Genomic DNA, 55481 nt, shown 5'->3' with positions numbered 1-55481 from the left:
AGCCTCGATGCGCTGTTCGCGGGGATCACGACGGCGGTCACCGAGACCCTGCCCAATGCCGGCTCCATCGTGACCCCTGTGTCGAACTACTACTTCAACGTGGTGTCCTCGATCGTCCTGATGCTGATCGCGGGCTTCATCATCGACAAGGTCCTCGAACCGCGGTTGGCCCGCCAGGGTGTGCCGGTCGACGAATTGCACGACGACGACGACGCGAATGGCGGAACGGTCGCCGGTGCGACTCCCGGTGCGAAGTCTGCCGGCGCGAAGTCTGCCGGCGCGAAGTCTGCCGGCGCGAAGTCTGGCGGCGCGTCCACGCCGCCCGCCACGCTGAAATCGGAACTTGAGCCTGTCGAGGCGCGTGGCCTGAAGTGGGCCCTGATCGTGGGTGCGGTGGTCGCCGTCGCCATTGTTCTCGCAGTTGTTGTTCCCGGCTCACCGTGGCGCAACGAGGAGGGCGGATTCCTTCCGAGGTCGCCGCTGCTGAGCTCGATCGTCTTCATCGTCTTCACGCTCTTCACCGTGCCGGGCCTCGTCTACGGGAGGGTGGTGGGCACAATCACCACGGGCAGGGACGTACCGCGCGTCATGGGCGAGGCCATCAAGGACATGGCCGGCTTCCTCGTGCTGGCGTTCATCCTCGGGCAGTTCATCGCCCTGTTCAACTGGTCGGGGATCGGCCAGTGGATCGCCGTCGCCGGCGCCGGCGGGCTGCAGGCCATCGGGCTCACCGGGTACCCGGCAATCCTCGCCTTCATCCTGCTGGCGTCACTCCTGAACCTCTTCATCATCTCCGGGTCCGCGATGTGGACCCTGATGGCCGCCGTGTTCGTGCCGTTGTTCGTTCTGCTCGGGTACGAACCGGCCTTCATCCAGGCGGCGTTCCGTGTGGGCGATTCCGCAACACAGGTCATCACCCCGCTGAACCCCTACATGATTGTGCTCCTGACCATGCTGCGTAAATACGAGCCGCAGGCCGGCCTCGGTACCCTCATGGCGCGCATGCTGCCGTTCGTTGTGCCGTTCTGGCTTGCGTGGGTGGCAATCCTCAGCGTGTTCTTCGTGCTGGACCTCCCGTTGGGTCCGGGCAACGGCATCTTCATCGGCGGCTGAGCCGGAATAGGTGTCCGGCGCTCCGGGTTTTCGGTAACGATGCCCTTTTCACCGCTTGATTCAACCGCTTTTCGACCGGGAGGAAACCCGTGACCACTGTCTACGCCCTGCACGAGAACCCCGAATGGTTCCCGCCGTTCGCCCGAGCCTTCGAGCAGGAGGGGGTCGACGTCGTCGAGTGGCTCCTCACCGACGGTGTGCTGGACCTCGACGCCGCGCCTCCTGAGGGAATCTTCTGGTCCCGCATCAGTGCCTCGGCGCACACCCGGCAGCACCATCTGTCGAAGGACTACGCCCGCTCCGTGCTGTCCTGGCTGGAGGCCCACGGGCGCCGGACGGTCAACGGGCGGCGCGTGCTCGAGCTCGAGATGAGCAAGGTGGACCAGCTGACGGCGCTGCGTGCAGCCGGTATCGATACCCCCCGTACGGTGGCCGCCATCGGCCGTGAGCGCATCGTCGAGGCCGCGAAGGACTTCCAGGCTCCGTTCATCATCAAGCACAACCAGGGCGGTAAGGGTCTCGGGGTGCGGAAATTCGAATCGCACGACGAGCTCACCGCGTACGTGGATTCCGCCGAGTTCGAGGAGCCGCAGGACGGCATCACTTTGGTGCAGGAATTCATCCACGCCGCCGAGCCGTTCATCACGCGCGCCGAGATCGTGGGTGGGAAGTTCGTGTACGCGATCAAGGCCGACACCGCGCGCGGTGGGTTCCAGCTCTGCCCGGCGGATGCCTGCGCCATCGACCCGGTGAGCGGCAAACCCATCATGCCGCCAGGGGCAACGATCGAGCCCGAACCCGGCCAGCAGCTCTTCAGCCTCCGGGAGGACTTCGACCATCCGATTATTGCCCGCTACGAGGAATTCGCGCGGCGGAACAACCTTGAGGTGTGCGGGATCGAGTTCATCGAAACGGCGGATGGCCGGGTACTCACCTATGACGTCAACACGAACACCAACTACAACGCGGCTGTCGAAGCCGTCGCACCGCGGTCGGCTCCCAGGGAGCTGGCGAAGTACCTGAAGGCTCTCGGGTAGCACTCGCAGTCCGCCTGAAGGAGAAACCCCACGCGTAAGCTACTCACTACTTCCGGGGCGTTGCCGTGGACCGTCATCGGGATAATCCTCGTGGCGCTCAGCATGCGCGGGCCGATAGTCGCGCCGGCACCGGTCATTACGGACATCCAGGCGGATGTCGGCCTCTCAGCGGTGGGGGCGGGTCTGCTCACCAGTCTGCCCGTGCTGCTTTTCGCGCTCGCCACCCCCTTGGCGTCTCGTGTGATCCGCCGCGCGGGCCCGGAGGCTGCTGTCCTGATCTGTCTTCTCGGTGTCCTGGTGGGATCCGGAATTCGATCGGTCGGCCCGGCGCCGGTGGTGTTGATCGGCACGATTGTCATCGGCGCTGCGATAGCCGTCGGCAACATCGTTGTCCCCGTGCTCATCCGACGCGACGTGCCCTGGCAGCGGGTGTCCGGTGTGACGGCCGCCTACACCTCGGCTCTCAATGTCGGATCGATGATCACCTCCTTGGGCACCGCGCCACTGGCCGCGGTGGTGGGGTGGCGCTGGGCCCTGTCCGGTTGGGGCGTTCTGGCCCTCGCCGGGTTCATCTTCTGGTTGGTGGTTTCCCGCAGGCGGGCCCGCACGCCGCGAACCGACTCCACCAGCCCATCCCCATCGCGGGGTTCCGGCCGGGTCGGTCGTATCGGGTGGCTGTTGACCTTGGCGTTCTCCGGGCAGGCGTTCGCCTACTACGCCCTCACAGCGTGGCTGCCCACGCTGCTGTTCGAGACCCGTGGGCTCAGTCTGGCCGCTTCCGGTGCTGCAGCATCACTCTTCCAGGTCTCCGCCATAGCGGGCGCACTCGGAGCGGCCGTGCTCGTGACACGCTCCCGACCTTGGGTTCCTGTGGCGGTGATCGGAATCCTGTGGGTCAGCCTTCCGCTGGGCCTGCTCGTGGTTCCGGAGTGGTACGTCGTGTGGTCGATCGCCGGCGGAATCGCCCAGGGTGGTGGTTTCACCACGATTTTCTCGATCGTGGCCCGGGCCACGCGGTCGGATGGCGAGGCAGCGGTCATGTCAGCAAAAGTACAAGCCTGGGGTTACCTCGCCGCGGCCGCGGGCCCACCCCTGGCCGGCGCCATCCACTCCTCGACCGGAAGCTGGACAGCTCCGCTGCTGCTCGTTCTGGTCGCAACCTTCGCATTCTGTGCCGGCGGACTCCTGGTTGCCCGGGAAACACGACCCCGACGCGGCAGCTGAGGCACCGTAGCGTACCGAATAGCCCGGCTTTCACCGCTCGAGCCGCTGATGACCGGCGTGTCGCTGGACGACACGCCCTTCGGTCGTTGAAAACCGGATAACACCCAACGGCTGACCGGAAAGCCGGGCATGGGGCCTACCATCGAAGAACGAAAAAGCCGATCGACAGGAGGCCACCCCGATGGGACGGTTCACGAAAAAGGGCGAGGTCAACGAGGAAGAGTTGCCCAGCACGCTGCAGCGCTCCGACGAAAAGGCCAAGAGAACCTACGCCGCGACGCTCGAGTCAGCCGAGGAGCAGTACGGCGACGGCGAGCGGGCGCACCGCACCGCCTATGCGGCACTGAAGCACAGCCACGAGAAGGTCGGGGACCATTGGGAGCCGAAGGAGGAGAACGGCCCCTCGGACGCCCGGGCGGCAGGCGGGGCGGACACCTCCCGCACAACCGCCGGTGGAGTGGATGCCAATGCGTCGAAGGACCACCTGTACTCCCTGGCAAAGGAGCTCGAGGTGCCGGGCCGGTCCTCCATGTCCAAGGCGGAGCTGGTGGACGCCCTGCAGAAGGCGAACGACAGGGAGACGCGGAAGGCGCGGGAGCCGGGCTCCTGATCGCATTACGCCACAAAACCATTTCGTAATTATTCTCGCTTAGGCTAGCCTTACTTCTATCCCGTCCGGAACGCCCTCAGTGGCCACAGAAGTCAAGGAGCCCCATGGCCCCCCTCCGTATGCGCGGTCTTTTCGCCGCTGCCGCCATCGCAGTCCTCTCCCTTTCGGCCTGCTCCACCGGCCCCGCTGACGGCGGCTCGGTGGCGACGGGCGGAAACGACGACGGCGCAGCCGACGCTTTCCCCGTCACCATCGAACATGCGTTCGGCGAGACGACGATCGAAGAAAAGCCCGAGCGCATCGCGACCGTTTCCTGGGTGAACGCCGATGTGTCCCTGGCACTCGGCGTCGTTCCGGTGGGAATGCCGATCGACGCCTACGGCGGAAACGAGAACGGATCAACGCCGTGGAAGGATGCCAAGCTCGAGGAACTCGACGCGGCCATCGGTGGCGAGAACGCGCCCGCGCAGTACTCCGAGGCGGACGGCATTCCCTTCGACGACATCGCCGCAACCAATCCTGACGTGATCCTCGGTGTCTATTCGGGCCTTTCGCAGGAGGACTACGACACCCTTTCCGCAATCGCACCGGTCGTTGCCTACCCCGAGGTTGCCTACGGAACCGCGTGGCAGGATTCGACCCGCATCATCGGCGATGCTCTCGGGCTGGCGGACCAGGCCGGCGAACTCATCACCGAGACCGAGGAGGCGATCGCCGGCGCTGCCGCCGAGTATCCGCAGATCGAGGGGAAGACGTTCATCTATGGCAACCTCGAGCCGGCAGGAGCCGACGGCGTCAACATCTACACGGCCAACGACAACCGCCCCCGATTCCTGAGCGAGCTCGGAATGATCCAGGCCGACGTCGTCACCGAGAACACGCAGGACAGCACGGAGTTCTTCATCCCCTGGTCCGCGGAGCGCGCAAATGAGCTCGAGTCCGACGTCTTCGTGACCTGGGTTCCGGACGCCGCAACCAAGGAAGCAATCAGCACGGACCCGCTGCTCAGTCAGATCCCCGCAGTGGAAACCGGTGCGCTGGTCGCCGACAGCGACAACACGCTGACGCTGTCCATCTCTGCGGCCAATCCGCTGAGCCTGCCCTGGGCGCTCGACAAGTTCCTCCCCCTGCTGGGTGAAGCGGCCGACAAGGCGTAGTTCTCCTCGACGTTGCCCTTGCGGCCCATCTGGGCTGGAATGGTAAGCGAACTGCGGGCCGCCGGATGAAAGGGAGACACCATGGACAAGCTTGAGATCAATGAACTGCAGGAGGCTACGGCCTGGGACAGCGAAGGCATCAAGCTGGGAGAAGTGAACCAGGTTCACCTTGAGAGGGCATCGGGCCTCCCGGGCTGGGTGACGCTGTCGTTCGGCCTGCTCAATACCCGCAAGCACTACGTGCCACTCGACGGTGCTCACTTCAAAGGGGCCGACCTCCATCTCAAGTGGACCAAGAAGCAGATCAGCGACTCCCCGGACACCGCGAGTGACCTCGAATTATCTGCGGAGGAAGAGCGGGAGTTGAGCGAGTACTACTCCCGGTAGAGCCATATCCCAAAGAAGCCGCCGACCAGTCCAGGAACTGGTCGGCGGCTTCTTTGGTTTCGGGGGAAATGCTTCGAAGGCCGGCGAACCGTCAGGCGTCAGGCGTCAGGAAAGGATGCCGACGATGTAGCCGACGATCATCAGGATGAACAGGAGGACGACAACGCCGATCACTGCGAGCCAGATCTTGGAGAAGCCTTTCGACGGCCCACCCTCGTCATGTCCCATTTCCCACGCGGTACTAGCCTCTCCTGGTGGTGTCTCACCCGGGGGCACGCCGCCACCAGGCTCAAGGCCGGTGATCTTGTCGTCCTCCGGATCGGGGTTCTGTGCAGACATGGGATCCTCCCAGTAATGTTGGTTGGCGAGTTTCTTCAACAGTACCCCGATGATACTAAGGTTGCTTACTTTTACTGCGGGGTGTCCTTCAGAACTGTCGGCGCCATCCAAGGGCGGTTCCGGCAGTTGCTCCTGCCGCCAAGAGAAGAAGGCCGGCGGCAGCCAGGGGGGAGTGTGTTTCGGGAACCGCCTGCGCGCCTTCCACCCCGGTGTCCGCGCCGCCACGTGGCAGGGGACCGGACATCTGGGACGCGACGACCGACCCGCAGGCGATAGGCACGTCGGTCGCGAAGGGCAGCGCGGGATTCATCGGATTCACTTTCTGCTGGGCAGCGGCCGAAAGCAGGGACGGGTCGGCGCCATGAACCTGCGCAACGGCGTTACCGGCCTGGATTGCCCCGATGGTGGCCGCGTCCAGGGTGATCGTTCGCGAATAGTCATAGGCTCCGCCGGCAGGGAACAGGTGGGCTGCCGCTCCTGAAGCGGGGCTCGTATCACCTTCGACCGTCAGTGACGTACCGACGGGCCCCTCGAAGGGTAGGCCCTCGAGGGAGCTGACAACGCCGTCGCCATCAGCGTCGGCCGCAGGGCCGGCACAGACGCCCTGTCCGCCGATGTGGATGTGTTGGGCATGCATATACGGCATGCCCATGAGTGTCGACGGGGCGCCGGCCACGCTCATGCTGATCGTGGCCTGGTCGCCTGCCAGATGGATCATCACCTGGCCGGAGGTTCCGCTGTTGTTCACCGGAGCGAGCACTGCCGAGTAGGAGGCGGCGCCATCGTCGGCGGAAGCGGGCCCGGCGGCAAGAGCCAGGGCTGAGAATGCCAGGGTGGGAGCGATGAAAAAAGCAGAGGTACGCATGGAGTTGACCCTTCTGAACAGATAAGGAGACCCGTGTGATACCGCCCAGTTTATTGGGCGGTATCACGCGGGTCTCCTTGAAATAACCGATTGAGTAGGGCGCGGAGCAGGACGTACCCTGCCTTCCTCGCCTCCGCCACCCACCGCCGGCGAAACGAACTGGAGGGAATCCTGTAGTCGGTCTTCAGCAGCTGGGACGGGCCGACAAGGCGCTCCCGCTGGTCGGGGATCGTCCAGCGTAGGCCGGCATTACTGGGCCGGATTGTCGTCCGGAGACGCAGCGGGTAGGGCTTTCTGCTCGCGCGGTGTCCACGAGATGGTGATATCCACACCATCGTCGGTGTCTTCGACGAAGAGGTGCAGATCCTCGCCCAGCAGGGCTTCATGCTCGAATTCATCGCCCGCTTCCCGTGCCATGTCAGCGAGCCTGCTGATGGCGACGGCCATCGCGCGTCCCCAGTCGTGTGGATGCTTGCTGCTGGATTCTTCGGTGGCGGTAAATTTCTTGTCCATGGTCGCCGTTCTTCCCCCTGCGCTGTTGCTGCGAAACGAAGCACCCTTGCCGTTGCTGGGTGGCACAAACCCTAGCAGTCGGACATAGGGCGGGGCACGTGATAAGCAATTAACCATGACCAAGACACCGTCCGCACAGCCCTCCGCCGAGGAACGCAGCGCGCGCATCGCCGTGACCCTGTTCCCCCTCCTGATCCTTGCCGGCGGCGTGCTGGCGGTGTTGACGCCGAATGCCTTCACGGGACTTGCTCCGCTCATCAACCCGCTGCTCGGCGTCATCATGTTCGGCATGGGGCTGACCCTGACTCCGCCTGACCTTGCCCTGGTGGTGCGGCGGCCGATCCCCGTGGTCATCGGCGTGCTGGCGCAGTTCGCCATCATGCCGCTCCTCGGCTGGCTTGTCTCTGCACTGCTCGGCCTGCCCCCCGCGCTGGCTGCCGGGGTCATCCTGGTGGGCTGCTGCCCTGGAGGTACGGCATCGAACGTCGTGTCCTACCTCGCCCGCGGCGATGTTGCCCTGTCGGTGGCGATGACCTCGGTCTCGACCCTCCTCGCCCCACTGCTCACGCCCGTGCTGGCCCTGTGGCTGGCAGGCCGATACATGCCGGTGGACGCCGGATCGATGGCCGGGTCCATCCTGCAGATCGTCCTGGTGCCGGTGCTCCTCGGACTGGCAGTGCGCTTCTTCCTGCCGGGCCTCGTGAACCGTTGCCTCCCGGCATTGCCCTGGGTGTCCGTCGCCGCGATCACCGTGGTGGTGGTGGCCGTGGTGTCAGGAAGCGCCGGGATCATCCTGTCGGCAGGCCTGCTGGTTCTGGCCGCGGTGATCCTTCACAACGGGCTGGGCTACGCGCTGGGCTATGGTGCCGCGAGGCTCTTCCATCTCCCGGTCGCAGCGCGCCGCACCACGGCGATCGAGGTGGGAATGCAGAATTCCGGGCTCGCCGCCGGCCTGGCGAGGCAGTATCTCACCCCCGAATCGGCTCTGCCCGGCGCCATCTTCTCGGTGTGGCACAACGTCTCGGGCGCCGCGCTCGCCGCATACTGGCGGCGCAGGGATGCGCCTACTTCCGCAGTGCAGCCCTCGCAGCGTGCCCGATGACCGCACTGTAGGTGGGGTAGGCGAACTTCACGCGCGCCAGCGTTGCCAGATCCGTTCCGGCTGCCATGGCGGATGCCACCGCCTGGATGACCTCCACCGCATTCTCCCCCACCGCATGAGCCCCCAGGATCAATTCGCGGTGGCGGTCGGTCACCAGTTTCAGGAACCCCTGCTCACGGTCATCGATGATGGGCCGCTCCACCACGGCATACGGGACGACGACGGCGTGGCACTCCGAATCCCGTTCCCTCGCCTTCGCCTCGGTGAGCCCCACTCCCGAGTAGTCCGGATCGGTGAAACCGCCCTCCGGAAGCAGGTGATGCGGGGTGGTGCGGTTGGCGCCCAGGACGGCGTTCTCGGCAGCGGTCTCACCTTCGAATACCGCGGCCTGCACCAGCATGCTGCTGCCGTTCGCGTCACCGGCAACGAAAATGTGCGGCACATTCGAGCGCAGGTAGTCATCCACCGGGATGAAGGACCGCGCCGTCTCGACGCCGGCCGCCTCCAGTCCGAGGCCCGCCAGGTTCGCAGGCCACCCGGCGGCCATGACGACGGCGTCGACGTCCCGTGCCAGGGGCTCGCCGTCGCGCTTCCAGGTGATGGTCAGCGTTCCGTCCGCCCCCTGCGTGATGCCGTCGATACCGTCGATACCGGTTTCGACCTGGACGCCCTTCGAGACGAAACTCGCGGTGACGGACGCTGAGACGTCGTCGTCCTCGGTGGTCAGGATCCGCGGAGCAAGATCCAGCAACAGGACCTCGGACCCGAGGGCCTGGAAGATCGTGGTCAGCTGCGCACCGGTGTGCCCACCACCGATCACGGCGACGACGCCGGGAAGCTCCTTGAGCGAGAGGACCTCGTACGGAAGGATGGACAGCCCTGCACCCGCGATGGGGAGCCGCCGGGCGTCGCCGCCGATGCACAGGAGGATGGAACGCGCGCTGAGCTCGACGCCGTTGACCGACATCGTATGCTCATCGGTGAATACCGCCTGCCCGCGGAGCAACTCGATGCCGAGGCGTTCCAGTGTTGCCTGGTACCCCTTGGCGTCGAGTACCCGCTCCACAGTGGCATGCACACGCCGGACCGTCTTTTCCCAGTCGAGAGAAGGTTCCGCCACCACGATGCCGTAGTCGTACGCGGTGCGGACCTCACGGAAGAGCCTTGCGGTCTTGGCCAGGACCCGCGTGGGCACGCAGCCGGAGTTGACGCAGGTCCCGCCGAGCGCCGAGCGTTCCACCACGGCCGTTCGCGCCCCCAGTTCCGCAGCGCGTGTTGCGGCGGCCATTCCCGCCGGACCGCCACCGATGACCAGAACGTCGTAGGTGTACTCCACAGGGCACTCCTTCAAGAGGTCGAAAAAGGAAAAAGGCGTCTTCCCATCCTCCACTGTCCATCCAACCGGGAAAAACGATGGCCGGAGTGGATTCGTCAGCGGACAATGGGCGGGGCGGGAGTAGGCTCTGGTGCATGTCCAGAACCGCGGTAGAGCCACCGGCTGTGCGGCATGCTACGCGAAACGTCCTTCCGGCGGGGATGATGGCGGTCTCCGGTTTCCTGCTGTTCGGTCTCGACCTGCGGTGGCAGGGCTGGCTCCTCCTTGCAGCTGCACTCGGAGTGGCGGCCGCTCTCGACCGGGGGCTACTCCGGGATCTGGGCCTGATCGCCCTCGGAATCCTCATCATGGATGCCGTCCCCATCACCACCGACATCAGTGTGAGCCACATGGCCCTCATGGGAAGCGCGATGATTACCGCCGTCGCCCTGCCCTACCTCATCTCGCGGTTCCTCTACCGCGATCACGCCATCCGGTTTCCCGTCCTCACCGGGCAGAAATGGACACGCCTCGAGCGCTGGTACCTACTCGCCGTCGTCGTCATCGGTTACCTGCTGCTGCCCGTCTACCTCATTCCCAGCGGCGTCTATGAGAACTGGCCCGCGGCGAGCGATGCCGGGAGCGTGGCGCGCCTCTTCCTCGGGACCAACGTCCTGGGAATCTGGGACGAGCTGTTCTTCATCTGCACGGTGTTCACGCTCCTGCGCCGCCACATCGCGGAATGGCAGGCGAACATCCTCCAGGCGGTGGTGTTCACGTCCTTCCTGTGGGAGCTCGGATTTCACGCGTGGGGCCCTTTCCTCATCTATCCGTTCGCACTGGTGCAGGGCTGGATCTTCGCGCGCACCAAGTCACTCACCTATGTGGTCAGCGTCCACCTCCTCTTCGATTTCGTCCTGTTCCTGGTGCTGCTGCACGCCCACAACCGTGCATTGTTTCCGATCTTCCTGTACTGAAGCCCTACCGCGGGTACAGGGTGGGGGAGCCCTGCAGGCCGTTTCCGGTGCGCAGGCCGTCGACCACCGCGGTCAGGGCATCCCGTGACGAGTGCTCCGCCGACCAGCCCAGCAGGGTCCTCGCGCGGCGCGTGTCCAGAACCGGCGCCAGCGCCGCCATGTCGATCCATCCGGGATCTGTGCGCTGCAGGCCGATTCCCCAGCTGAGCGCCACGAGTGCGCGGAGCAGCCCCACGGGAATGTCGAGTACGCGACGGGCACCGAGCACCTCCGCGACGCGGGCCGGCGTGAGTTCCGGCTCGGCGGCAATATTGAAGGCCCCCGATGCCCGCTGGTCGACCACCCGCCAGTAGGCGTCGGCGACGTCGTCGGCGTGCACCGCCTGGAAGATGAGCTGTGCGGGGATGGGGACCAGCGGCAGCGGAATCCGGCCCAGCACTCCCTTGGGGATGAGGGGGCCCAGAAAATACCGCCCGATCTCGCTACCGGCGTCGGGCTGGAAGATGAGGCCAGGACGCAGGCGGGCCACGATGCGGTCAGGGTGATCGGCTTCGAAGCGGTCGAGCAGCTTTTCCTGCTCGGCCTTGTGCCGGCTGTAGTGCGAGGTGGAGATGCCTCCTATCGGCCAGGACTCGTCCTTGCGGGAATCCTTGTCGGCGGGTGAGTAGGCGGCCACGGACGAGGCGCAGACGAACTGCCGCACACCGGCGTCGGCGGCCGCACGGAGCGCATTCGCCGTACCTGTCACGTTGGTGCGGTACATCGCTGCCTCATCGCGGTTCGGCTGGATGGCCCAGGCGAGATGGACGACGGCGTCCATGCCCTTGAGCGCGGCGGTTAGCTCGAGGCGCCCGTCGTCCGTGCCGACGTCGAGGGTGTGCCAGTGGACCCCGCCGTAGGGCTGGACGGTGATGTCCGGAGCGCGGCGGGCAACTGCGGTGACGGACAGGGGCTCGAGCCCCGCGGCTTCCCGCTCCGCTGCTGCGCGGCGCAGCCTTCGCAGCAGAGCCGTACCGACATTTCCGGTGGCACCGATAACGGCAATTCGCATGGGGACTCCTCCTGGGGGTCACTGTCTCCAGGCACTCCTGTTACGGACTGGACTAGTAAGCACGCTTATGGTGCAGTTATAGGGAAGACAATATCTGATTCGGCGTCCGGGATGCGGCGTCCTGGGGAGGTAACTGTGAGCAGCAAGAGCCAGGCGGCAAGCGACGCCAGGAACAATCCAACGTCCCAGAAGGCCCGCAATGCGCCGGATCCCAACGATCCCCGGAAGCCGGACGATCCGAAGGACATGGCCAAACCCGCCTGGGGTTATGTTGTCAAGCGATCCCTCGGTGAATTCGGCAAGGACCAGTGCACGGACCTCGCAGCGGCGCTGACGTACTACGCAGTCCTGTCGATCTTCCCCGGTATCCTCGCACTGGTGTCGCTGCTGGGTCTCTTCGGGCAGGCGGAGGCGACGACGAACCAGATCATGGGGATCGTCGGTCAGTTCGCCCCGGGCGGGGCCACTGACACCATCGAGCCGATCGTCCAGCAGCTGGCCTCGAACCAGGCCGCCGGCCTCACCTTCATCATCGGTCTGCTGGGCGCCATCTGGTCAGCGTCGGGTTACGTCACCGCCTTCTCACGTGCCATGAACCGGATCTACGAGGTCGAAGAGGGCCGTCCCTTCTTCAAGCTCCGCCCGCAGATGCTCCTCATCACCGTTGTCGTCCTGGTCCTCATCGTGATCATGGCCCTGCTTCTGGTGCTGTCCGGCCCGGTGGCCGAGGCCGTCGGCGATACCATCGGCCTCGGCCCCACAGCTGTCACCGTCTGGAACATCGCCAAATGGCCGGTCATGGTGGCATTCGCGGTCGCCATGATCGCCGTCCTCTACTACGGCACCCCCAATGTGAAGCAGCCCAAGATGCGCTGGATGAGCATGGGCGCTTTGATCGCCCTCGTGGTCCTGGCCATCACCACCACGGCGTTCTCGTTCTACGTCGCCAACTTCGGCAGCTACGAGGCCACCTACGGGGCGATCGCCGGCGTCATCATCTTCCTCCTCTGGCTCTGGCTCGCCAACCTCTCGCTCCTCTTCGGCGCCGAGTTCGACGCCGAAATGGAGCGTGGCCGCCAGCTGCAGGCAGGCATCGAGGCGGAGGAAACCATCCAGCTGCCGCCGCGCGACTCGAAGGCTGCCGAAAAGAAGCATGAAAAGGAACTCAAGACGGTCAACACCGGGCGTGAGCTTCGCGAGAAGTACGAGCGCGAATCCAACCACAGCTAACGGATCAGGACTGTCGACATGTCGGAAACAGAGCAGGAACAGGGCCAGGCACACTCGGATGCCGACCACAGCACCAAAGGGGCCTACGTCACCTCCGGTGCGGAGTTCACCCGGGATACCGCCTACATCGAAACGCGGATCACCCGTGACGCCGTGGACGGTTTTCCGGTGGAACCCGGCAGGTACCGCCTGATCGCAGCGCGGGCCTGCCCCTGGGCGAACCGGGCCATCATTGTCCGCAGGCTGCTGGGGCTGGAGGAAGCCATCTCCCTGGGGACCCCCGGGCCCACGCACGACAGCCGTTCATGGACCTTCGACCTCGACCCGGACGGCAGGGATCCGGTCCTCGGTATCGAGCGCCTTCAGGAAGCGTTCTTCCGGCGCGACCCGAACTATCCGCGGGGCATTACCGTTCCTGCGATCGTCGACATTCCCACCGGCGCCGTTGTCACGAACAACTTTCCGCAGATCACCCTGGATTTTTCCTCCGAGTGGTCGGAGTTCCACCGGGAGGGCGCCCCGGACCTGTATCCGGAGCAGTTGCGGGACGAGATCGACCTAGTCAACAGGCGGATCTTCACCGAGGTGAACAACGGTGTGTACCGCTGCGGGTTCGCAGGTTCACAGGCGGCCTACGAAGCCGCCTATGATCGGCTGTTCGTTGCGCTGGACTGGCTGGAGGAGCGGCTGACCCATCAGCGCTTCCTGGTGGGGGATACCATCACGGAGGCCGATGTCCGGTTGTTCACCACGCTCGTCCGGTTCGATCCGGTGTACCACGGCCATTTCAAGTGCAATCGGAACAAGCTCACGGAGATGCCGGCGCTGTGGGGCTACGCAAGGGATCTGTTCCAGACGCCCGGCTTCGGGGACACGATCGACTTTCAGCAGATCAAGGACCACTACTACATCGTCCACGAAGACATCAATCCCACAGGGATCGTGCCCAAGGGACCGGATCTGGCGAACTGGCATTCCAGCCACGGCCGTGAGCGGCTCGGCGGGCGGCCCTTCGGCACCGGGACGCCGCCCACCGCCTCCTAGCGCATCCAGGTGCTGACGGCGCCTTTGCCCCAATTAGGATACAAACTCGTTTCCTAATTGGGGCAAAGCTAGGCTAGCCTTACTTCAGACCGAAATCCGGCTGGGGAGGTGCTCAATGGCGGTACAGCCGCTCAAGGCCACCCCTCGGGCGGTCGTAGCCCGATCCGACGGCTGCGATCCCCCCCGCCGGACCCGGTATCGGCGGCGGATGCTCCACCTCCTGATTTCGGGCATGCTGCTTGCGGTGATCTGCGCGGCGTCACTCACCATCGGAGCCCGCGCGATCAGCCTTGCCACCCTGATCGACGTCCTCACCTCCTACGACCCCGCCGACGGGGATCACGCAGTGGTGCTTTCCCGGATTCCCCGAACGGTGACCGGGCTCCTGGTCGGGGCGGCCCTCGGAGTGGCAGGGGCAGCCATCCAGGGAGTGGCACGCAACCCCCTGGGCGATCCAGGCATCCTGGGCATCAATGCCGGAGCCTCGCTCGCCGTCGTCGTTGCCATCTATCTTTTCGGCGTCAGCACCGCCTCGGGCTACATCTGGTTCGCCTTCGCGGGCGCGGCCTGTGCCGCCGTCGTCGTCTACACCGTCGCAAGCCTCGGGCGCGAAGGAGCGACGCCGGTCAAGCTGGCACTCGCCGGAGCGGCCTTGGCCGCGGGGTTCGGAAGCCTCACCAGTTCCGTGCTGGTCTCCAGTCAGGAGACCCTGGACCGGTTCCGATTCTGGCAGGTGGGCACCCTCTCGGGGCGTGGCTGGGATGTGATCCTGACCGTCCTTCCCTTCATCCTCGCAGGCCTCGTCCTGACGATTGCCACAGGCAAGGCGCTCAACAGCCTCGTCCTGGGCGACGACGTGGCCCGCGGACTCGGCCAGAGCGTCGGTCGCAACCGCGCCGTCGCGGCGGTCGGCATCGTGACCCTCTGCGGTGCAGCCACCGCAGCAGCAGGGCCCATCGTCTTTGTGGGCCTGGTCATCCCGCACATGGTGCGTCTGGTCACCGGGCCCGACTACCGCTGGATCCTTCCCTTCTCGGCAGTGCTCGGTCCGGTGCTGCTCCTTGCGGCCGACATCCTCGGCCGTGTGATCCTGCCGCCCGCCGAAGTGCAGGTGGGAGTCATGACCGCGCTCGTGGGAGCCCCGGTGTTCATCTGGCTGGTCCGGCAGCGCAGGATGGCCCAACTGTGAGCAATGCGGTGGACCGCAAGGTTTCCCCCGCGCAGCGCGGGCGGCGCCCCGGGGAAACGGGCGATGTCTCCGGAGTCCGACCGCCGACCGTGCGCGCCGTCCGCCGTCGCTCGATGCGCCGGCGGTGTGCGCTTGCTGCAGGCCTTGTCGCAGCACTGTTCGCCGTCAATGTGCTGCTGGGCACCTACACCGTCACAGTGCCCGATTTCTTCCGCATCCTGGGTGGTGCGGAGATTCCCGGCGCCACATTCATCGTCCTCGAGAACAAGCTGCCGCGCGCCGTCGTCGGGGTGCTGGTGGGCTCAGCCTTCGGAGTGGCGGGCGCCATCTTCCAGACCATGCTCCGCAACCCGCTCGCCAGCCCGGACATCATCGGCATCAGCTACGGGGCCAGCGCGGCCGCGGTCACCGCGATCGTGGTCTTCGGCGCAGCAGGCGCAGGCGTCTCGGCCGCAGCCCTGATCGGAGCTCTAGCAGTGGCGGCGATGATCTACGCCATCTCCCGGCGCGGAGGCGTTGCCGGCTACCGGCTCATCCTCGTGGGCATCGGATTCGCCGCCATGCTTTCCGCGCTCGTGAACTTCCTCATCACCCGCACCGATATCCGCACGGCCGCGGACGCCCTCGTCTGGCTGACCGGATCACTCAACTCGAGCAACTGGGACCGGGCGACGGTGCTCTTCTGGGGGCTCCTGGTGTTGGTTCCGGCCGCGGTTATTTTCTCCCGAAGCCTCAGCGGGCTTGAGCTGGGCGACGAAGCGGCCGCCGGACTCGGCATCCGGGTCGAGGCCTCCCGGTTGGCGCTGCTGATCACCGGGGTGTCCCTCGCTGCCCTGGCCACGGCCGCCGCCGGCCCGGTTGCCTCGGTCGCCTTTCTGTCCGGGCCCATCGCCCGCCGGCTCCTGAAGGGAGCACCGTCGCTGACCATGGCCGCGCTCGTCGGCGCGGTTCTTGTGCTGGCCGCGGATTTCGTTGCCGCCAACCTCGTTCCCGGCGTCTCGTTGCCGGTCGGCGTGATCACGGGCGCCCTGGGGGCGCCTTTCCTGCTGTGGCTTCTCGTCACGGCGAACCGAGCAGGCCAGGGAGGCTGACATGTCCCATGGAAACACCGGAGAGAATCCCCACACCCTTCAGGCGCAGTCGGTGACTCTCGCCTACAACGAGCGCACCGTGGTCGACGGCCTATCGGTGATCCTGCCCGCGGGGAGGATCACCGTCATCGTCGGAGCCAACGCCTCAGGAAAATCGACACTGTTGCGGGGGCTCGCCCGGCTCCTGAAGCCCACGCACGGGACGGTGCTGCTGGACGGCGAGGACATCCACTCCCTGTCCACGCGGTCCGTCGCCCGGACCCTCGGCCTCCTGCCCCAGACTCCGGTTGCCCCCGACGGCATCAGCGTTACGGACCTCGTGGGCCGCGGACGGTATCCCCACCAGGGGTGGTTCCGACAGTGGAAGTCCAGCGACGACGACGCCGTGGCCGATGCGCTGGAAGCCACCGACACGCTGGAGCTCGCCGAGCGGAACGTCGACGAGCTTTCCGGCGGCCAGCGCCAGCGGGTGTGGATCGCCATGGCCCTGGCCCAGCAGACGGACATCCTCCTGCTCGACGAGCCCACCACGTTCCTGGATGTCACCCACCAGATCGAAGTACTCGACCTCGTGACAGACCTGAATCGCCGGGCCGGAACCACAGTGGTCATCGTCCTGCACGACCTCAACCTCGCGGCGCGGTACGCGGACCACCTCATCGCCATGAAGGACGGCGCGATCGTGGCGGAGGGCACGCCCTCCGAGGTCGTCACCCGCGAGACGGTGGGCGGCGTCTTCAATCTCGAATGCAGGGTGATTCCGGACCCCGTCAGCGGCACGCCCATGGTGGTGCCGCTCGGACGGCACCACAGTGCCGCGCCGGATGAACCGGGCATCCAACCGCAGGTCCCCGCGACACGGCACGGCTTCCTCTCCAACCCGCAGGACACTCTTCCTACCCAAGCAAAGGCTGCATCATGACGGATATTTCCCAGAAGGCGGTGCAGCGGACGTCGGCCATACCTGCCGTAACTGCGTTCGACGTCGTCGTGAGCCGGGTGGAGCGTGTCGGCGCGAACTTCCAGCGGATCACCTTCTCAGGAGCATGCCTCACCGGTTTCGGGGTGGCCGGGCCCCTGCTGGATTTGCGGATCAAGGTCATCATCCCCGGCGAAGGGCGGACGTGCCCGGACATCGGGGCCCTGATGCAGAGCGAAGGGGACGGCGCCGGCTGGTACCAGCAGTGGCTCCGCCTGGACCCGGACGAGCGCGGGTCGATGCGCACCTACACCGTGCGGAACTTCCGGGGTCACCTGGCAGAGCCCGAGATCGACGTCGACTTCGTGATGCATTTCGACGACGACGGCAGGGGAGGCCCCGCGTCGCAATGGGCTGCCAGGGCAGCACCGGGAGATCGGGTGTGCCTGATCGGGCCCAATGCCGCCGCCGCCCAGTGCGCCACCGCCGGGTCCTATGGCGGCATCGAGTGGAGCCCGGGGCTGGCACAACACGTCCTGCTTGCCGGCGACGAGACGGCAGTTCCTGCCGTGTGCGCCATCCTTGAGTCACTGCCGGCTCATGTGGGAGGGGATGCTTTTCTCGAGGTGTCCGATCCGGCCGACTTCCAGAAAGTCAGCACGGCGTCCTCGGTCCGGATCACGTGGCTTGCACGCGGAGCCCGGGAACACGGAGAGCTCCTGGACCAGGCGGTCCGTGAGGCGGTACGCGTCCCGGGCTGGGTGTCCCTGTCCAGGTACTTCGTGCCCGGAACGCCGGTTGTCCAGGCGGCGAGTGCCCAGGCAGTTGGCCAGGTGGCGGGTGCCCAGGCGCCGGGTTCGGCGATGTCGGACCGGACTCAGGCCGCCACAGCTCTGGCCGGGCCGGAGCCCGAAGAGGTGGACATCGACAGGACCATCCTGTGGGAGACGCCGCAGCGGCTGGAGGCCTCAGTGCTCCAATCCACGCCGAATCCCGGCCGGCTACCCGGCAGCCAGCCGTTCTACGCGTGGATCGCGGGCGAGGCCGCGATCGTGCGGGGCCTGCGCCGCTATCTGGTGCGCGACGTCGGGATCGACCGCAAACAGGTCGCATTCATGGGTTACTGGCGGCAGGGCCGGTCCGAGCTTTCATGATCCATGCGCCCGGACACGGATCCAAGGCGCTCCCGCACTAGGGGAGCGGGTTGCTGAGGATCGCCGGATCCTTCTTGCCGTGGGGCATGCGCAACCTCAGTGAATTGGGCTTCACCTCGAAGACCATGTGGGTGGCCTTGCCCAGCGGGTCGCCGTCGAGCTGGACCTCCAAAGGTTCGTGGAGCTGCACCTCGGCGCGGCTGCACTGGAAATATTCGAGTGAGGGATCCTTGCCCTTCCCGCGGGCAAAGAGCTTGCCCGCTACCGCGAGCCAGCCGAGCTTGCCCCGCGGGGCTACCGTCATGAGGTCCATCAGGCCGTCGTCGAGTTTTGCTCCGGGGAAGATCTCGAGGCCACCCATGATCTTTCCGCAGTTGCCGCCCATGACGCTGCGCAGCCTCCGATCGAAGGGCTTGCCGCCGTCGATCGTGATCGTGGTCCGGGCCGGCTTGCCAGGAAGGTTGCGGAGCCCGGCGTCGACATAGGCAAGCCAGCCCACCTTGTCCTTCAGGTCGTCCCTCGTGTCCGACATGATCGCCGCGTCGAATCCAAGACCGGCCATGACCAGGAACACCTGCGCGTCCTGCGCGCGGTCCACCGTCACATGTACCACGTCGATCTGCCGCTCGGTACCCCCGAATGCTGTCTCCACCGCGCCTTCGGGGTCGTCCACGGGTATCTCGAGGTTCCGGGCCAGCAGGTTGCCCGTGCCGAGAGGCACCAGCGCCATCACCGTGTCGGTGCCCGCCAGTTCCTCCGCCACGCAGCGGACGGTGCCGTCGCCGCCGGCCGCGATCACGACGTCGACCCCCGCCTCGAGCGCTTCCCGGGCCTGTCCGTGGCCCGGGTCCTCGGCCGTGGTCTCGATGACGAGTGGTTCCGCCCACCCATTGTCAGTAGACATCCTCGCGACTATCTCCCGCACGTCCTGGCCCGTGTTCTTGATGGGGTTGAGGATGAGCGCAGCGCGCTGCGCGGTGCCGCCGTCGTTGGTGTTCATGAAGTCCTTCACGTCTGGTCAGGCCGTCGGGTTACTAGCTTTGAGCTTATCCCCGGTCCGGGGTGCCTGCAGGAACTGCTTCGTTCGGGAATTCAGGGGCGGGGGCGGGTAATCTTGGGCGGGTGGAATTCACTCAGCGGTATGTGGCTCTCGGCGATTCCTTCACGGAGGGAGTGGGTGACTGGGATCCGGGCAGCCCCAACGGTGTCCGGGGTTGGGCCGACCGCGTTGCGCAGCAGCTCATCCTCGCCGACCCGGCCTGGGGGTATGCCAACCTCGCTATCCGCGGGAAGAAACTGCAGCAGGTCCTCGACGAGCAGATCGATGCCGCTCTGGACCTGGAGCCCACGCTCGTCACGCTGTACGCCGGCGGCAATGACATCCTGCGGCCCCGGGTCAGCATCGACAGCCTGATGGCGGCGTACGACGACGGCGTGGCCAGGCTGACTACGTCCGGGGCGGTGGTTGTGCTGTTCACCGGGTTCGATTCCTCGGGCTCCGCAGTGTTCGGCAAGACGCGCGGCCGGACCGCCGTGTATAACGAATTCGTGCGTGAGATAGCGGACGACCACGGCGCGGAGATCGTCGACTACTGGCGGATGAGGGAGTTCCAGGACTGGGGTTACTGGGACACCGACCGCATGCACATGTCATCGGCAGGGCACACCCTGATGGCGATGCGGGTCCTCGAGGCGATCAAGGCTTCGCATTCCCTTGACACCCCTGAACTCGAGGCAAGACCGGCGCTGACCCGTGCCGGGCAACTGCGGGCCGACGCGCAATGGGCCCGCGACCATGTTTCCCCCTGGGTGGGCAGGAGACTCCGCGGTATCTCCTCGGGCGACACCCTCCGGGCCAGATACCCTTCGCCGGTGCACCCGGACTGGGTCCGCGCAGGGGTCTGACGCGAAGATCCTGTTTGCTCCGGCGTGCGCTGTGCCAAGATGGGCAAATGACGACGGGTACCCAATGGCTCGACCGGGAAGAACGACGGGCCTGGCTGGCGCTCTATGCTGTCTCCTCGCTGTTGCCAGGTGCCCTCGATGCGCACCTGTTCAAGGAGGCGCGTATCACCCTCTTCGACTATCACGTGCTCGCCATGCTCTCGGAATCCGCTGATAGGACGCTTCCGATGAGCGACCTCGCGGCGCGCTCCAGTGCCTCGCTGTCCCGGCTCAGCCACGTGGTGAAGAAGCTCGAGCAGCGGGGCTGGGTGATCCGGCGGCCGTCCAGCTTCGACGGCCGGGTGACGACGGCGGAGCTCACCCCCGAGGGCCTGACCACGCTCACCGAGCTGGCCGTGTCCCACGTGGCGCAGGTCCGTGGAACCGTCTTCGATGCCCTCGACGATACCGACGTCGCGGATCTTGAACGCGTGGGAAGGAAAATCCTTGCGCGGCTCGATGCCGACTCCTGGATTCTCAGGGAAGTCCTGGGAAGTGACGTTCCATGAAGCTCCCCAGGATCCTCGCCGTCGTGATGGCCGGCGGCTCCGGGAACCGGATGGGGGCCCTGACCGCGCATCGGGCGAAACCGGCGCTTCCGTTCGGTGGGGCCTATCGGCTCATCGATGTTGCCCTGTCCAACCTGCACCACAGCGGAATTTCCGACGTCTGGATCCTGGAGCAGTACCAGCCGAAGACCATCAATGACCATCTGTCCAACGGGAGGCCCTGGGATTTGGACCGGACGCACGGCGGGCTCCGGGTGCTTCCGCCCTTCAGCGGCCTGCCGGGCGAGGGATTCGCGGAAGGCAATGCCGACGGTTTGGCGAGGCAGTCGCCGCTGATCGACCAGTTCGCCCCGGACCTGCTGCTCGTGCTCAGTGCGGACCACCTGTACCGGCTCGACTACCGCGATCTGGTGCAGACCCACCAGGAGGCGGATGCGGTGCTGACCATGGCCACCGCGCGAATGGATGGCGATGCCTCGAACCACGGCGTGGTCGAGGCGGACGGGGCGGGCCGGATCACCGGCTTCGAGTACAAGCCCGAAGAACCGAGGACACAGGTTGTCGCCGCTGAGGTCTTCCTGTACGACTGGCCGACGCTGCGGGGCATCCTGGACCTCCTGGAGTCGAGGCATGACTCCCTCGAGGACTACGGCAACCACCTCGTCCCGCACCTCGTGAGGGAAGGACTGGCGGTGGAGCACCGGATCGAGGGGTACTGGCGCGATCTCGGCACGCCTGCCACCTATCACCAGGCACACATGGATCTCCTCGACGGCAAGGCGCTCGATCTCGGCCATCCTGAGTGGCCGATGCTCACTGACGCACCCCACCTCCTGCCCGCGTTCATCGGGGAGGGAGCGGACATCGCCGATTCCCTGATCGCCCCGGGCGCCCGGATCCATGGCCGCGTTTCCCACAGCGTCATCGGCCCCGGTGTCGTCGTCGAGCACGGAGCCGTGATCGAGGACTCGGTGATCCTCGAGCGCGTGAGGGTGGGCGCGGGTGCGAACATCCGGTATGCCATCGTCGATGCCGACGCGGACCTCGGTGGGGGTCGGTCGATCCAGGGATCGGACCTTCCCGCGGTGGTCGGCTCCGATGGAGAAATCGATTCGTAGCCGGTTTGGAGCATGGGCGGTGCGCCCGTAGTATGGTATGGCGTTTGGTTGGGTCTTTCCTGCTGCGGTTTCGCTGCTGCGGAAGGTCTCCGACCGCCCGTGACTACCTGGAATTTAAGGCTCTGCCGGATCTTCGGTCCGTGTCAGGCCTAATCTTCACCGTCTTCCCTCGCGGCGAGGCACTTCGGCAGGCTCTCACCCTGCCAGGTCAACCTCCGGAAAGCTGCAGTAATAACGGTGTCATTACTGGTGGCGGGACGCTCTACAAGTGACCCCGTCACGTTCATCTAATCTGGAGGAGAGTTATGGCAGCCCACTGCCAAGTGACCGGAGCCGAGCCCGGCTTTGGACACAGCATTTCGCACTCGCACCGCCGCAACAAGCGCCGGTTCGACCCAAACATTCAGAAGAAGCGCTACTGGGTTCCGTCCCTGCGGCGTAATGTCACGCTGCAGGTTTCTGCGCGCGGCATCAAGACCATCGACGTGCGGGGTATCGACGCCGTTGTGGCAGCGATCCTCGCGAGGGGAGTGAAGCTCTAATGGCAAAGGACAAGGACGTACGTCCCATCATCAAGCTGAAGTCCACCGCGGGAACGGGCTACACCTACGTGACCCGCAAGAACCGTCGTAACGATCCTGACCGCATGGTCCTGATGAAGTACGACCCCAAGATCCGCAAGCACGTCGAATTCCGAGAGGAGCGCTAAACATGGCCAAGAAGTCAAAGATTGCTCGTAACGAGCAGCGCAAGGTCATTGTCGAGCGCTACGCGGCCAAGCGCCTCGAACTCAAGAAGACCCTCGTCGACGCCAACGCAACCGACGAGGCCCGCGAAGCCGCACGTCTGGGCCTGCAGAAGCTTCCCCGGAACGCTTCACCGGTCCGCCTGCGCAACCGCGACCAGATCGACGGACGCCCCCGCGGCACGCTCCAGAAGTTCGGCATCTCCCGTGTCCGCTTCCGTGACATGGCCCACCGCGGCGAGCTGCCCGGTGTGACGAAGTCCAGCTGGTAACAGCTGCGGGTAAAAGCTGAATCATCAGGGGAGCCGACAGCCTAGGGGTTGTCGGCTCTTCTGCGCAGAAAGCGCCGCAGATATTCGGGAAAACCCCTGAAAACCGGGCTTCTCCCGGTCAAGCTGGTAGGTTTTCGCACAGAGGCTTTTCGAATACCCCGAAAGCTCAACTGAAACAGATGTCCAGGAGGACCTAAATTGGCTAAAAACCGTAGTGAACTTGTTGCCGAGGTAGCCGCCAAGGCTGACACCAGCCAGGCTGCCGTGAACAGCGTGCTCGATGCCCTGTTCGATGTCTTCGCCGAGTCCGTTGCCAAGGACGAGAAAATCACCATCCCCGGCTGGCTCGCAGTGGAGCGCACAAGCCGCGCAGCCCGCACCGGCCGCAACCCGCAGACCGGCGAGACCATCCAGATCGCCGCCGGCCACAGCGTCAAGCTGACCGCCGGTTCAAAGCTGAAGGCGTCCGCCAAGTAGGTTTCGGTAAAGGAGAAGGACCACCCCGCTTCGGCGGAGTGGTCCTTCTCCTTTTAAGTCCGGAAGGCCTCCGGAAGTTGGCCCTTGTTCTACTGCGGGTAGAGAATGGTGGATATGTCCACAACAGCCAGGGAACCGCAGCATAGGCCGAGCCCGGTGCTGCCGGCCAGCAGGGTCCGGACGGCCCTGCTCGGCGGGGCCGTCGTCGTGGTGCTCGGGGCGCTTGTCCTCGCCCTGCTGTTCTCGGGCGCTGCTGCCGCCCGCCAACTGGGCGATCCCGGCGCGCTGACGCGCTGGGGCCTGCCCGTGGCGAAGGCGTTCAATAACGTGGGAGCCGCCGGGACCATCGGCGCGCTGGTCTTTGCGGTGGGAATCCTTCCGCGACGGCGGGACTCCGGCGACAGCCGCCGGCCGGTAGCAGGGTCGGCCGAGCATCCGGCGTTCACTCGCACCCTGTTGGTGGCGTCCGTCGCTGCGGTGATGTGGACCCTCGGCGCCCTCGGTGGAATGGTCTTCACCTACTCGGACGCCGCAGGGCTGCCGCTGAGCGCCGACCCTGCGTACACCGAGGGACTCGCCGCCTTCCTCACCGACTTCGATACGGGCCGTGCCTGGCTCATCACCGCCATGATCGCGGCAGTGGTGGCCACGCTGACGTTCGGGGTCCGGTCCCTGACGGGGCTGGCCCTGACTGCCGTCCTGGCCTTCGGCGGGCTGCTGCCGACCGCCCTCGTAGGCCACTCCGCCAGCGGCGACGACCACAACGCCGCCGTCAATTCGATCGCACTCCACCTCGTGGGCGTCTGCCTCTGGATGGGCGGCATCATCGTCCTGGCCGCCGTCGGAGGGAAGCTGGGCAGCTCGGTGCTGCCCGTGCTGAAGCGCTTCTCGGCCCTGGCCGGGTTCGCTTTCGTGCTGGTGTTCGCCTCGGGCATCGTCAATGCGAGCCTGCGGATCAGCGATCTGTCGCAACTGAGTTCCTCCTGGGGGCTCCTCGTCACGTTCAAGGCCGTAGCCACGATCCTCCTCGGCGGGATCGGCTGGATGCACCGGCAGTGGATCATCCCCCAGCTCAGAGACATGAACAGCCCCTCGGGCGCGCAGCTCTCGGCACAGCGCGTGCTGTGGCAGCTGATCGCCGTGGAGCTGCTCATCATGGGTGCCGTCTCGGGCGTCGCCGTCGCTCTCGGCCGGACCGCTCCACCCCGGAGCGAGGAACTCGCGCCGGACGCCACCCCGGCCCGGATCCTCACCAACTATGAGCTTCCGCCGGAGCTGACCCCCGCGCGCTGGTTCACGGAGTGGCGACCCGACTGGTTGTGGATCGCCTTCGCACTGACCGTGGGAGTGGCCTACATCCTCGGTGTCGTCAAGCTGCAGCGCCGCGGTGACTCGTGGTCGTGGCTGAAGCTCGCGTGCTGGCTGATCGGGCTTGTGCTGCTCACCTACTTCACGTCGGGTGCTCCGGCGATCTACGGCGCGATCCTGTTCAGCGCGCACATGGTGGACCATATGGCCCTGACCATGGTGGTTCCCCTGTTCCTGGTCCTCGGAGCGCCGGTCACCCTTGCACTGAAGGCGCTGTCGCCCCGCGGGGACGGCACGCGCGGCATCCGCGAGTGGATCCTCGTCGTCGTGCATTCCCGGCCGTCGAAGCTGGTGACGCACCCCCTGTTCGCCGCAGCGAACTTCGCCGGCTCCATCGTGATTTTCTACTATTCGCCGCTGTTCGGTTTTGCGCTGCGCGAACATGTGGGACACGAACTGATGATCGCCCACTTCCTCATCACGGGTTATATCTTCGTTCTCTCGATGATCGGCACCGACCCGGTGCCCCTGCGGGCACCCTTCCCGCTACGCATCCTGCTTCTGTTTGCCACGATGGCCTTCCACGCGTTCTTCGGCGTGACACTGATGGGATCGCCGTCCCTGCTGCAGGCATCGTGGTTCGGCAGCATGGGCCGGGACTGGGGATTGTCAGCCATCGAGGACCAGCAGCTGGGCGGTGCGGTGACCTGGGGAATCGGTGAAGTGCCCACGCTCCTGCTGGCCATCGGCGTCGCCATTATGTGGTCGCGGACCGACGCGCGGGAGACGAAGCGCACCGACCGCGCCGCGGACAGGAATAACGACGCCGATCTCACGGCTTACAATTCTATGTTCGCCGATCTGGCGGCCCGGGACACGCGAAGGCATGCCCCCGAGCCACGGGTCACCGCCAAACCAGGAGACCAAGAATGACCGACACGTCCCTGCGCACGGGCTACCGTGTGCGTGCTTCCGAACTCACGGGCCGCAACTGGCTCAACACGGGTGGGAAGCAGCTGCAGCTCGATGACCTCCGCGGGAAGATCGTGATCCTCGACTTCTGGACGTTCTGCTGCATCAACTGCCTGCATGTGCTCGACGAACTCCGCCCGCTCGAGGAGAAGTTCTCGGATGTGCTGGTGACCGTCGGCGTCCATTCGCCCAAGTTCGAGCACGAGGCGGACCCTGTGGCACTCGCGGCCGCCGTGGAGCGGTACGACATCCACCACCCGGTGCTCGATGATCCTGACCTGACCACCTGGCAGGCATACACCGCGCGCGCCTGGCCCACGCTCGTCGTCGTCGACCCGGAGGGCTACATCGTGGCCCACCTGTCCGGCGAAGGTCACGCTGCGGGTCTTGACTCCCTCGTGTCCGAACTGGTCGAGGAGCATTCGGCCAAGGGAACCCTGCACCGCGGGAACGGTCCCTACGTCCCTGCCGCAAGCACGGCAGGGGACCTGAAGTTCCCCGGCAAGCTCCTTGCGCTGCCGGCCACCGGCACCTTCCTCGCGGGGGACACGGGCCACCACCGGCTCGTGGAACTCGAGGCCGATCTGACCACGGTGCGCCGTGTCATCGGCTCGGGCAGGAAGGGATCCGCCGACGGCGGCCCCGCGGACACGGAGTTCAACGAGCCCCAGGGACTCGCGCTGCTGCCCGCCGACGTCGCCGGGCAGGTGGGGTACGACGTCGTCGTCGCTGACACCGTCAACCACCGGTTGCGGGGAGTCTCACTTGAGACCGGTGCCGTGCGCACTCTCGCCGGCAACGGTATCCAGCGGCTGCTCGACGCCGGCAACCACACCAAGGCCGGCCTGCAGGAGACTGCGTACGAGATCAGTGCAGCGAGCGAAACCCCGCGCCTCACCGACAGCCACCTCGGCACCGATGCGCTCAATGTGTCACTCTCCTCGCCGTGGGACGTGCTCTATTCGAACGTCCTGAAGCGCGTGGTCATCGCCATGGCCGGCACCCACCAGATCTTCACCTATGACCCCCTGTCGCACGCCGTGGAGGTGCTCGCCGGCACCGGTCTCGAGGGCCTGCTCGACGGCGACGCCGGGGCTGCATGGTTTGCACAGTCCTCGGGGCTGGCGGAGGACGCGAACGGTTCCATCTGGGTTGCCGATTCCGAGACTTCCGCGTTGCGCGTCCTCACCTTCGCTGAGGTGGACGGGCAGCAGGATGTCCAGGTACGGACCGCGGTCGGTACCGGTCTTTTCGACTTCGGGTTCCGCGACGGCGACGCCGAGTCGGCGCGCCTCCAGCACCCGCTCGGTGTGACGGCACTGCCGGACGGGTCGGTGGCGATCGCCGACACCTACAACGGGGCCGTGCGCCGCTACGACCCCACCACCCGTCAGGTGTCGACCCTGGTGCGGGGGCTCTCGGAGCCGTCCGACGTACTCATCGACCACAGCCCCGTTGCCGAGGGAGGCGAGCCGTTGCTGATCGTCGTCGAGACGAACAAGCACCAGCTCATCCGTGTCCCGATCCCGCGGGAAGCGCTCGCCGTTGATGAAGGAGCGTCGCAGACCCAGCGGCCGGCCACCGCTGTCACCAGCGGTCCGCTTGCCCTGACCATCCGTTTCTCCGCGCCGACGGGCCAGAAGCTCGATGACCGGTGGGGCGATCCGACGCAACTCAAGATTTCCTCGTCGCCGGAGTCGCTGCTGGTATCAGGCGGGGGCACCTCCGTGGGTCTGACGCGCGAGCTGCGGCTTTCAGAGGATGCGGGCGAGGGAGTGCTGCACATCACGGCGCGTGCCGCGGCCTGCGACGGCGAGCCCGGTGGCGAAATCCCCGACCACGCCGCCTGCCACCTGTACCAGCAGGACTGGGGTATTCCGGTGACGGTAGGTTCCGAGGGGAATGCGGAGCTGGTGCTCGATCTCCGCGGCCTCGACTGACAGCTACCGCTCGCTTCGAGGACTCGGATAGGCACGGCCGGGCTGCAGACAACGGTCGCCGCCCGGCGTCTAGAAGTCGATGACCGGTGTGACGGTGGCCGAGGAGTTCGTCACCGTCAGACGTGCATCGAACTCGAAGTCGCGGGTCTCCGAGACGTCTTCGATGGCACCCGTGAACAGGTCCTGGAGTTGCGTGTCGAGCTGCGCGGAACCGGCCAACGGGGCCAGGGCCCATCCTTCGTCGACCGGCTCGATACGAACTTCGGGATAGCGCTGGATGGACCACTGGATGTCACCCGCGAGACGCTGGCTGGTCTGGTAGTTGAACGGGCAGTTGGCGGGTTGGAAAACAGCCCGAGCGGCGCAGCCGTCAAGGAATTCCCGGATCTGCCCGTCCACGGCTTCGACCAGTGCCGCTGTGGGTGCGGGCTCCAGTGGGAGCGCGTTGTCCGCGGGATTGCTGCTGGTGACCGGAAGCGTGCGGGGCGGGGCAGCGAAGTACTCGCTGGTGTAGTGTGCAGCAAGTTCCACCGGGTAGAACGTGGGGAGGGTGTTCCTGCCCTCGGGCGTCGCTATCCGTTGGCCATTGACCGTCGATTCGGCCATGTCCCCCACGGAGACGTCGACCGTGGGCAGGGCCGAGGGGGCGAATCCCCAGGTAGGAAAGAACAGCCACTCGGATCCTGTTTTCTCCAGCGGGAACGAGGTGGTGTAGTCGGAATCTCCGATCCGATAGCTGACGGGTACGTCCACGCGGTCTTCGCCTGCCGCCATCGGTTCCCGGATCTCGACATCCTGTACCGCAGAGGCTCCCCGTTGGAGAGGGGCGCCGTCAAGGACTGCCGCGGAACCTTCCGGGACAGACGCATTGAGCAGGCCGAGCGCACGCTCACCGTTGCCGCTCCTCAGGGCGTGAAAGTATTCCTCGACCTGATGCCCTGGGCTGTACAGAGTGCTGTTGAGCACGGAAACGGTGCCGATGAATCCGGCCACGACCAGTACCAGGCCCAGCAGCCATCCGGCCATTACTCTCATTCCGGAAGTGCCCTGCATAGTCCTACGCTACCTGCCGGGCACCCGAACTACGCTCCCGACCCATCCACTGCGCAGTAATTCCCGCGTTTCCGGCGAAAAGCCGCAACTACTGCGCGATGGCTGTCCGGCACGACTCCGCAGGCAACCGCGGGACCATGCGCTGCATCCAGCGAGTCAGCCGGCAGTATGTTTCCCGCTGCCGGCTGCGGTGGAGCCGCCGGCGGATCCTGTCCCACCTGCCGATCCAGCCTGCCGGGGCGCGACCGAATCCGGTGATCCCGCCGCCCCACCGCCCTGCCTCGAGCTACCGGCATCCTGCAGCGACTGGCCCTGGGCATTCGCGATTTCCTCGGCGCGCTCCTCGTTCGCTTCCTCGGTGAGGGCGGCCCCGGCCGCAGCATCTCGCGTCAGGTTGTCCCCGGTTTCGGGATCGAACAAGTGCAGCTTCCGGGTATCAAGCCAGATTTCCGCTTCACGTCCGCCGCGGATACGGCTCGCGGCGTCGAGGGTGACCACGATCTGGGGACGCAGTTCGTCGGCATCCATGTCGCGGGCGAGATTGTTCAGGAGCTCACGCACTTCGGGGGCGGGGTCGAAGGTGATATATCCATACTGCTCGTTGCCCAGCCACTCGGTGTGCGTGAGGTTCGCCGTGAAAGTCGAACCGTGACCGAGCTTCGAATCCTCCACCAACTTGGCGTCCTCGAAGAATTCGGGCCGGACTCCTACCAGCACCACCTTCTTGCCGGCCGCTTTCGCCGCCTTCTCCGGGGTGATGGCGAGATCCCCCAGAACGGTTTTCAGGGTATTCCCCTCGACCGTGGCGGGCAGGAAGTTCATCGAGGGTGAGCCGATGAAACCCGCGACGAACAGGTTGATGGGCTGCTCGTAGAGTTCACGGGGTGAGGCGATCTGCTGGAGCTCACCCTTCTTGAGGACGGCCACGCGGTCACCAAGGGTCATGGCCTCCGTCTGGTCGTGGGTCACGTACACCGAGGTGACGCCAAGGCGGCGCTGCATCTGGGAGATCTCCGACCGCATCTGGCCACGCAGCTTGGCGTCGAGGTTGGAGAGCGGCTCGTCGAAAAGGAAGGCATCGGCCTGCCGCACGATGGCCCGTCCCATCGCCACGCGTTGGCGCTGGCCGCCCGAAAGGTTGGCGGGCTTGCGCTGCAGGTGGTCCGTCAGTTCGAGCGTCGAGGCCGCCTCGGTGACGAGCTTGTCGACCTGTTCCTCGGAGTGCTTGCCCTTGGCCAGGCGCAGCGGGAACGCGATGTTCTCGTACACGGTGAGGTGCGGGTACAGCGCGTAGTTCTGGAACACCATCGCAAGATTGCGCTCACGGGGCGCCTTGTCATTGACGCGCTTGCCGTCGATCAGGAGATCACCGTCGGTGATGTCCTCCAGGCCCACGATCATGCGAAGGAGCGTGGATTTGCCGCAGCCCGACGGGCCCACCAGGATGATGAACTCGCCGTCGGCGATGTCGATGCTGATGTCGTTGACGGCGGGGAAACCGTCACCGTACTTCTTGACCAGGTTATTGAGGGTGATTGAAGCCATGGTGCGAATCCTTTTCTTGAGCCGGAGGGCGTCAGCCCTTGACGGCGCCCGAGGTCAGGCCTGAAACAATTTGGCGTTGGAAGAGCAGAACCAGCAGGACAATCGGAATGGTGACGATGATCGCCGCGGCCGAGATTGCACCCGTCGGCGCCTCGAACTGGGAGGCGCCGGTGAAGAACGCCAGTGCGGCGGGAACGGGTCTCGCCGCTTCGGTGGACGTCAGCGATATCCCGTAGACGAAGTCGTTCCACGCGATGAAGAACGCGATGATCGCCGTCGTGAAGACGCCCGGTGCGGCGAGCGGCACGATCGCCTTGCGGAAGGCCTGCCAGGTCGTGGCGCCGTCCACCTGCGCGGCCTGCTCCAGTTCCCAGGGAATCTGCCGGAAGAACGCCGCAAGGGTCCAGATGGAAATGGGAAGGGTCAGGGACAGGTAGGGGATGATCAGGCCGAGCCACGTGTCGTACAGGCCGATGGTGCGCCACAGGTTGAAGAGCGGAGTCACGATCGAGATGACGGGGAAGATCGAGACCGCCAGCGCCGTGGTGAGGATGAGTTTCTTCCCGGGGAAATCGAGGCGTGCAATCGCGTACGCGCACAGTGTCGCCAATACGACGGCGATGAACGTGGCGATGAGTGAGATGCCGATCGAGTTGCGGAGGGCCGACAGGAAGAGTTCCTGCGCGTCGCCGACCAGGATCTGCTCGTAATTGGAGGTGGTGGCGGTTCCTCCCGTGGGAAGGAACGTTCCGCTCGTGAGGTCGCTCGGGGTCTTGAACGAGGTCGCGAGGATCGAGGCGACCGGAAAGAGTGCGTACAGCAGCACCAGTGCGCCTACGACCACCCAGAGGACTTTGTTCTTCGTGCTTTTGTCGGTCATCACTTACCCCCTTGTGAGCCGGCAAGATCCACTTTGAAGAGCTTGATGGCGATGAAACAAATGATCAGGACACACAGGAAAAGCAGTACCGATACGGCGGACCCGAGGCCGATCTCCAGCCGGCTGATGGACTGCCGATAGGCCAGGAGCGAGAGCACTTCAGTTCCGTACGCTCCGTTGGTCATGATGAACACGTTGTCGAAGATGCGGAAGGCGTCCAGTGCCCGGAACAGCACGGCCACCATGATGGCGGCTTTCATGTTGGGGATGATGACCTTGCGCATCTGCTCCCACCACGTTGCTCCGTCCACCTTCGCGGCCTCGCTCAGTTCGTCCGGTACCTGCGCGAGGCCGGCCAGGAGGAGCAGCGAGATGAATGGTGTGGTCTTCCAGATTTCGGAGGCCATGATGACGAAGAGGGCGGTGCCGGTCTGGGCGAACCAGTTCAGGTTCTCGTCGATTCCGGGAAGCCAAGAGAACCAGTTGTTGACGTAGCCGGAGTTGATGTCGAACGCGTAGAACCAGGCGAAGGCCGACACCACGGTGATGATGCCGTAGGGCACCAGGATGGCCGTGCGAAGGATTCCGCGGAACGACTTGATCGCCTTGTGCATGACCAGGGCGAGCGCGAAACCAAGCACCAGTTCGACGGCGACGGTGATGACCGTGATGAGTACGGTGGTCCACAGGTCACTCCACCAGACAGGATCGGTGAGGATGACGGCATAGTTGCCGAGACCGATGAACTCGCGCTCATCCGGCGCGGTGAGCCGGAACTGGAACAGGGATTCGTAGATGGCCTGCAGGATCGGGTACGCCGTCACCAGGAGCATGACCACGAAGGCGGGGCCCGCAAGGATCCAACCGAGTTTCCGTTCGGCCCGTGCCCGGTCGCTGTAGTGCTGGGTCGGCTTCTTCCTTGGTGTATCCCTGGTCGCGACGCCCGGCTCCCGATCCGGATTCCGTGTCGGGTTCGCTGGTTTCGCTGGAATCGCTGACGTCATAGCAATTGCTCCCCTCGAAGGACCGAGGTAATGAATTCGGCGGAATTTTCAGGAGTTGTCTCCGGATCGACGCTCGCGGGCGGTGCCCACGTCTGCTGGAGCCCCGTCGACACTTCGTTGTAGAAGGGCGTCTGAGGTCGCGGAGCGGACTGCTGGAGCGAATCCCGGATCGTCTCAGCCATGGGGAACGTCTCCTCGATCCGAGGGTCCTCATATGCTTCGGTGTTCGACGGAGGGTTGCCGTTGGTGATGAAATACTCGGCCTGGTTCTCCACCGAGACGATGCATTCGATCGCCTCGTAGGCGAGGGCGGGGTTATCACTTTCCGCTCCGACGCCAAGGTCGATGCCGCCGAGGGGTGGGGCAGCTTCCTCGCCCTCGGCAACCTGCGGGTAGATCGCCCATCCGATGTCTTCGATAAGGGCTTCGTCGAGGGTTCCGGCCTCTACCGCGGCGAGCGTCGCGGGCCAGACGAAGGGGTAGTTGACCATGAATGATCCGGAATCTCCCTGGAAGCCGATCATCGAGGTGTTTTCGTCCTGGGTTGCGAGGCCGGGACCGCCGAGGCCTTCCTCGCCGATGGTGGAGATGATCCGCGCAGCTTCGGTGCCGGCTTCCGAGACAAGCCCCAACTCGATCTCGTCCGCAGTTGCCTCAGGGTTGGCCACGATGGATCCGCCGGCCGACTCGATGAGTGCATTGATCCACACCGTCATGGATTCCGCCTGCGCTCCCTGCACGCCCAGGGTTTTCTCCTGCGACGCTGCGGCTTCCATGACCTGGTCCCACGTGACCGGCTGCGTCATATCCAGCCCTGCGGCTTCGGCCACCGATTCGCGATACCAGAGGATCTGCGTGTTGGCCCAGAACGGCACCGTGACCAGTTCGTCCTTCCAAGTCGCGCCGGCGAGCGCTCCCTCGACCACGTTCTCGGTGGTGCGCTGCGCGACGTCGTCCGGTACGGGAGCGAGGAAACCGGGCTCCGCGAGCTCCGGAATGAACGGCGGGTCGAGGCTCATGATGTCGAGCGACGAATCCCCCGCCGCGAGCCTGCGTGCGAGCTGTTCGCGCTGAGAGGCGGCGTCGCTCGGCAACAGGGACGTTTCGATGCGGTACGCGCCACCGGACTCCTCGGTGCATCGCTCCGCGATTGCCGCTTGCCCGCCGGCGTCGGGGTTGATGTACCAAGTCAGGGTGTTGTCACCTTCGGCAGGGCCACAGCCGCTGACCAGCAGGGTTCCCATCATCACTGACGCGACCGCCGCGGCCCTTGGGCGGCTTCGGGCGGAACTGCGTTTTCTTCGATTTATCGGCATTCCTACCGAGCCTCCACATCTTTGTAGCCAGCTCGACCGACACCCCAAAATGAAACGCCAGCCTGAGCAACCTTCGTTTTTTGACCATATGCCTAAGCGGAAGAATTCGCTAGGCAGTACCCTGATCGATTGCGTGAGGGCACCTGGCATGGCGCTTGTGTAAGGTGGCGGGGCCGATGAGCGGCCTGCGGGGGACGGCGCGGGGCTCTGGGGACGCACTCAAGAGCGCTGGAAATGCGGAGAGCGGGCGACGGGAATCGAACCCGCGTATCGAGCTTGGGAAGCTAGCGCTCTACCATTGAGCTACGCCCGCGCGGCAGTTGGAACCGCTCCATAACCCTACAACAGGTTCAGGGCGATGGAGGCCGCTCCTGCTCCCGGCCGGGCATGACAGCCGACCCGGGAGCTTCTGCCTTGGCCCGGTCCAGCAGTTCCCTGAACGGCTCGCCGAGGCGGCTCTCAGGGAGGGTCGCCTCGTGGTAGCCGATGACGATCCGATAGACGAAGCGGTCGCGCTGCGTGTCGGGTACCGCGGCATCGGAGGACTGATTACTCGGGTTCTCATCCCGGTGGGCGGCTTCCTCCACCAGCGGCACCCAGCGTTCCTCCGCCTCGGAGCGGCTCACTTCGACGTTCCAGGTCCGGGTAAGGCCCGCGAAGCCGCCGGAGCGGGAAATTTCGATCCTCACTGGTCCACTCCCACGGTTTCCCACGCGCTGGAGACAGCGGCAGCTTCCTCCGAGTCCTTGCCGAAGCGTGTACGGGCAGCGGCCACGGTGGCCTGCGCGAACTGGGAGAAAGTGCATTCGGCGGGCACCGCACCACCGGTTGCGGTGTCGAACCAGATGTGGCCGGCACGTTCCCAGGCGCGCCCCCCGAGCCTGCTGGCCACCAGGTAGAAGGCGTGGTTGGGGATTCCCGAGTTGATGTGGACGCCGCCGTTGTCGGCTTCGGTCTCCACATAGTCGGCCATCGTTGCCGGCTGGGGGTCCTTGCCGAGGATGTCGTCGTCGTAGGCTGTTCCCGGCGCCCGCAACGAGCGCAGCGCGTTGCCCTGCACACCGTCAGCGAAAATGCTTTCCCCCACGAGCCATGATGCGTCGGCTGCATCCTGACCTAGCTCGCGCTGTTCCACCAGCACCCCGAAGACGTCGGACAGGGACTCGTTGAGTGCGCCGGACTGGCCCTGGTATTGCAGGTTGGTGGAGTACTGGGTGAAGCCGTGGGTCAACTCGTGGCTGATGACGGTCAGCGAGGCCGTGAAGCGGCCGAAAATCTCGCCGTCGCCGTCGCCGAAGACCATGCGTTCACCGTCCCAGAACGCGTTGTCGTACCTTTCGCCATAGTGGACGGTAGCCTCGAGGGGCAACCCCGCGCCGTCGATCGATGAGCGCCCGTACACGTCGTTGAAGAGCGAATAGGTGGCACCGAGGCCGTCGTAGGCCTCGTCCGCTGCGGCGTCGCCGGTGGGCGGCTTACCCTCGCCGCGCACGAGGGTTCCGGGCAGCATTTCCTCTCCTCCGGCGTCGGACACCCTGCGCTGCAGTTGCGACACCACAGCTGTCCCCCGGCGGACGGGAGCGGCGAGGGCGAGGGACCGCCCGGCAACCAGCGGAGGTAACTGGACCAGTGCCCGGCGGGCCGAATCCGCGGCGGCGGCGTGGCGCGGATCGCTGCTTTCGGCGATGGTCACCAACAGATGGGGTGGGATGATGCTGCAGACGTGCATTGGACCTCCTGGGTTGCACCTAAACCTAGTCCGCCCCTCCGACAGTGCCAATGGGGACTCCTCCAACGGAAATACCTCCAGCGGATCCGGGAGCGCCGGCCCCGTAGGCTGACGGCATGAGCGTCGAGAAGAACACCCGCAGCCTGGAGGCCGGGATCGAGAAGGACCTGTCAGGGAAGATGAGCTACGGGTCATACCTCTCCCTTGAAACGCTCCTGGACGCGCAGAACCCCGTGAGCAGTCCGGTGCACCACGATGAGATGCTGTTCATCATCCAGCACCAGACCTCGGAACTATGGCTCAAACTGGTCCTCCACGAACTCCGGGCCGTGCGGATCCACCTGCAGCGCGACAATCTCCGCTCGGCGATGAAGGGCATCGCGCGGATCAAGCACATCCAGCGGTCGCTGACCGAGCAGTGGTCGGTCCTCGCGACGCTGACGCCGTCGGAGTACGCGGAATTCCGCGGCGATCTCGGTGCTGCGAGCGGGTTCCAGTCCTATCAGTACCGCGCCGTCGAGTTCCTGCTAGGGAACAAGAACGGGGCGATGCTGCAGGTCTTCGCGGGCGACCCGGCCGCTTCCGAACTGCTGGAGGAGCTCCTGGCGCAGTCGAGCATCTATGACGAGTTCATCGCATTCCTTGCCCGGCGCGGGTACAGCGTGCCGACGGTGCTTCTGGAACGCGATGTGACCCAGGCCCACGTCTTCAGCCCGGAACTGGTGCAGGTCTACCGACACGTCTACGAGAACGCGGCGGAGCACTGGGATGTCTACGAAGCCTGCGAGGAACTGGTGGATCTCGAGGACAATTTCCAGCTGTGGCGTTTCCGGCACCTGAAGACCGTGGCCCGCACCATCGGCTTCAAGACGGGCACGGGAGGTTCCTCCGGCGTCGGTTTCCTGCAACGGGCGCTCGAGCTCACGTTCTTTCCGGAGCTTTTCGCCGTCCGTACCGAGATAGGTAGGTGACTGGTAACGTTGAACGGTGCTGATTTCCGACCGCGACATCCGAGCCGAAATTTCCGCAAACCGTATTGTGCTGGAGCCGCACGACGATGCGATGGTGCAGCCCTCGAGCGTAGACGTGCGGATCGACCGCTATTTCAGGCTTTTCGACAACCACAAGTACGCGCACATCGACCCTGCTGAGGATCAGCCCGACCTCACCCGGCTCGTCGAGGTTGCTCCCGACGAGCCCTTCATCCTGCACCCCGGCGAATTCGTGCTCGGCTCGACGTTCGAGATGGTGACCCTGCCGGATGACATCGCCGCCCGACTGGAAGGCAAGTCCTCGCTCGGGCGCCTCGGGCTGCTCACCCACTCGACGGCGGGCTTCATCGACCCGGGCTTCTCCGGGCATGTCACCCTTGAGCTCTCCAACATGGCCACACTGCCCATCAAGCTGTGGCCCGGCTCCAAGATCGGCCAGTTGTGCTTCTTCCGGCTCACCTCCCCCGCCGAGCATCCCTACGGCTCGGGGACGTACGGCAACCGGTACCAGGGCCAGCGCGGCCCGACGGCGTCGCGCAGCCACCTGAACTTCCATCGCACATTGATCCCACCCCCCGCTCATTGAGCACCTGGGGTCGGCATCCGCGCCGCGGGGCAGCCAAATGTGCCTGATCAGCGGGGGCCGGGGGTCCTGCATCAGGGGAGGTCAGGCATCCGGCACGACGGCGGCGGCGACCTTCGCGGGTGGTTTGACCGGGAGCAGCAGGAGCAGGCCCGCCAGCAGCACCACCAGAATCCCGGCGATGCCGTAGCGCTGTTCCCCGAAGATCCCGATCGCCAGGGCAAACAGTGCGGGCGCCAGGAAGCTCACCGCCCGCCCGGTGGTCGCGTAGAGACCGAACATCTCCCCTTCCTCGCCAGCGGGTGCCAACCGGGCGAGGAATGCCCGCGAGGATGACTGGGCGGGGCCGACGAACAGCGTGAGCATCAGGCCGAAGGTCCAGAACGTCGTGTCCCCCGTCCAGGTGTAACCGAAGAACGCATATGTTTCGGCCCCGAGGACCAACACGGCCGTACCGGCGAACAACAGGCCGACCAGGGCGACGATGATCACGCGTTTCGATCCTGCCCGGTCATCGAAAAAACCTCCGATCACCGACCCGACAGCGGCGATGATGTTCCCCGCGATGGCGAAGAGAATGACCTCGCTGAAGGCGAAGTTGAAGGTGCCCGCAGCAATGATGCCGCCGAAGGTGAAGACCGCGGCGAGCCCATCACGGAAGACGGCGCTGGCGAGCAGGAAGAAGATGGTGTGGGGGCTCGTCCGGTAGATCGCCCTCACGCGGCGAATCAGCAGCCTGTAGGTAGCAGGGAAACTGAGGTGCGCGGTTCTTGCCTGCCGTGGCACTTCGGGCACGGCGAACAGCACGGGAAGGGCGAAGGCAAGGAACCAGACCGCGGAGAAAACCGCCACGAGACGGATGTTCAAACCGTTCGCCGTCTGTGCCCCCGGCCAGTCGACCACGGGTTGGATGAAAGCCACGAGCACGATGACGAGCGCCACTATGCCTCCCACATAGCCCATCGCCCAGCCGAAGCCGCTGACCTTGCCGACGGTGGCCGGAGTGGAGATCTGCACCAGCATCGCGTTGTAGTTGACTCCGGCGAACTCGAAGAAGATGTTGGCGGCGGCGATCAGGGCCACTCCCAGGATGAGCAGTTCGGGGCGTGGGAGGACGAAGAAGCACAGAGCCGTCAGGGAGGCCACGATCAGGGTGTTGACGCCGAGCCAGAACCTGCGACGACCGCTGCTGTCGGAGCGCTGGCCCGTGACCGGCGCAAGCAGGGCGATCAGCACTCCCGCTGCCGCAAGTCCCCAGCCCAGATACTGCGAGGCATGCTCTTCACCGCCGAACGGCTCCGATGTGAGGTAGACCGTGAAGACGAAGGTTGTCATGACCGCGTTGAAGGCCGCCGATCCCCAATCCCAGGATGCCCAGGCGAGCACGGACCTGCTGAGGATCCGCCCGGTAGGGGAGGGCATCGCGGTCCCCGTCGAGAGGCCGGCTCCCGGCCCGGGCAACTGCTGGTCTTGGCTCATACCGCACATGCTAGCCGTTCGTCGGAGCCGACAGATCCGCGAACACAGCGACAGGGAAATCCCCAAAGTATTCCTCAGGTAGAATGGTTATAAGCCTCCCCGACCGTCCTCCAATGGAAGATCAGGAAACCGACTTGCTTCCACTGCTGATCGTCCTGTTTGCAGTGGCCCTGGTGGCGCCGGTGCTGTTCCAGCGGATGGGCCGATCAGCTTTCTTCGTACTGGGCGCAGTCCCCGCAGCCGGCTTCGCATGGCTCCTCGCCACCTATCCCCGATACACGCAGAGCGACCAGACGGCGACGGCGTCGATGCCGAATGCGCCGCCGTCGGTGGTCTACCGCTGGATTCCCGACCTGCAGCTCGAGCTGGCGTTCCGGATGGACGCGTTGGCCGCGGTGCTCTCCCTCCTGATCCTCGGCGTCGGCGCGCTGGTCCTCTTCTATTGCGCCCGGTACTTCAAAAAGGAGGATCCCGACATCGGGGCCTTCGGTGCGCAGCTCCTGGCATTCGCGGGCGCGATGTTCGGCCTGGTCACCGCCGACGACCTCATTCTCCTGTTCATCTTCTGGGAACTGACCACCATCCTTTCCTACCTGCTGATCGGCTACTCACGGCACCGCCTCGCGGCGCGCCGGGCAGCACTTCAGGCGTTGATCGTGACGACACTCGGCGGACTCACGATGCTGGTCGGGATCGTGATGCTCGGGCAGACAGCGGGAACCTACCGGCTTTCCGGGATTCTGGGCCGGTCGGAGGAGCTCCTGGCCAATGGTGCAGTCGTCGACGTCGCTGTGGTGCTCCTGCTCGTCGGTGCCGTGACGAAATCGGCGCTCGTGCCGTTCCACTTCTGGCTTCCGGCCGCCATGGCGGCACCTACGCCGGTGAGCGCCTATCTTCACGCGGCAGCGATGGTCAAGGCAGGGATCTACCTCGTGGCGCGCCTTGCGCCCGGCTTCTCGGAGTCCGCCTACTGGTTCGGTGTCCTGATGACCCTCGGCCTCGCGACCATGCTGGTCGGTGGCTGGCGCGCGCTGCGCCAGTTCGACCTCAAGCTCATCCTCGCCTACGGAACCGTGAGCCAGCTCGGGTTCCTGACCATGGTGGTGGGCCTCGGCGGGGCCGAAGGTGCCCTCGCAGGACTCGGACTCCTGCTCGCCCACGGATTCTTCAAGGCCACGCTCTTCCTGGTGGTCGGCATCATCGACCACCAGTCCGGAACGAGGGACATCCGGAAACTCTCCGGTATTGCACGCTCCGCCCCATGGCTCGCCGTCATCGCCGTCATCGCCGCGGCATCGATGGCAGGGGTCCCGCCCCTGTTCGGTTTCGTGGCGAAGGAATCCGTCTACGAAGCCTTCGTCCACCTCGCCGGTGTTGAGGGTCTGCCGGGGCTGCTCCTCCTCATCGGGATCGTCACCGGCTCGGTCCTGACCTTTGCGTACAGCGCCCGTTTCCTGTGGGGCGGGTTCGCGCCGAAGAAGGAGCAGAAGCCGACGCCCTTCAGGCGCGTACGCAAATCGTTCCTCTTCGCACCCGCCGTCCTGACCCTCGCCACGGTCGTTTTCGGTCTGTGGCCGGCACCCCTCGATGCCGCCGTCCAGCCCTATGTCTCACTGTTCGCCGCCCCGGAGGAGGAGCTGCACCTCGCGCTGTGGCACGGCGTCACGCCCGCGCTGCTGCTGTCGGTACTGACCCTGGGAGCAGGAACCCTGCTGTTCCTGCTCCGCGACGCCATCGAGCGCGCCCAGGGCAGGATCCGTCCGGTGGTCGACGCCGAGCGCGCCTACCGGAACAGCATCGGAGTGCTCGACGACGTCGCGGTCTGGGTCACCGGCCGCACCCAGCGCGGTTCGCTCAGCTTCTACCTTTTCGTGATCCTCACCGCGGCGATCCTGACGCCGCTGTCGGCGCTGATCCTGCTGGACGCTCCGATGCCCACGAGCTGGCGCTGGTTCGACTCCCCGGCGCAGGCGCTCGCCGGCATCGTCATCATTGTCGGCGCGCTCGCTGCGCTGCGGGCCGACAAGCGGTTCATGGCCGTTCTCATGGTGGGGGTGACCGGGTACGGGATGGCGTTGATCTTCGCGTTGCAGGGGGCGCCCGACCTCGCACTGACCCAGACCCTCGTCGAGACGATCGTGCTGGTGGCCTTCGTCCTCGCCCTGCGTTCGCTCCCCGCACGGCTGTGGAACCGGGACCCCAGTCGCCAGCGACTGTTGCGCGCCGGCCTCGGAATCGCTTTCGGCGGAGTCATGGCAGTTATTGCGATGGCCTCGATGGCATCGCGCAACGCGGCTCCCGTCTCGCTCGCATTTCCCGAGCTCGCCTACGACGAAGGCGGTGGCAAGAACGTGGTCAACGTCCTCCTCGTGGATATCAGGGCCTGGGACACCTTCGGTGAGATATCCGTCCTGACGATCGCCGCAACCGGTATCGCGAGCCTCATCTTCATCCGCGGCAGGGGGGACAAGCGGCGGCGGGCCGAGGGCATCGAGTCGGGGACGGTGGACCGTGGCCAGGAACCGCTGACCCGCACCGGGCGCGAGGAAGCGGCACTTGCGCTGGCCAAAACCTTCGCGACGGTCTCCAGGGATGCCTGGCTGGTCGCCGGCCGGACCCTCGCCCCGGAACGGCGATCAATCATCTTCGAAGTCGTCACCCGGCTGCTGTTCCACTCGATCATCATTCTCTCGGTGTATCTGCTGCTGGCGGGCCATAACCTCCCCGGCGGCGGCTTCGCAGGGGGACTCACTGCTGGTCTTGCACTGACGGTGCGGTACCTTGCGGGGGGCCGGTTCGAACTGGCTGAGGCGAGCCCCGTGAGCGCAGGCCTGCTGTTGGGTGCAGGCCTCGCCACGGCGGCGCTCACCGCCGTCATGCCGCTTGCGTTCGGTGGAGCAATCTTCCAGAGCTATATCCTCGAATTCGCGCTGCCGGTCTTCGGCGACATCAAGTTCGTCACCTCCACCGTTTTCGACATCGGTGTCTACCTGATCGTGGTGGGTCTCGTGCTCGATGTCCTGCGCAGCCTCGGCTCGGAAATCGACGAGCGCAGCGAGGGCCAGGAGAGGGTCGAAGAGCAGGGGGCGCTCAAGCACCGCCACAGGAACCATACGGAGACAGGGGAGGGGATTGTCCAATGAGCGTCAACATCACGCTTCTGATCGTCATGGCGGTCCTTTTCGCAGCCGGCGTGTACCTGATCCTCGAGAGGAGCCTGACGCGGGTGCTCCTTGGCCTGATCCTGCTGGCCAACGGCGCGAACATCCTGTTGCTGTCCACCGGAGGGCCGGCTGGCCAGGCACCGCTCTATAAGGAAGGAACGCCCGCGGAAGCCTACTCGGACCCGCTTCCACAGGCGCTGATCCTCACGGCGATCGTCATATCCTTCGCCGTCACGGCCTTCCTGCTGGGCATCATCTACCGCTCCTGGGTGCTCGGGCGGCGGGATGACGTGCAGGACGACATCGAGGACCGCCGCGTGGCCGGCCAGAGCAGCTTCGATGCCGAGGACGACGCCGACGTACCCGTGGAAACCACGGAGTTCACGGACCAGGGCACCGATCCGGAAACGATCCAGGAAGCCGAGGAGCGGCCGGGCTCGCAGCGGCCGGGCCTGTTGAACGACTCGAGGGAGGCGCAGTGAATGTAGCTGACCTGGCGCCGCTGGCCGTCATCCTTCCGTTCCTCGGAGCGGCGGTGGCGTTCGTCCTGATCCGTCATTCGCGCTCGCAGCGCGCCGTGAGTATTTCGACCCTGAGCGTCACCCTCCTGATCGAAGTGCTTCTCCTGCTCAATTCGCCCAACGGTACGCATGCCGTCCGGCTGGGCGGCTGGGATGCGCCCTTCGGAATCACGCTCGTGGTGGACCAGTTCTCGGCGCTGATGCTCGTGGTGTCCTCGGCGGTGAGCCTCGCCGTCCTGATCTACGCGACGGGACAGGGCACCACCGACGGTGACGAGGACGGACCCGTCTCGATCTTCCATCCGACCTACCTGATCCTGGTGGCAGGGGTCTCCAACGCCTTCCTGTCAGGCGACCTGTTCAACCTGTACGTGGGCTTCGAGATCCTGCTGACGGCGAGCTATGTGCTGATGACCCTTGGCGGGACGACGCCGCGCATCCGTGCGGGTGTGACCTATGTCGTCGTCAGCGTGGTGTCCTCCATGTTGTTCCTCATCGCGATCGCCATGATCTACGGCGCCACCGGCACCGTCAACATGGCGGACCTTGCGGTGAAGCTCGAGGACGTCGATCCTGCCACCCAGTTGATGCTCCACCTCATGCTCCTGGTTGCGTTCGGGATCAAGGCGGCCGTGTTCCCGCTGTCCTTCTGGCTCCCCGACTCCTACCCGACCGCTCCTGCTCCAGTGACCGCCGTGTTCGCAGGACTCCTCACCAAGGTGGGCGTCTACGCCATGGTGCGGGTCGAAACACTGCTGTTCCCCGGCGACCGCATCAACACGCTGCTCATGGTGGTGGCGTTGCTGACCATGCTCGTCGGAATCCTGGGCGCGCTGGCGCAGTCGGACATCAAGCGGCTCCTGTCCTTCACCCTTGTCAGCCATATCGGCTACATGGTTTTCGGACTGGCGATTTCGACCCGTCTGGGGCTCGGTGCCGCGGTGTACTACGTGGCCCACCACATCACCGTGCAGACGAGCCTTTTCCTGGTCACCGGTCTGATCGAGCGGCGCGGCGGAACGGCGAACATGGACCGGCTCGGCGGACTCGCGAAACTCTCGCCCGTCCTCGGGGTGCTCTTCTTCCTGCCCGCGATGAACCTCGCGGGAATTCCCCCGTTTTCCGGGTTCCTCGGGAAACTGGGCCTCATCCAGGCCGGCGTCGAGCTCGGGACGCCGCTGGCCTATGTGCTGGTTGCCGGCGGTGTCCTGACGAGTCTGCTCACGCTACTGGTCATGGCGCGAGTGTGGAATCGCGCGTTCTGGCGGCGCCCCACGGATGCAACGCACCCCGATCCGATCCTGCTCGCGACCAAGGAGGACGGCTCCCGGCTGCGCACCTCGCGCCATGTGGTGAGTAAGTCCTCGGGCAGGTTCGCCGGGCGCAGTCCCGTGCTGCTCCTGCCGAAGACGATGGTGGGACCGACCGCGGGTCTCGTGGGACTGGGCCTGGCCCTGACCCTGCTGGCAGGCCCGCTGTTCACCCTCAGTGACCGTGCCGCGCAGGAGATGCTGGACCGCACTCCCTACATCGACGCGGTGCTGGGAACGGAGGACCCACAGTGACCCGGCAGCGGATTCCACTGATCACCGAACTGCCCCTGGTGATCTGGCTCGTGATCGTGTGGGGGGCGCTGTGGCAGGACTTCAGTGCGGGCAACCTGATCTTCGGTGCGGTGATCGCCTATGGAGTGGTGAACGTGTTCTACCTTCCGCCCGTGGAACTCAGCGGCAGGTTCAACGTGTTGTGGGCGCTGCCCTTCGCTGCCCGGTTCCTGTTCAAGCTGGTGGCGGCGAGCGTCGACGTGTTCTGGCTCGGCGTGTCGAAGGGGCCACGGCTCCGCAATGCGGTGGTCGCCGTCCAGCTGCGCAGCTCGTCGGATTTCCTGGTCACGGCGACAGGCCACGCCCTGTCCCTGATTCCCGGTTCCCTGGTGCTCGAAGTGGACCGCTCGACATCCACCCTCTACCTGCACTGCCTGAACGTGAACTCCGACGACGATGCCGCCGCCATTCGCAGTGACGTCCGTGCCACCGAAGCCTGGCTCATCCGTATTCTGGGGACGAAGGAGGACCTGGCACTGCTGCATGCCGAGGACCGTTTCGCGCGGGAGAGGGAGGTCGGGCCTTGATCGCGGTGACGTATGTGGTCGGCCTGATCCTCGCGCTCGCCGCCGCGTGTGCGCTGTACCGGGTGGCACGCGGTCCCTCGATCCTCGACCGGGTCCTCGCAGTCGACGTCATCCTGGCCATCATCGGCGCAGCGCTCGCGACCCGGATGGTGGTGACCGGGAATCTCGACAACCTGGTTTTCCTGGTGGTGGCATCCGTGGTCGGCTTCGTCGGCTCGGTTGCGGTGGCCCGTTTCGTCACGGACAGGAAATGATCGTGGACAGTCTGCAACCCGCGCTCGACGTCGTCGTTGCCGTCCTGCTCATCAGTGGAGCCCTGATGTCCCTGGCGGCGGGCATCGGCCTGGTTCGGTTTCCGGATCTTTTGTCGAGGATGCATGCAGCCACCAAGCCGCAGGTGCTGGGGCTTCTGCTGTTCCTGCTGGCCCTCGCGGTGGAGTTCCGCAGCTGGGCGCTTGTCCCCGTGCTGCTGGTCTGCTGGATCTTCCAGCTCCTCACCAGTCCGGTTTCCGCACACATGGTGGGTCGGGCCGGTTACCGGACCCGGCACATGCGCCGCGATCTCCTGACGACCGACGAACTCGACGACGTGGTGGAAAAGGCAGCCCGCCGGCGCGAAGGTGGGTCGGAGGGAAGGGGTGTCCAGCCGGGCCCCGACTGAACACCCCCAAGTTGCGTTCTTCGATGCTCAGGTGAGTCCGCGTGTCCGCGCAAAACGGTCGATGGCCTGCTGCGTGGTGCGGTTGGTGAGAACCTGGATAGTGGTGCTGACAGCCCCCGAGATGATAGCGAATACCAGCGCAGCGCGGAGGGTGTTCTCAAGACCGTCCTTGCTCTTGGGTGGGGCTTCGCCGGTGACTTTGTGCCAGATGACATCCACGAGCTTGGTGCCGACGAATCCGGCACCCACGCTCAGCCCGGCTCCGAGGATTTTGAAAAGAATCTGCATTGCGGTGTCTCCTTTTGTCGGCGTTTTCCTTCGCCCAGCCTAGCCTTGCTGCCATTGTGACGGGTAATAAGCGCCCAGCGCGGACGGATACTTTATGCTCTTCTCGAGGGCTCATTGAGACTGCGCAGTATCGGCTTGCCTGGAGCTCGTGTTGCTGTTCCTCCTTCGATGTTCGGTACTACAACGGAAGGCTTGGCGAGCCATGAACAAGGACGATCTCCACCGGATCCAGGTGGCGGCGGCGGACAAGGAAGCTGCGGCCTTCGAGTTCGACCATGCTGCACTGAACCTCGAGGAGGCGGTGGCCGCGGCCCTGCGCCATGGTGAGGATGCCATGCTCATCGCCGAGGCGGCGGACCTTCCGGGCTCCGAGGTGCTTCAATTGAAGGGCGGGTTGGAAAGCGAGCCCGAGGTTTGAAGAAGAGGGGGAGTTGTCATGGATGCAAACCGGCAGCACTGGTTCACCGTTGAAGCCGCATCCCTGCCCGGCGTCGACCACGGCGACGTGTGGCTGAACTACATCAGCATGGGTGGAAGCTGCGGCGATGTCGAAGTGGCGGCCTACCTGAACGGGCTGCTGCTTCTGGATCCGATGCAGCGGGACCTCATTGCCCATGCGGTCAACGAACTGCTCGACGATATCGCCTCCCCTGATTGCCGTGCTCACTACAGCTCCGAAGCCGTGGCCCTTGCCTCGGGTTATGCGGCGGACAGCTTCCGAAATGACACGTGCCCGAACTTCCCACTGGTCCAGTCCGCATCAGAAGAGGCGGAGATCCAACGGCTGGACTCCCTTCGGCAGACAGGGCTGCTGCATACCCCGGCAGAGGAACGCTTCGATCGGATCACGCGACGGGCCAAGGACCATTTCGGCGTCAGCTCGGCGTCGATCGCGCTGATCGGCGAGGAGGATCAATTCATCAAGTCCGTTTCCGGGCCCATCGGTCAGAACGTGCCGCGCGAAATCTCCTTCTGCAATGAAACCATCCGCTTCGCCCGCATGATGGTGGTCGACGACGCCCTGCTCGACCAGCGTTTCACAGCGAACCCGCTGGTCACGGAAGCACCGCATATCCGTTTCTACGCCGGGCACCCCCTGACGGGGCCGGGCGGCTGGAGGATCGGGACGCTGTGCGTCATCGACGACAAGCCCCGGACGTTCACCAAGGAAGACGAGGACGAATTGCGCAGCCTGGCAGGTATGGTCCAGTTCGAACTGAGTTCCCGATCTCAGTAGTGCAACGCTTGGTCTTGTCTGGTGTTACCCCTGTGACTCCTGTGTAGTATTTGGTCACGAGCGTCCTTATCGCGTATCACTCAGCTGCTGGGAAAGGTAGGTTCCATGTCCCAGCCCAGCAAACTCACTCCTGATGCAGATACGTCCATGCGCACCCTCGAACACCTGATTCGTCGGGTGGGTGATGGTGAGGAGGAGGCGTTCGAGGCCCTGTACGAGCGCACCTCCCGTCGGGTATACGGATTGGCCTTGAGGGTTCTGCAGAATTCCGCCATGGCTGCGGAAGTAGCCCAGGAGGTCTACTTGTTGGTGTGGACGACGGCCCGGACGTACGATCCCTCCCGTGGCTCCCCACAAAGTTGGCTCTTCACGCTCACTCATCGCCGTGCGGTCGACCGCGTGCGGAGCGAGCAGAGCTCACGGGAGCGGAGTGCCCGCCATGCACAGGAAGTGTCTGCGCTCAAGGTGGATTCAGTGGATGAAACCGTGCACCACACGATCATGACCGAAACGCTGCGGTCGTGTCTTTCCTCCCTCACTGTCCGCCAGGCCGAAGCAGTCACCCTCGCTTACTACGACGGTCTGACCTATGCCCAGGTGGCTGACCGGCTCGGGCTGAAATTGCCTACGGCCAAATCACGTATCCATGGCGGCCTGGCCCGCTTGCGGGCTGCGATGGAGCAGCAGGGGTACAACGCACAACCCCGTTAGCTGTACGGAGCCGGAATGCACTGCGTGTGAATTACCCGCCAGCACCCAATCCGAAAGTGTTCGGCGACCGAATAGTGCTCTGATAGCAATCAATGCATCCTGCAGACATCACTCGTGCAGCAATCATCAGGAGAAGTACCATGACCACAACATCGAGGTCCCGCTCCGGGGCGAAGACGAATATCCAAAAGGCGGCAGCCGCTGTTGCGGCTGTCTTCATTCTTGTCGGAATTCTCGGGTTCATCCCAGGAATCACCACGGACTACAGCCAACTGGGCTTTGCCGGACACGGGTCCGGTGCGCTGCTATTGGGCCTGTTCCAGGTTTCCATCCTGCACAACCTGGTTCACCTGCTTTACGGTGTTGTCGGCCTCGCTTTGGCCCGCTCTTCCCAGGGCGCGCATTCCTATCTGCTGTACGGGGGAGTGATCTACCTGGTCCTCTGGATTTACGGACTGGTCATCGACCTGCAGTCGGCAATGAACTTCGTGCCCCTGAATGCCGCTGACAACTGGCTCCATCTCTTTCTCGGCATCGGAATGATCGCCTTGGCATTCCTCCTCAAGGGAAGGAAGGATACGCGCGGTACTCGTAGCGCATAATCTCACGGGTATTGAATGATGAAGGGGAAGCCGGAGGCTTCCCCTTCATCATTCAATACGTCACACCGGGCATTCGTTTTGGGTGCATTCCGCCGGCATTTCCAGAAAGAACCTCACTTCGCGGGGTATTGCTGCTCCCGCAGCATCCGCGCCAGGTGAACGGCGTTGCGTGCCAGGCCGGCGTTGGTGGACGCCACCGGTTTCGGAACCTGGTCGAGATCCTTGAAATCCACGGTCTGCATGGCCTCGCCGACCCAGTAGGTACCACCTTGGGCGGGCAGGGTGAATCCGACGTCGTTGAGCCCCTGCATCATGTCGGCAATGGTCTTGTGGGCACCGTCCTCATTGCCCACCACGGCAACCACCGCCACCTTCCCGTACAGAATGGGCCTGCCCTGCTCGTCTGTCTCGGACAACTCTGCGTCGAGGCGTTCCAGAACCTGCTGGGCCACGCTCGAGGGATGCCCCATCCAGATGGGCGTGGAAAGAATGAGGATGTCGGCAGCAAGGATCCTCTGGCGCAGCGCCGGCCACTCATCTCCATCCCCCATGTCCGTCAGAACTCCATGCCTGACGTCGTAATCGACCACCCGCACCAGGGACGACTCCACGCCATATTCTTTCAGCTGGTCGAGAATGTGGTGTGCCATGAGCTCGCTGCTGGACGGTTCCGGTGATGGGGTCAATGTACAGACGAGGGCGATTGCTGAGAGATCTGTCAAGGGGGATCCTTCCGTTGCGGCTGATCACGCCTGACGGCGTTTGAATTCTTGGTGCTGTGCATCCGCATCAGTTGGTGGCGGGACCGGGGATGATAACCACGCCATCCCGTCCGGGACCGTACTCTTCACTACGGTTGGGCTAGACAACCAGCTTCGCGTAGACGACGTAGTTATCATCGAACTCGCCGGTGTCCGGGTCGTAGCCGTCGCAGGTGATGAGACGCAGTTCGGACCCAGCGGTGTTGCCGTAGACCGTCTGGGTGGGGAAGGCGTCCTTGGGGTACTGTTCCCCGCGGTCGAAAATGAAGGTGGCAGTAGTACCGTCTTCACGGACGACCTCAATGGTGTCGCCGGCCTTGAGGCTGCGCAGGTCAGCGAAGACTCCGGGGCCGCCGTCGGTGGCGTTGACGTGTCCGAGGAGGACTGCGGGTCCCCGTTCGCCGGGAGTGGGGGAGTCGTCGTACCAACTGGCAGGTGCGCCGGGTCCATCCGGCGGGACCTCGAGCGAGCCGTTCTCCCTGAGGCCGAGACTGAGGAGCTCGGATCCCGCGCCGATGGAGGGAATGGTGAAAGAGGCCGGGGCAGATTCCGGCAGGACCGGCAACTGGGTGGGCGCTGGTGCGGGCGCGGGCGTTACTGGCGCGACGGGTGCGGTCGTTGGCGAGGGGGCCGGCGTCGTGGGTATGGCGGAGACGGTCGAGGACGTCGTCGCGTTGCCCTGCATCTGGGCATCTGTGGCGCAGCCGGTGAGTATGAGAAGGGCAACCGCCGCAGAGGCTGCGAAACCTCCGCGGCGGGCGCTTGGTGAGCCAATCATGGAATCTGTTACGTCCGATCAGTTCATTGGGTATGGACATTATGCCTTGGTGATGCTGCGCCCGGCCGGAATGGTTCAGGCTGCTGCCGCTACGTGGCGCTCTTGCACATTCTTCGAAGCAGCCGGCTCCATGGATTGGTTCACGAGCCGGGTAACCAGTGCGTTCGCTGGGCCGATACCGGTGGTGGGCGCTCCTGATAAACGATAGCTCGCGGGCCGATGGTGTTTGCTCCTCACCCCTGCACCGAGCGAACCAAGACCACATCGCCCTCGTAACAGCACTCAAGCGCGACGACATCATCGAATCAGTAAGATCGCTCAGGCACACGTCGATGCCCTCCACCGCCATGTTCATGGAACTAGCCAAACGAACACCCCGAGCCTACTGACCGCCCGTGAGCCGATGCCTGAGTGCGACGGTCGGGGTTGCGGATTTAGGCATACGGCCGCATTGCCACATCTACCGTATGCACCTCTGGTGGCACGACGACGATCATGGCTATGCTAACCATGCTGATGATCTCGATCAGTCACTCGTATCGTTCGTTCTACTCGAAGGAGACACTATGAGCACGAGGATCGAAAAATCTATTGTGGTCAACGTTCCGGTCAGCACTGTCTATAACCAGTGGACCCAGTTCGAGGAATTCCCCCAGTTCATGAGCGGGGTCAAGAGCGTCTCACAGCTCAGTGATGACCGGCTTGAGTGGGTTGCCGAAATCGGGGGTGTCCGCCGGCAGTGGGAGGCGAAGATTCTGGAGCAGGTACCGGATCGCAAGGTTTCCTGGGCTGCGACCGAGGGAGCGACGAACGCCGGATCTGTGTCGTTCGAGGACATCGGAGGCACCCAGACGCATGTGCACCTGTTCCTTGAATACGAGCCTGAAGGCTTGGTGGAAAAGGCTGGCGACAAACTGAACGTCGTTGAGAAGCAGGCCGAGAGTGACCTGGACAGGTTCAAGGCCTTCATTGAGGATGAAGGTTATGCGACGGGGGCTTGGCGTGGTTCGGTCAACGAAGGTATCGGAGCTGGACGACCAGGGGTCGAAGACGCCGCCGCGTCGCACGGCGACAAAGGCAAGGCCGGCGTGTCAGGAAAGGTTGCTGCCGGTGTTGGATTGGCCGCCGCCGCAGCTGCCACGGCGGTCGGAGTCGCTGCAGCCAAGGGCAACAAGGAAGACAAGGAAGACAAGGAAGACAAGGAAGACACTGCCGTCCCTGAGGACACCGCCACCGGTGTGGAGTTCATGCCAGTGACCCCTGAGGTGGCTGTGCCGGTCACGACACCGATAAGCGATGTGCCTGGTGAAAGCTCGCAGAACGAAAACCTCACCACGCACAAGGCGACCTCGACGAGCCTTGGTCTTGATAAGGACAAGCCCGCAGGAGGGGTGCTCTAACCATTCTCCGATGGGCGCCGGGGGGCGGGAAGGCGAACAGCCTTCCCGCCCCTTGCGTTGTGTCTATTCCGGTGATGCAACCATGCCACCACCGATGTCGACCCGTGGTCGGTGCGTATTAGTGGGCGGTGTGGCTCCGGTCGCGGTCCTTGTTGCGGGTCAGTGCAAGCGCCAGGGCGATCATGCCGATGCCCAGGAACAGGTGCAGCCAGTTGTCGGCGTCGTTGAGTGGAACGAAGTTCGCGGCCGAGTCCATGTCGATGAGCAGTCCGTAGATCCAGAGGACGAGGTAAATGATTCCGCCGTAAAGCAGGTACGAGCGGGCCCCACTGATGGTGCGGGCCATGGCGATGCCGGCGATGCCGAAGAGCAGGTGGACGAGGTTGTGCAGGATCGATACCTGAAACAGGCCCAGGAGCAGCGCGCCGGATTCATGACCAGCGAAGCCTAGCTCCTCGTACGGGGCTGTTATGCCGGGAATGAAGCCAAGGACACCGACGAGGAGAAAGACGGCCCCAACAGCCAGCGCCGCTTTCTGGACATTGGTTTTCTCTCCCGGGCGGGATGTGTGCGTATTGGTCATGATGCTCCTGTGACGAGTGGTGAGCGTGTGAATCCCGATCGTATCCCCGCCCGAAGCATTATCGAAGATGAAATATCAAGTGTCGCCGGTCGACGAGCCCTGCTGACAGGAATAGCGTGCCCGGCATGCTCCGTCGGTGCAACCGGATGCCGGTTCCCTGTGACCGGAGGTTGCCCAACTGCTCATGCAGTTCGCTGGCCAGCTTCGATGCATCACCGGTGCTGTTGAGATTAAAGATGATGGACACGGTGTCGAACACCCGGGGCGAATTCACGGGCGGGCCCTTCCTTTTGTCGGTGAGCTAGCAACACTGCAGCTACAAACTGCTGAGTCTGCTGGCGGTCGCGGGGCTGGACGCCGCGCGACTCTCACAACTCGACAGGGCACTTCCGCGTTGGAGGATTCCCCGGCAGGTGCTGATGGGCAAGCGTTCGGTCAAGGGGCAGGTGCCCGGGAGATTCTCTTTGAGGGCGTTGGGGAGCAGGGGGTCCAATAGATAGGGACTGTGGAACGTATCTAGCAGAGGGCACGTCTGACAGTCGGTGCGGGGTTGCGGGGCGCTGCGATGAGTGTCCTGCAACCCTTCATTGTGTGCAGGAAATTTTGGGTTGTTGCCTGGATTATCGGTATCAGCCGGCTTGGAGGCAGGTGTCAAGTTGTTTGAGGCCGTCCCGGATGCGTGTTTTCGCTGTCGGGATGGGAATGCCCAGGTGCTCAGCGACGTCGTTGTAGGTAAGCCCGGTGTAGAAGGCCAGATGGATCGCTTCTTGTTGTACCGCGGACAAGTTCTTCAGGGATTCGGTGACGGCTGCGCTCTGGTCGCGGGCGATGACGGTTTCGGATACGTGATCGTAGTCGACGTCCTGGTTCTTGATGCCCCACCGTAGATCCCGTACACGGTGGGCTTGTTCTGAGCGGACCTTGTCGACTGCCTTGTGGTGGGCGATGGTCAGGATCCAGGACAGAGCTGTGCCCCGGTGCGGATCGTAGCGGGCCGTTCCTCCCAGCCAGAGGGTCAGGAATACTTCCTGCGTGGTGTCGGCGCTCAGTTCCGCGTCCACGACGACTTTGCGCACCAGCCCATACACCCGACGCGAGCATTGCCGATAAACCTCAGCAAAGGCTCCTTCGTCGTGCTCGGCGACACCGCGGAGCAGGCGGGATAAATCTGAGGAAGAGGGGTTGGAGGACGGGTCGCGTGGAGTGGGAGTGGACATGCGGTGAGAGACCTTCACGATGAATTGGTGCGGTAACCGGGAATGCCAACGACTGAGCTGACGGTGCTCTCCCCCACAGAACGAGCACCGGCAGCACGGGTGAGAGTGCCCCATCGGCAGCGCCGCGGCGTCACTGCCCTCTCTAGTACCGAACCTAACGGGCGACTACCTTCCGGGCCGGTACCGTGACCAACCTGCAACATAGCGAGGGGGTGCACTCGAGGGCGGGGAGATTAGGACAGCTTCGAGTAAGTGCACTGCAACTTCTCTCCAAGTGAGAACGAATTCTCGCTTGAGCTCGAGCCCTGCAAGAACAAAGAAATGGTTAGCAGCACGTCAGCCCCTTCGGCATCTACCGTCCTAGTGACTGGTTGCCCGTCGGAATCCCGCGGCAATCGGAGCCTTGGTGCCTCCTCCGAGAAAGTCGCTGGACTGCGGGGGTTGAACCGCCGAGACCAGCGCCGCGAACTGTGAGATTAGGAGCCTGAGCGTAGGGTGAGGAGTGTCGTTTAGCAAAGAACGGTGCAGTGATGATGATCGCCGCGCTCCGGGTTTTCCGAGCGTTGCTGCGCCATGAACGTTGATCTCCTGGATAGGAGAATCATGAACGATCACATATCCTCCTCGCTCGACTCACAAGGTATCTCGTTGCCTTCATCAGCAACGGAGTCCGACAACCTGGTGCCTGGCCGACCGGATAATTCGGCCCTGTTCCTGCAGGATCTGGTTCTGGACAGTCTGGACGTTGAGCACTTCCTCAACGATCTGGCGCGGTTCGCGGTCCGGTATCTCTCCGAGCCGGACCGTGAAGTTTTATGCGGGGTGACCCTGCTACGCCCCCGGCATGCCGAAACGGTTGCGAGCAGCAGCGAGGCGGCCCTGACGTTGGATGAAATCCAGTATTCCTTCGGTGACGGGCCCTGCCTGACGGCTGCCCGCACCCAGGAAATGGTTCATGTCCGAGACACCCGCACGGACGAGCGGTGGCCGGAGTACTTCACGGCCATCGCCGAGCACAGCATACTCTCCATCCTTGGGGTGCCGATTCCTTTGGAAGGGGAAGCTGACTGTGCACTGAACCTGTATTCCAGCACGGCCAACGCATTCACCTCCGAAGCGACCCACGCTGCGGGGGTCTTCGCCCATGAAGCGTCCAGTTCGTTGCGCCTGGCTGTACGTATCGCCCACCTATCCGATAAACAAACCCACCTGAATGCGGCGCTGGAATCCAGGACCATCATCGACCTCGCCGCGGGCATCATCATGGGCCAGAACAAGTGCAGTCAGGCAGCAGCGATAAAGATCCTCAAGTCCGCCTCGAACGGCCGGAACATGAAGCTACGCGACATCGCGGCACGAGTCGTGTCCAGTGTCAGCGATCAAACGCCCACCACGCATTTCGACTAGTCATCGTGCGGTAATGCTGAAGGTTCAGGGCAGGTCAGCACCAGGCGATTCCACGGGAGATAACAGGCGGGGCCTGGGAAATTGTGGTCGTGGCAGGGAGAAGGGCGCTATCTCCCTATTCCTTGGTGGGAACCCATCCGGGAGGCAGATGCTAACGAATTGTTCGGGTTGGGGCGTCAGCGCCCAGCTAAAAAACCAAGATGTTGGAGGTAGCACATGCCGGAGATCACGGCGCACCACGGACTGTTCAAGGACACGAATCTGCACGTCGATGACACCGGCGGCCCGGGCCGCCCAGTGGTCCTCGTTCATGGGTGGCCCCTGTCCGGCGAGGCATTCGCCGCCCAGATTCCGGCTTTACAAGGAGCTGGGTATCGGGTAATCACGTATGACCGGCGTGGATTCGGTCGTAGCAACAAGCCCTCAAAGGGCTACACGTACGACACACTGACCGAGGACCTTCACACCCTGCTGGAGACCCTCGAACTCACCGAGGTGACCGTGGTCGGGTTTTCCATGGGCGGCGGTGAAGTGGCCCGCTACTTCAGTAAGTATGGAATTGAACGGCTCCGCAGCGTGGTGTTCGCCTCCGCCGTTCCGCCGTATCTGATGCAGGACGAGGGCAACCCGGACGGGCCCCTGACAAAGGAAGCCGCCGAGGAAATGACCGCAGGTTTGACGAAGGATGAGGAGTCCTTCTACGACGGCTTCACGCGCGACTTCTTTTCCGTCGACGGTGAGCTGAAGGTTACGGAGCAGCAGCGCCAGGAGGCGCTGGCGCTGTGCAGACAGGCGGATAAAAAGGCTGCGCTGGCCTGCATGGAAGCTTTCGGGACCACGGACTTCCGCGATGACCTGCTCCGGGTCACCGTCCCGGCGCTCATACTGCATGGAGATGGCGACGGCGTGGTCCCCTTCGAAGGATCCGGCAAGCGCACCCATGACGCGCTGCCCGGCAGTGACCTGCACGTTATCCAGGGTGCACCGCACGGCTGCAACGTCAGCCACGCGGATGAGTTCAACCAGGCGCTGCTGACGTTCCTGCAAAAGTAGGTCTGCACAAACCCAGCACCAGTGACGCGGATAAGGCACTGGGCTACGGGGTCTTATCCGCGTCGTCATTCCCGCTGCTCGCCCGGCACACAGAGCCGGGCACACACTGCGGCAGGAAATCCCAGACAGTCGAAGACCAGCAGTACCTCCTCGTGCAGATCGTCCGAGGAGTGACAAAGTGGAATCTGTGACAAAGTGACGAATCGAACTTTCGAGAGCGGTAGGTAATGGCTGGACGACTTGAGATGACGGAGCCTTTGATGACCGTCTCGGAAATAGCAACCATGATGCGGGTATCAAAGATGACGGTGTATCGGCTGGTACAGTCCGGGGCGATCGATGGAATCCGGTTTGGTCGCTCGTACCGGGTACCAAAGGCAGCAGTGCAGCAGTACCTCCGATCCGCTAGTTCCTGACACGGACCCTTTGCCGACAACCTTCCGCTGTAATCCGTCTCGGATTAAGGACACCGTTAGATTTCGGGTTCCCACCTCGTTTTGTCATCTTTCGTGTCCTATGGGAGATCCCGGAACGGGGTCGGCGACGATACGCAATTTCCTTGAGATTAGGATTTCACCCCCAGCCGTCGTCGGCCGCTTCCATGAGTCCAAAAGAACCGTACGCCGCGGGTATTGCTCCTTCCGAGGCATCCGCGCGAGGCGGCCGGCACTAGCGGGTGAGTCCGGCGTTAGGTCGTGTCTGTTAATTGTGTACTCGGTGGAATGTGACTACTGCGGTGAGTAGCACTCCGCCAAGGAATGTGGTGGCGTATTTGTCGTAGCGG

Annotated in this window: 58 protein-coding genes and 1 tRNA gene (1 of these 59 running past the window's edge); 39 read left to right on the top strand and 20 right to left on the bottom strand. The window is 64.5% G+C overall.

Features of this window, described 5'->3' with window-relative positions:
• The 6 genes from IWX65_RS10385 to IWX65_RS10360 all read left to right on the top strand — a co-directional run.
• Nucleotides 1-1113, top strand: the 3' portion of a protein-coding gene (locus IWX65_RS10385; protein ID WP_196882657.1) for an AbgT family transporter. The gene continues 555 nt to the left of window position 1, outside the view; the window shows 1113 of its 1668 coding nt (coding positions 556-1668); its start codon lies off the left edge, out of view; the stop codon is at nucleotides 1111-1113.
• Nucleotides 1114-1202: 89 nt separating this feature from the next.
• The gene (locus tag IWX65_RS10380; RefSeq protein WP_196882655.1) at nucleotides 1203-2150 is read left to right on the top strand and encodes an ATP-grasp domain-containing protein; all 948 of its coding nucleotides are present in this window, start codon (nucleotides 1203-1205) and stop codon (nucleotides 2148-2150) included.
• A 90-nt stretch (nucleotides 2151-2240) separates the two neighbouring features.
• Nucleotides 2241-3374 carry an MFS transporter gene (locus IWX65_RS10375; protein WP_334683800.1) on the top strand — a complete coding sequence of 378 codons (1134 nt, stop codon included), beginning with the start codon at nucleotides 2241-2243 and terminating at the stop codon, nucleotides 3372-3374.
• A 181-nt stretch (nucleotides 3375-3555) separates the two neighbouring features.
• Entirely contained in the window at nucleotides 3556-3984 is a 429-nt protein-coding gene (locus IWX65_RS10370; protein ID WP_196882651.1) for a ChaB family protein, read from the top strand.
• A gap of 104 nt (nucleotides 3985-4088) precedes the next feature.
• Complete coding sequence (locus tag IWX65_RS10365) at nucleotides 4089-5141, top strand: ABC transporter substrate-binding protein (RefSeq protein ID WP_196882650.1); 1053 nt, start codon at nucleotides 4089-4091, stop codon at nucleotides 5139-5141.
• Nucleotides 5142-5222: 81 nt separating this feature from the next.
• Nucleotides 5223-5528 carry a PRC-barrel domain containing protein gene (locus tag IWX65_RS10360; protein WP_196882649.1) on the top strand — a complete coding sequence of 102 codons (306 nt, stop codon included), beginning with the start codon at nucleotides 5223-5225 and terminating at the stop codon, nucleotides 5526-5528.
• A 105-nt stretch (nucleotides 5529-5633) separates the two neighbouring features.
• Here IWX65_RS10360 and IWX65_RS10355 read toward each other — a convergent pair whose 3' ends face one another.
• From IWX65_RS10355 to IWX65_RS10345, 3 genes are all read right to left on the bottom strand, one after another.
• Complete coding sequence (locus IWX65_RS10355) at nucleotides 5634-5867, bottom strand: DUF6480 family protein (protein ID WP_196882648.1); 234 nt, start codon at nucleotides 5865-5867, stop codon at nucleotides 5634-5636.
• An 88-nt stretch (nucleotides 5868-5955) separates the two neighbouring features.
• Nucleotides 5956-6732 carry a hypothetical protein gene (locus IWX65_RS10350; protein ID WP_196882647.1) on the bottom strand — a complete coding sequence of 259 codons (777 nt, stop codon included), beginning with the start codon at nucleotides 6730-6732 and terminating at the stop codon, nucleotides 5956-5958.
• A gap of 249 nt (nucleotides 6733-6981) precedes the next feature.
• On the bottom strand, nucleotides 6982-7245 hold the full coding sequence (locus IWX65_RS10345; protein WP_196882646.1) for a hypothetical protein: 264 nt from the start codon (nucleotides 7243-7245) through the stop codon (nucleotides 6982-6984).
• Between the two features lie 115 nt (nucleotides 7246-7360).
• On the opposite strand from IWX65_RS10345, the gene IWX65_RS10340 reads away from it, so the two are divergent.
• Nucleotides 7361-8347: a bile acid:sodium symporter family protein gene (locus IWX65_RS10340; protein ID WP_196882645.1), complete on the top strand. Its 987-nt coding sequence runs from the start codon at nucleotides 7361-7363 to the stop codon at nucleotides 8345-8347.
• On the opposite strand, the gene IWX65_RS10335 is transcribed toward IWX65_RS10340, so the two are convergent.
• Entirely contained in the window at nucleotides 8310-9683 is a 1374-nt protein-coding gene (locus IWX65_RS10335; protein ID WP_196882643.1) for a dihydrolipoyl dehydrogenase family protein, read from the bottom strand. The genes IWX65_RS10340 and IWX65_RS10335 overlap by 38 nt on opposite strands.
• A 134-nt stretch (nucleotides 9684-9817) precedes the next feature.
• Between IWX65_RS10335 and IWX65_RS10330 the strand changes: the two genes are divergently transcribed.
• Entirely contained in the window at nucleotides 9818-10639 is an 822-nt protein-coding gene (locus tag IWX65_RS10330) for a CPBP family glutamic-type intramembrane protease (protein WP_196882641.1), read from the top strand.
• Between the two features lie 4 nt (nucleotides 10640-10643).
• Here IWX65_RS10330 and IWX65_RS10325 read toward each other — a convergent pair whose 3' ends face one another.
• Entirely contained in the window at nucleotides 10644-11690 is a 1047-nt protein-coding gene (locus tag IWX65_RS10325) for an NAD-dependent epimerase/dehydratase family protein (protein ID WP_196882639.1), read from the bottom strand.
• A gap of 135 nt (nucleotides 11691-11825) precedes the next feature.
• On the opposite strand from IWX65_RS10325, the gene IWX65_RS10320 reads away from it, so the two are divergent.
• The 6 genes from IWX65_RS10320 to IWX65_RS10295 all read left to right on the top strand — a co-directional run bounded on the left by IWX65_RS10320 (nucleotide 11826) and on the right by IWX65_RS10295 (nucleotide 18317).
• A complete protein-coding gene (locus IWX65_RS10320; protein ID WP_334683799.1) occupies nucleotides 11826-12920 on the top strand; it encodes a YihY/virulence factor BrkB family protein in 1095 nt (364 codons plus the stop codon).
• Nucleotides 12921-12938: 18 nt separating this feature from the next.
• The gene (locus IWX65_RS10315) at nucleotides 12939-13964 is read left to right on the top strand and encodes a glutathione S-transferase family protein (protein ID WP_196882635.1); all 1026 of its coding nucleotides are present in this window, start codon (nucleotides 12939-12941) and stop codon (nucleotides 13962-13964) included.
• A 208-nt stretch (nucleotides 13965-14172) separates the two neighbouring features.
• On the top strand, nucleotides 14173-15153 hold the full coding sequence (locus IWX65_RS10310) for a FecCD family ABC transporter permease (RefSeq protein WP_334683808.1): 981 nt from the start codon (nucleotides 14173-14175) through the stop codon (nucleotides 15151-15153).
• A gap of 113 nt (nucleotides 15154-15266) precedes the next feature.
• Nucleotides 15267-16244, top strand: a complete 978-nt coding sequence (locus tag IWX65_RS10305; protein ID WP_196882746.1) for a FecCD family ABC transporter permease — start codon at nucleotides 15267-15269, stop codon at nucleotides 16242-16244.
• 1 nt (nucleotide 16245) lies between these two features.
• The gene (locus tag IWX65_RS10300) at nucleotides 16246-17166 is read left to right on the top strand and encodes an ABC transporter ATP-binding protein (protein WP_196882633.1); all 921 of its coding nucleotides are present in this window, start codon (nucleotides 16246-16248) and stop codon (nucleotides 17164-17166) included.
• Complete coding sequence (locus IWX65_RS10295) at nucleotides 17163-18317, top strand: siderophore-interacting protein (protein WP_196882632.1); 1155 nt, start codon at nucleotides 17163-17165, stop codon at nucleotides 18315-18317. Before IWX65_RS10300 ends, IWX65_RS10295 begins: the two co-directional genes overlap by 4 nt.
• A gap of 37 nt (nucleotides 18318-18354) precedes the next feature.
• Here IWX65_RS10295 and IWX65_RS10290 read toward each other — a convergent pair whose 3' ends face one another.
• Entirely contained in the window at nucleotides 18355-19317 is a 963-nt protein-coding gene (locus IWX65_RS10290) for a diacylglycerol/lipid kinase family protein (protein ID WP_196882631.1), read from the bottom strand.
• Between the two features lie 122 nt (nucleotides 19318-19439).
• Here IWX65_RS10290 and IWX65_RS10285 point away from each other — a divergent pair, with 122 nt between their 5' ends.
• The 9 genes from IWX65_RS10285 (at nucleotide 19440) to IWX65_RS10245 (ending at nucleotide 27602) form a co-directional block, all read left to right on the top strand.
• On the top strand, nucleotides 19440-20222 hold the full coding sequence (locus IWX65_RS10285) for an SGNH/GDSL hydrolase family protein (RefSeq protein WP_196882630.1): 783 nt from the start codon (nucleotides 19440-19442) through the stop codon (nucleotides 20220-20222).
• A gap of 47 nt (nucleotides 20223-20269) precedes the next feature.
• Nucleotides 20270-20770, top strand: coding sequence for a MarR family winged helix-turn-helix transcriptional regulator (locus IWX65_RS10280; RefSeq protein ID WP_196882629.1), 501 nt, complete (start codon nucleotides 20270-20272; stop codon nucleotides 20768-20770).
• Nucleotides 20767-21888, top strand: a complete 1122-nt coding sequence (locus IWX65_RS10275) for a glucose-1-phosphate adenylyltransferase family protein (RefSeq protein WP_196882628.1) — start codon at nucleotides 20767-20769, stop codon at nucleotides 21886-21888. The genes IWX65_RS10280 and IWX65_RS10275 overlap by 4 nt, the downstream gene beginning before the upstream one ends.
• Before the next feature lie 305 nt (nucleotides 21889-22193).
• Nucleotides 22194-22430: a 50S ribosomal protein L28 gene (rpmB, locus tag IWX65_RS10270; RefSeq protein WP_026532175.1), complete on the top strand. Its 237-nt coding sequence runs from the start codon at nucleotides 22194-22196 to the stop codon at nucleotides 22428-22430.
• Complete coding sequence (gene rpmG / locus IWX65_RS10265) at nucleotides 22430-22597, top strand: 50S ribosomal protein L33 (protein ID WP_019481734.1); 168 nt, start codon at nucleotides 22430-22432, stop codon at nucleotides 22595-22597. The genes rpmB and rpmG overlap by 1 nt, the downstream gene beginning before the upstream one ends.
• A gap of 2 nt (nucleotides 22598-22599) precedes the next feature.
• Complete coding sequence (gene rpsN, locus IWX65_RS10260; RefSeq protein WP_026532176.1) at nucleotides 22600-22905, top strand: 30S ribosomal protein S14; 306 nt, start codon at nucleotides 22600-22602, stop codon at nucleotides 22903-22905.
• A 198-nt stretch (nucleotides 22906-23103) separates the two neighbouring features.
• The gene (locus IWX65_RS10255) at nucleotides 23104-23382 is read left to right on the top strand and encodes an HU family DNA-binding protein (protein WP_026532177.1); all 279 of its coding nucleotides are present in this window, start codon (nucleotides 23104-23106) and stop codon (nucleotides 23380-23382) included.
• Between the two features lie 114 nt (nucleotides 23383-23496).
• Nucleotides 23497-25623 carry a cytochrome c oxidase assembly protein gene (locus IWX65_RS10250; protein WP_196882626.1) on the top strand — a complete coding sequence of 709 codons (2127 nt, stop codon included), beginning with the start codon at nucleotides 23497-23499 and terminating at the stop codon, nucleotides 25621-25623.
• Complete coding sequence (locus tag IWX65_RS10245; RefSeq protein ID WP_196882624.1) at nucleotides 25620-27602, top strand: NHL domain-containing thioredoxin family protein; 1983 nt, start codon at nucleotides 25620-25622, stop codon at nucleotides 27600-27602. Before IWX65_RS10250 ends, IWX65_RS10245 begins: the two co-directional genes overlap by 4 nt.
• A 69-nt stretch (nucleotides 27603-27671) precedes the next feature.
• On the opposite strand, the gene IWX65_RS10240 is transcribed toward IWX65_RS10245, so the two are convergent.
• From IWX65_RS10240 to IWX65_RS10205, 8 genes are all read right to left on the bottom strand, one after another.
• Entirely contained in the window at nucleotides 27672-28628 is a 957-nt protein-coding gene (locus IWX65_RS10240) for a hypothetical protein (protein ID WP_334683798.1), read from the bottom strand.
• 183 nt (nucleotides 28629-28811) lie between these two features.
• Nucleotides 28812-30200, bottom strand: coding sequence for an ABC transporter ATP-binding protein (locus IWX65_RS10235; RefSeq protein ID WP_196882622.1), 1389 nt, complete (start codon nucleotides 30198-30200; stop codon nucleotides 28812-28814).
• A gap of 31 nt (nucleotides 30201-30231) precedes the next feature.
• Nucleotides 30232-31080: a carbohydrate ABC transporter permease gene (locus tag IWX65_RS10230; RefSeq protein ID WP_196882620.1), complete on the bottom strand. Its 849-nt coding sequence runs from the start codon at nucleotides 31078-31080 to the stop codon at nucleotides 30232-30234.
• Nucleotides 31080-32084 (bottom strand): carbohydrate ABC transporter permease, encoded by a 1005-nt coding sequence (locus IWX65_RS10225; protein WP_196882618.1) that lies wholly within the window; start codon nucleotides 32082-32084, stop codon nucleotides 31080-31082. Before IWX65_RS10225 ends, IWX65_RS10230 begins: the two co-directional genes overlap by 1 nt.
• Entirely contained in the window at nucleotides 32081-33331 is a 1251-nt protein-coding gene (locus IWX65_RS10220; RefSeq protein ID WP_334683797.1) for an extracellular solute-binding protein, read from the bottom strand. The genes IWX65_RS10225 and IWX65_RS10220 overlap by 4 nt, the downstream gene beginning before the upstream one ends.
• Nucleotides 33332-33642: 311 nt before the next feature.
• Nucleotides 33643-33713 (bottom strand) — tRNA-Gly (locus IWX65_RS10215).
• 37 nt (nucleotides 33714-33750) lie between these two features.
• Nucleotides 33751-34089 (bottom strand): protealysin inhibitor emfourin, encoded by a 339-nt coding sequence (locus IWX65_RS10210; protein WP_196882615.1) that lies wholly within the window; start codon nucleotides 34087-34089, stop codon nucleotides 33751-33753.
• On the bottom strand, nucleotides 34086-35129 hold the full coding sequence (locus IWX65_RS10205; RefSeq protein WP_196882613.1) for a M4 family metallopeptidase: 1044 nt from the start codon (nucleotides 35127-35129) through the stop codon (nucleotides 34086-34088). The genes IWX65_RS10210 and IWX65_RS10205 overlap by 4 nt, the downstream gene beginning before the upstream one ends.
• A 116-nt stretch (nucleotides 35130-35245) precedes the next feature.
• On the opposite strand from IWX65_RS10205, the gene IWX65_RS10200 reads away from it, so the two are divergent.
• Both IWX65_RS10200 and dcd read left to right on the top strand, forming a co-directional pair.
• Nucleotides 35246-36100, top strand: a complete 855-nt coding sequence (locus IWX65_RS10200) for a tryptophan 2,3-dioxygenase (RefSeq protein WP_196882612.1) — start codon at nucleotides 35246-35248, stop codon at nucleotides 36098-36100.
• A gap of 16 nt (nucleotides 36101-36116) precedes the next feature.
• The gene (gene dcd / locus IWX65_RS10195; protein WP_196882610.1) at nucleotides 36117-36707 is read left to right on the top strand and encodes a dCTP deaminase; all 591 of its coding nucleotides are present in this window, start codon (nucleotides 36117-36119) and stop codon (nucleotides 36705-36707) included.
• Between the two features lie 81 nt (nucleotides 36708-36788).
• On the opposite strand, the gene IWX65_RS10190 is transcribed toward dcd, so the two are convergent.
• Nucleotides 36789-38126: an MFS transporter gene (locus IWX65_RS10190; protein ID WP_196882743.1), complete on the bottom strand. Its 1338-nt coding sequence runs from the start codon at nucleotides 38124-38126 to the stop codon at nucleotides 36789-36791.
• Between the two features lie 191 nt (nucleotides 38127-38317).
• Here IWX65_RS10190 and IWX65_RS10185 point away from each other — a divergent pair, with 191 nt between their 5' ends.
• The 6 genes from IWX65_RS10185 to mnhG are packed head-to-tail and all read left to right on the top strand — an operon-like array spanning nucleotide 38318 to nucleotide 44660.
• Nucleotides 38318-41326: a Na+/H+ antiporter subunit A gene (locus IWX65_RS10185; protein WP_196882608.1), complete on the top strand. Its 3009-nt coding sequence runs from the start codon at nucleotides 38318-38320 to the stop codon at nucleotides 41324-41326.
• Nucleotides 41323-41829 (top strand): Na(+)/H(+) antiporter subunit C, encoded by a 507-nt coding sequence (locus IWX65_RS10180; RefSeq protein WP_196882606.1) that lies wholly within the window; start codon nucleotides 41323-41325, stop codon nucleotides 41827-41829. The genes IWX65_RS10185 and IWX65_RS10180 overlap by 4 nt, the downstream gene beginning before the upstream one ends.
• Entirely contained in the window at nucleotides 41826-43433 is a 1608-nt protein-coding gene (locus IWX65_RS10175) for a Na+/H+ antiporter subunit D (RefSeq protein WP_196882605.1), read from the top strand. The genes IWX65_RS10180 and IWX65_RS10175 overlap by 4 nt, the downstream gene beginning before the upstream one ends.
• Nucleotides 43430-43999 carry a Na+/H+ antiporter subunit E gene (locus tag IWX65_RS10170; RefSeq protein WP_196882603.1) on the top strand — a complete coding sequence of 190 codons (570 nt, stop codon included), beginning with the start codon at nucleotides 43430-43432 and terminating at the stop codon, nucleotides 43997-43999. The genes IWX65_RS10175 and IWX65_RS10170 overlap by 4 nt, the downstream gene beginning before the upstream one ends.
• Nucleotides 43996-44253, top strand: coding sequence for a monovalent cation/H+ antiporter complex subunit F (locus IWX65_RS10165; RefSeq protein ID WP_196882601.1), 258 nt, complete (start codon nucleotides 43996-43998; stop codon nucleotides 44251-44253). The genes IWX65_RS10170 and IWX65_RS10165 overlap by 4 nt, the downstream gene beginning before the upstream one ends.
• 2 nt (nucleotides 44254-44255) lie before the next feature.
• Complete coding sequence (gene mnhG, locus IWX65_RS10160) at nucleotides 44256-44660, top strand: monovalent cation/H(+) antiporter subunit G (RefSeq protein ID WP_442859187.1); 405 nt, start codon at nucleotides 44256-44258, stop codon at nucleotides 44658-44660.
• Between the two features lie 27 nt (nucleotides 44661-44687).
• On the opposite strand, the gene IWX65_RS10155 is transcribed toward mnhG, so the two are convergent.
• A complete protein-coding gene (locus IWX65_RS10155) occupies nucleotides 44688-44948 on the bottom strand; it encodes a DUF4235 domain-containing protein (RefSeq protein WP_196882598.1) in 261 nt (86 codons plus the stop codon).
• A gap of 202 nt (nucleotides 44949-45150) precedes the next feature.
• Here IWX65_RS10155 and IWX65_RS10150 point away from each other — a divergent pair, with 202 nt between their 5' ends.
• From IWX65_RS10150 to IWX65_RS10135, 4 genes are all read left to right on the top strand, one after another.
• On the top strand, nucleotides 45151-45366 hold the full coding sequence (locus IWX65_RS10150) for a hypothetical protein (protein WP_196882596.1): 216 nt from the start codon (nucleotides 45151-45153) through the stop codon (nucleotides 45364-45366).
• Nucleotides 45367-45384: 18 nt separating this feature from the next.
• The gene (locus tag IWX65_RS10145) at nucleotides 45385-46185 is read left to right on the top strand and encodes a GAF domain-containing protein (RefSeq protein WP_196882594.1); all 801 of its coding nucleotides are present in this window, start codon (nucleotides 45385-45387) and stop codon (nucleotides 46183-46185) included.
• Between the two features lie 105 nt (nucleotides 46186-46290).
• On the top strand, nucleotides 46291-46896 hold the full coding sequence (locus IWX65_RS10140) for a sigma-70 family RNA polymerase sigma factor (RefSeq protein ID WP_196882592.1): 606 nt from the start codon (nucleotides 46291-46293) through the stop codon (nucleotides 46894-46896).
• Nucleotides 46897-47036: 140 nt separating this feature from the next.
• Nucleotides 47037-47498: a DUF4383 domain-containing protein gene (locus IWX65_RS10135; RefSeq protein ID WP_196882590.1), complete on the top strand. Its 462-nt coding sequence runs from the start codon at nucleotides 47037-47039 to the stop codon at nucleotides 47496-47498.
• A gap of 113 nt (nucleotides 47499-47611) precedes the next feature.
• On the opposite strand, the gene IWX65_RS10130 is transcribed toward IWX65_RS10135, so the two are convergent.
• Complete coding sequence (locus IWX65_RS10130; protein WP_196882588.1) at nucleotides 47612-48220, bottom strand: flavodoxin family protein; 609 nt, start codon at nucleotides 48218-48220, stop codon at nucleotides 47612-47614.
• A 139-nt stretch (nucleotides 48221-48359) separates the two neighbouring features.
• The gene (locus IWX65_RS10125; RefSeq protein ID WP_196882585.1) at nucleotides 48360-49037 is read right to left on the bottom strand and encodes a class F sortase; all 678 of its coding nucleotides are present in this window, start codon (nucleotides 49035-49037) and stop codon (nucleotides 48360-48362) included.
• A 566-nt stretch (nucleotides 49038-49603) separates the two neighbouring features.
• Between IWX65_RS10125 and IWX65_RS10120 the strand changes: the two genes are divergently transcribed.
• Nucleotides 49604-50437, top strand: a complete 834-nt coding sequence (locus tag IWX65_RS10120; protein ID WP_196882742.1) for an SRPBCC family protein — start codon at nucleotides 49604-49606, stop codon at nucleotides 50435-50437.
• Between the two features lie 118 nt (nucleotides 50438-50555).
• Here IWX65_RS10120 and IWX65_RS10115 read toward each other — a convergent pair whose 3' ends face one another.
• The gene (locus IWX65_RS10115; RefSeq protein WP_196882583.1) at nucleotides 50556-51020 is read right to left on the bottom strand and encodes a DUF4383 domain-containing protein; all 465 of its coding nucleotides are present in this window, start codon (nucleotides 51018-51020) and stop codon (nucleotides 50556-50558) included.
• Nucleotides 51021-51649: 629 nt separating this feature from the next.
• Nucleotides 51650-52237: an ECF RNA polymerase sigma factor SigK gene (gene sigK / locus IWX65_RS10110; RefSeq protein WP_196882582.1), complete on the bottom strand. Its 588-nt coding sequence runs from the start codon at nucleotides 52235-52237 to the stop codon at nucleotides 51650-51652.
• A gap of 603 nt (nucleotides 52238-52840) precedes the next feature.
• Between sigK and IWX65_RS10105 the strand changes: the two genes are divergently transcribed.
• The 3 genes from IWX65_RS10105 to IWX65_RS10095 all read left to right on the top strand — a co-directional run bounded on the left by IWX65_RS10105 (nucleotide 52841) and on the right by IWX65_RS10095 (nucleotide 55113).
• A complete protein-coding gene (locus IWX65_RS10105; protein ID WP_196882581.1) occupies nucleotides 52841-53644 on the top strand; it encodes a GAF and ANTAR domain-containing protein in 804 nt (267 codons plus the stop codon).
• A gap of 216 nt (nucleotides 53645-53860) precedes the next feature.
• Nucleotides 53861-54697: an alpha/beta fold hydrolase gene (locus IWX65_RS10100; RefSeq protein ID WP_196882580.1), complete on the top strand. Its 837-nt coding sequence runs from the start codon at nucleotides 53861-53863 to the stop codon at nucleotides 54695-54697.
• Nucleotides 54698-54924: 227 nt separating this feature from the next.
• Nucleotides 54925-55113 (top strand): helix-turn-helix domain-containing protein, encoded by a 189-nt coding sequence (locus IWX65_RS10095; RefSeq protein ID WP_196882579.1) that lies wholly within the window; start codon nucleotides 54925-54927, stop codon nucleotides 55111-55113.
• Nucleotides 55114-55481: the final 368 nt, after the last annotated feature.

Origin of the sequence: Arthrobacter sp. CAN_A214 (assembly GCF_015751955.1) — a bacterium.
Classification (GTDB): domain Bacteria; phylum Actinomycetota; class Actinomycetes; order Actinomycetales; family Micrococcaceae; genus Arthrobacter_D.
Note: the sequence above shows the minus strand (reverse complement) of the source record. Positions and strands in the feature narration are given on the sequence as shown.

Excerpts from the sequence above, each read along its gene's own strand:
- IWX65_RS10140 (WP_196882592.1), top strand. The coding sequence starts at position 46,291 with ATGTCCCAGCCCAGCAAACTCACTCCTGATGCAGATACGTCCATGCGC.
- IWX65_RS10300 (WP_196882633.1), top strand. The coding sequence starts at position 16,246 with ATGTCCCATGGAAACACCGGAGAGAATCCCCACACCCTTCAGGCGCAG.
- IWX65_RS10305 (WP_196882746.1), top strand. The coding sequence starts at position 15,267 with ATGCGCCGGCGGTGTGCGCTTGCTGCAGGCCTTGTCGCAGCACTGTTC.
- IWX65_RS10145 (WP_196882594.1), top strand. The coding sequence starts at position 45,385 with ATGGATGCAAACCGGCAGCACTGGTTCACCGTTGAAGCCGCATCCCTG.
- IWX65_RS10365 (WP_196882650.1), top strand. The coding sequence starts at position 4,089 with ATGGCCCCCCTCCGTATGCGCGGTCTTTTCGCCGCTGCCGCCATCGCA.
- IWX65_RS10310 (WP_334683808.1), top strand. The coding sequence starts at position 14,173 with ATGCTCCACCTCCTGATTTCGGGCATGCTGCTTGCGGTGATCTGCGCG.
- IWX65_RS10355 (WP_196882648.1), bottom strand. The coding sequence starts at position 5,867 with ATGTCTGCACAGAACCCCGATCCGGAGGACGACAAGATCACCGGCCTT.
- IWX65_RS10180 (WP_196882606.1), top strand. The coding sequence starts at position 41,323 with ATGAGCGTCAACATCACGCTTCTGATCGTCATGGCGGTCCTTTTCGCA.
- IWX65_RS10345 (WP_196882646.1), bottom strand. The coding sequence starts at position 7,245 with ATGGACAAGAAATTTACCGCCACCGAAGAATCCAGCAGCAAGCATCCA.
- IWX65_RS10315 (WP_196882635.1), top strand. The coding sequence starts at position 12,939 with ATGTCGGAAACAGAGCAGGAACAGGGCCAGGCACACTCGGATGCCGAC.
- sigK (WP_196882582.1), bottom strand. The coding sequence starts at position 52,237 with ATGTCCACTCCCACTCCACGCGACCCGTCCTCCAACCCCTCTTCCTCA.
- IWX65_RS10120 (WP_196882742.1), top strand. The coding sequence starts at position 49,604 with ATGAGCACGAGGATCGAAAAATCTATTGTGGTCAACGTTCCGGTCAGC.
- IWX65_RS10105 (WP_196882581.1), top strand. The coding sequence starts at position 52,841 with ATGAACGATCACATATCCTCCTCGCTCGACTCACAAGGTATCTCGTTG.
- IWX65_RS10190 (WP_196882743.1), bottom strand. The coding sequence starts at position 38,126 with ATGCCCTCCCCTACCGGGCGGATCCTCAGCAGGTCCGTGCTCGCCTGG.
- IWX65_RS10330 (WP_196882641.1), top strand. The coding sequence starts at position 9,818 with ATGTCCAGAACCGCGGTAGAGCCACCGGCTGTGCGGCATGCTACGCGA.
- IWX65_RS10235 (WP_196882622.1), bottom strand. The coding sequence starts at position 30,200 with ATGGCTTCAATCACCCTCAATAACCTGGTCAAGAAGTACGGTGACGGT.
- IWX65_RS10240 (WP_334683798.1), bottom strand. The coding sequence starts at position 28,628 with ATGGCCGGATGGCTGCTGGGCCTGGTACTGGTCGTGGCCGGATTCATC.
- IWX65_RS10115 (WP_196882583.1), bottom strand. The coding sequence starts at position 51,020 with ATGACCAATACGCACACATCCCGCCCGGGAGAGAAAACCAATGTCCAG.
- IWX65_RS10370 (WP_196882651.1), top strand. The coding sequence starts at position 3,556 with ATGGGACGGTTCACGAAAAAGGGCGAGGTCAACGAGGAAGAGTTGCCC.
- IWX65_RS10225 (WP_196882618.1), bottom strand. The coding sequence starts at position 32,084 with ATGACGTCAGCGATTCCAGCGAAACCAGCGAACCCGACACGGAATCCG.
- IWX65_RS10135 (WP_196882590.1), top strand. The coding sequence starts at position 47,037 with ATGACCACAACATCGAGGTCCCGCTCCGGGGCGAAGACGAATATCCAA.
- IWX65_RS10245 (WP_196882624.1), top strand. The coding sequence starts at position 25,620 with ATGACCGACACGTCCCTGCGCACGGGCTACCGTGTGCGTGCTTCCGAA.
- rpsN (WP_026532176.1), top strand. The coding sequence starts at position 22,600 with ATGGCCAAGAAGTCAAAGATTGCTCGTAACGAGCAGCGCAAGGTCATT.
- IWX65_RS10150 (WP_196882596.1), top strand. The coding sequence starts at position 45,151 with ATGAACAAGGACGATCTCCACCGGATCCAGGTGGCGGCGGCGGACAAG.
- IWX65_RS10220 (WP_334683797.1), bottom strand. The coding sequence starts at position 33,331 with ATGATGGGAACCCTGCTGGTCAGCGGCTGTGGCCCTGCCGAAGGTGAC.
- IWX65_RS10155 (WP_196882598.1), bottom strand. The coding sequence starts at position 44,948 with ATGCAGATTCTTTTCAAAATCCTCGGAGCCGGGCTGAGCGTGGGTGCC.
- IWX65_RS10230 (WP_196882620.1), bottom strand. The coding sequence starts at position 31,080 with ATGACCGACAAAAGCACGAAGAACAAAGTCCTCTGGGTGGTCGTAGGC.
- IWX65_RS10125 (WP_196882585.1), bottom strand. The coding sequence starts at position 49,037 with ATGATTGGCTCACCAAGCGCCCGCCGCGGAGGTTTCGCAGCCTCTGCG.
- IWX65_RS10340 (WP_196882645.1), top strand. The coding sequence starts at position 7,361 with ATGACCAAGACACCGTCCGCACAGCCCTCCGCCGAGGAACGCAGCGCG.
- IWX65_RS10290 (WP_196882631.1), bottom strand. The coding sequence starts at position 19,317 with ATGAACACCAACGACGGCGGCACCGCGCAGCGCGCTGCGCTCATCCTC.
- IWX65_RS10350 (WP_196882647.1), bottom strand. The coding sequence starts at position 6,732 with ATGCGTACCTCTGCTTTTTTCATCGCTCCCACCCTGGCATTCTCAGCC.
- IWX65_RS10250 (WP_196882626.1), top strand. The coding sequence starts at position 23,497 with ATGTCCACAACAGCCAGGGAACCGCAGCATAGGCCGAGCCCGGTGCTG.
- IWX65_RS10095 (WP_196882579.1), top strand. The coding sequence starts at position 54,925 with ATGGCTGGACGACTTGAGATGACGGAGCCTTTGATGACCGTCTCGGAA.
- rpmG (WP_019481734.1), top strand. The coding sequence starts at position 22,430 with ATGGCAAAGGACAAGGACGTACGTCCCATCATCAAGCTGAAGTCCACC.
- IWX65_RS10100 (WP_196882580.1), top strand. The coding sequence starts at position 53,861 with ATGCCGGAGATCACGGCGCACCACGGACTGTTCAAGGACACGAATCTG.
- IWX65_RS10360 (WP_196882649.1), top strand. The coding sequence starts at position 5,223 with ATGGACAAGCTTGAGATCAATGAACTGCAGGAGGCTACGGCCTGGGAC.
- IWX65_RS10205 (WP_196882613.1), bottom strand. The coding sequence starts at position 35,129 with ATGCACGTCTGCAGCATCATCCCACCCCATCTGTTGGTGACCATCGCC.
- IWX65_RS10325 (WP_196882639.1), bottom strand. The coding sequence starts at position 11,690 with ATGCGAATTGCCGTTATCGGTGCCACCGGAAATGTCGGTACGGCTCTG.
- IWX65_RS10275 (WP_196882628.1), top strand. The coding sequence starts at position 20,767 with ATGAAGCTCCCCAGGATCCTCGCCGTCGTGATGGCCGGCGGCTCCGGG.
- IWX65_RS10295 (WP_196882632.1), top strand. The coding sequence starts at position 17,163 with ATGACGGATATTTCCCAGAAGGCGGTGCAGCGGACGTCGGCCATACCT.
- rpmB (WP_026532175.1), top strand. The coding sequence starts at position 22,194 with ATGGCAGCCCACTGCCAAGTGACCGGAGCCGAGCCCGGCTTTGGACAC.
- IWX65_RS10280 (WP_196882629.1), top strand. The coding sequence starts at position 20,270 with ATGACGACGGGTACCCAATGGCTCGACCGGGAAGAACGACGGGCCTGG.
- IWX65_RS10200 (WP_196882612.1), top strand. The coding sequence starts at position 35,246 with ATGAGCGTCGAGAAGAACACCCGCAGCCTGGAGGCCGGGATCGAGAAG.